General features: G+C 72.4%; 35 protein-coding genes (1 of these 35 only partly in view). 15 read left to right on the top strand and 20 right to left on the bottom strand.

All coding sequences use genetic code 11. From position 1 onward, the window contains the following. Window positions 1–349: 349 nt before the first annotated feature. Entirely contained in the window at window positions 350–1,357 is a 1,008-nt protein-coding gene (locus tag IE239_RS14650; protein WP_190149719.1) for a stage II sporulation protein M, read from the bottom strand. Window positions 1,358–1,486: 129 nt separating this feature from the next. On the opposite strand from IE239_RS14650, the gene IE239_RS14645 reads away from it, so the two are divergent. After that, window positions 1,487–2,440 carry an RDD family protein gene (locus tag IE239_RS14645; RefSeq protein ID WP_190149718.1) on the top strand — a complete coding sequence of 318 codons (954 nt, stop codon included), beginning with the start codon at window positions 1,487–1,489 and terminating at the stop codon, window positions 2,438–2,440. Window positions 2,441–2,461: 21 nt separating this feature from the next. Here the strand turns inward: IE239_RS14645 and IE239_RS14640 are convergent, their stop codons facing one another. The 8 genes from IE239_RS14640 to IE239_RS14605 form a co-directional block, all read right to left on the bottom strand. Beyond that, complete coding sequence (locus IE239_RS14640) at window positions 2,462–3,076, bottom strand: hypothetical protein (RefSeq protein WP_190149717.1); 615 nt, start codon at window positions 3,074–3,076, stop codon at window positions 2,462–2,464. A 212-nt stretch (window positions 3,077–3,288) separates the two neighbouring features. After that, window positions 3,289–4,746, bottom strand: a complete 1,458-nt coding sequence (ahcY, locus tag IE239_RS14635) for an adenosylhomocysteinase (protein ID WP_190149716.1) — start codon at window positions 4,744–4,746, stop codon at window positions 3,289–3,291. Window positions 4,747–5,077: 331 nt separating this feature from the next. Next, the gene (locus tag IE239_RS14630) at window positions 5,078–6,058 is read right to left on the bottom strand and encodes a cation diffusion facilitator family transporter (RefSeq protein ID WP_190149715.1); all 981 of its coding nucleotides are present in this window, start codon (window positions 6,056–6,058) and stop codon (window positions 5,078–5,080) included. Between the two features lie 129 nt (window positions 6,059–6,187). Then, window positions 6,188–7,339, bottom strand: a complete 1,152-nt coding sequence (manA, locus tag IE239_RS14625) for a mannose-6-phosphate isomerase, class I (protein WP_190149714.1) — start codon at window positions 7,337–7,339, stop codon at window positions 6,188–6,190. A gap of 98 nt (window positions 7,340–7,437) precedes the next feature. Beyond that, complete coding sequence (locus tag IE239_RS14620) at window positions 7,438–8,571, bottom strand: SIS domain-containing protein (RefSeq protein ID WP_190149713.1); 1,134 nt, start codon at window positions 8,569–8,571, stop codon at window positions 7,438–7,440. 259 nt (window positions 8,572–8,830) lie between these two features. Further along, the gene (locus IE239_RS14615; RefSeq protein ID WP_190149712.1) at window positions 8,831–9,001 is read right to left on the bottom strand and encodes a Trm112 family protein; all 171 of its coding nucleotides are present in this window, start codon (window positions 8,999–9,001) and stop codon (window positions 8,831–8,833) included. Window positions 9,002–9,457: 456 nt separating this feature from the next. After that, on the bottom strand, window positions 9,458–10,822 hold the full coding sequence (locus tag IE239_RS14610; RefSeq protein ID WP_190149711.1) for a phosphomannomutase/phosphoglucomutase: 1,365 nt from the start codon (window positions 10,820–10,822) through the stop codon (window positions 9,458–9,460). 487 nt (window positions 10,823–11,309) lie between these two features. Further along, the gene (locus IE239_RS14605; protein WP_190149710.1) at window positions 11,310–11,732 is read right to left on the bottom strand and encodes a DUF3499 domain-containing protein; all 423 of its coding nucleotides are present in this window, start codon (window positions 11,730–11,732) and stop codon (window positions 11,310–11,312) included. A gap of 364 nt (window positions 11,733–12,096) precedes the next feature. Between IE239_RS14605 and IE239_RS14600 the strand changes: the two genes are divergently transcribed. Beyond that, window positions 12,097–12,477, top strand: coding sequence for a metallopeptidase family protein (locus IE239_RS14600; RefSeq protein ID WP_190149709.1), 381 nt, complete (start codon window positions 12,097–12,099; stop codon window positions 12,475–12,477). 68 nt (window positions 12,478–12,545) lie between these two features. On the opposite strand, the gene IE239_RS14595 is transcribed toward IE239_RS14600, so the two are convergent. The 3 genes from IE239_RS14595 to IE239_RS14585 all read right to left on the bottom strand — a co-directional run bounded on the left by IE239_RS14595 (window position 12,546) and on the right by IE239_RS14585 (window position 18,384). After that, complete coding sequence (locus tag IE239_RS14595) at window positions 12,546–14,132, bottom strand: DUF5719 family protein (protein ID WP_190149708.1); 1,587 nt, start codon at window positions 14,130–14,132, stop codon at window positions 12,546–12,548. Continuing rightward, entirely contained in the window at window positions 14,129–17,872 is a 3,744-nt protein-coding gene (locus IE239_RS14590) for a glycosyltransferase (RefSeq protein ID WP_190149707.1), read from the bottom strand. Before IE239_RS14590 ends, IE239_RS14595 begins: the two co-directional genes overlap by 4 nt. A 242-nt stretch (window positions 17,873–18,114) precedes the next feature. After that, window positions 18,115–18,384 carry a WhiB family transcriptional regulator gene (locus IE239_RS14585; protein WP_069768511.1) on the bottom strand — a complete coding sequence of 90 codons (270 nt, stop codon included), beginning with the start codon at window positions 18,382–18,384 and terminating at the stop codon, window positions 18,115–18,117. A gap of 731 nt (window positions 18,385–19,115) precedes the next feature. On the opposite strand from IE239_RS14585, the gene IE239_RS14580 reads away from it, so the two are divergent. The 4 genes from IE239_RS14580 to IE239_RS14565 all read left to right on the top strand — a co-directional run bounded on the left by IE239_RS14580 (window position 19,116) and on the right by IE239_RS14565 (window position 23,425). Further along, entirely contained in the window at window positions 19,116–19,697 is a 582-nt protein-coding gene (locus IE239_RS14580) for a cysteine dioxygenase (protein ID WP_190149706.1), read from the top strand. Between the two features lie 116 nt (window positions 19,698–19,813). Continuing rightward, entirely contained in the window at window positions 19,814–20,773 is a 960-nt protein-coding gene (gene cofD / locus IE239_RS14575) for a 2-phospho-L-lactate transferase (protein ID WP_190149705.1), read from the top strand. After that, complete coding sequence (locus IE239_RS14570; RefSeq protein ID WP_190149704.1) at window positions 20,770–22,128, top strand: coenzyme F420-0:L-glutamate ligase; 1,359 nt, start codon at window positions 20,770–20,772, stop codon at window positions 22,126–22,128. The genes cofD and IE239_RS14570 overlap by 4 nt, the downstream gene beginning before the upstream one ends. Before the next feature lie 247 nt (window positions 22,129–22,375). Beyond that, window positions 22,376–23,425 (top strand): DNA-3-methyladenine glycosylase family protein, encoded by a 1,050-nt coding sequence (locus tag IE239_RS14565; RefSeq protein ID WP_190149703.1) that lies wholly within the window; start codon window positions 22,376–22,378, stop codon window positions 23,423–23,425. A 480-nt stretch (window positions 23,426–23,905) separates the two neighbouring features. On the opposite strand, the gene manB is transcribed toward IE239_RS14565, so the two are convergent. After that, on the bottom strand, window positions 23,906–24,988 hold the full coding sequence (gene manB, locus IE239_RS14560; protein ID WP_190149702.1) for a mannose-1-phosphate guanylyltransferase: 1,083 nt from the start codon (window positions 24,986–24,988) through the stop codon (window positions 23,906–23,908). A 235-nt stretch (window positions 24,989–25,223) separates the two neighbouring features. Beyond that, window positions 25,224–26,975, bottom strand: a complete 1,752-nt coding sequence (locus IE239_RS14555; RefSeq protein ID WP_190149701.1) for a peptidoglycan recognition protein family protein — start codon at window positions 26,973–26,975, stop codon at window positions 25,224–25,226. A 140-nt stretch (window positions 26,976–27,115) separates the two neighbouring features. Here IE239_RS14555 and IE239_RS14550 point away from each other — a divergent pair, with 140 nt between their 5' ends. The 4 genes from IE239_RS14550 (at window position 27,116) to IE239_RS14535 (ending at window position 33,218) form a co-directional block, all read left to right on the top strand. Continuing rightward, entirely contained in the window at window positions 27,116–27,874 is a 759-nt protein-coding gene (locus tag IE239_RS14550) for a TIGR03089 family protein (protein ID WP_190149700.1), read from the top strand. A 334-nt stretch (window positions 27,875–28,208) separates the two neighbouring features. Continuing rightward, complete coding sequence (locus IE239_RS14545) at window positions 28,209–29,474, top strand: LCP family protein (RefSeq protein ID WP_229878090.1); 1,266 nt, start codon at window positions 28,209–28,211, stop codon at window positions 29,472–29,474. Between the two features lie 244 nt (window positions 29,475–29,718). Next, window positions 29,719–31,500: an LCP family glycopolymer transferase gene (locus IE239_RS14540; protein ID WP_190149699.1), complete on the top strand. Its 1,782-nt coding sequence runs from the start codon at window positions 29,719–29,721 to the stop codon at window positions 31,498–31,500. A gap of 80 nt (window positions 31,501–31,580) precedes the next feature. Further along, on the top strand, window positions 31,581–33,218 hold the full coding sequence (locus tag IE239_RS14535) for an LCP family protein (protein ID WP_190149698.1): 1,638 nt from the start codon (window positions 31,581–31,583) through the stop codon (window positions 33,216–33,218). 27 nt (window positions 33,219–33,245) lie between these two features. Here the strand turns inward: IE239_RS14535 and IE239_RS14530 are convergent, their stop codons facing one another. Then, window positions 33,246–34,277: a glycosyltransferase family 2 protein gene (locus tag IE239_RS14530; RefSeq protein ID WP_190149697.1), complete on the bottom strand. Its 1,032-nt coding sequence runs from the start codon at window positions 34,275–34,277 to the stop codon at window positions 33,246–33,248. 132 nt (window positions 34,278–34,409) lie between these two features. On the opposite strand from IE239_RS14530, the gene IE239_RS14525 reads away from it, so the two are divergent. Beyond that, a complete protein-coding gene (locus tag IE239_RS14525) occupies window positions 34,410–35,882 on the top strand; it encodes an LCP family protein (RefSeq protein ID WP_190149696.1) in 1,473 nt (490 codons plus the stop codon). A gap of 122 nt (window positions 35,883–36,004) precedes the next feature. Here the strand turns inward: IE239_RS14525 and IE239_RS14520 are convergent, their stop codons facing one another. Next, entirely contained in the window at window positions 36,005–37,285 is a 1,281-nt protein-coding gene (locus IE239_RS14520; protein ID WP_190149695.1) for an LCP family protein, read from the bottom strand. 120 nt (window positions 37,286–37,405) lie between these two features. On the opposite strand from IE239_RS14520, the gene IE239_RS14515 reads away from it, so the two are divergent. Further along, window positions 37,406–37,966, top strand: coding sequence for an acyl-CoA thioesterase (locus IE239_RS14515; RefSeq protein ID WP_190149694.1), 561 nt, complete (start codon window positions 37,406–37,408; stop codon window positions 37,964–37,966). A 93-nt stretch (window positions 37,967–38,059) separates the two neighbouring features. On the opposite strand, the gene IE239_RS14510 is transcribed toward IE239_RS14515, so the two are convergent. After that, window positions 38,060–39,217, bottom strand: a complete 1,158-nt coding sequence (locus IE239_RS14510; RefSeq protein WP_190149693.1) for an acyl-CoA dehydrogenase — start codon at window positions 39,215–39,217, stop codon at window positions 38,060–38,062. 203 nt (window positions 39,218–39,420) lie between these two features. On the opposite strand from IE239_RS14510, the gene IE239_RS14505 reads away from it, so the two are divergent. Continuing rightward, window positions 39,421–40,764, top strand: coding sequence for a UDP-glucose dehydrogenase family protein (locus IE239_RS14505; protein WP_190149692.1), 1,344 nt, complete (start codon window positions 39,421–39,423; stop codon window positions 40,762–40,764). A gap of 206 nt (window positions 40,765–40,970) precedes the next feature. Here the strand turns inward: IE239_RS14505 and IE239_RS14500 are convergent, their stop codons facing one another. Further along, window positions 40,971–41,480, bottom strand: a complete 510-nt coding sequence (locus IE239_RS14500; RefSeq protein WP_190149691.1) for a CGNR zinc finger domain-containing protein — start codon at window positions 41,478–41,480, stop codon at window positions 40,971–40,973. Window positions 41,481–41,603: 123 nt separating this feature from the next. Between IE239_RS14500 and IE239_RS14495 the strand changes: the two genes are divergently transcribed. After that, on the top strand, window positions 41,604–41,963 hold the full coding sequence (locus IE239_RS14495) for a VOC family protein (RefSeq protein ID WP_190149690.1): 360 nt from the start codon (window positions 41,604–41,606) through the stop codon (window positions 41,961–41,963). A gap of 97 nt (window positions 41,964–42,060) precedes the next feature. Continuing rightward, a complete protein-coding gene (locus IE239_RS14490) occupies window positions 42,061–42,465 on the top strand; it encodes a VOC family protein (protein WP_190149689.1) in 405 nt (134 codons plus the stop codon). A gap of 106 nt (window positions 42,466–42,571) precedes the next feature. Here the strand turns inward: IE239_RS14490 and IE239_RS14485 are convergent, their stop codons facing one another. Continuing rightward, the gene (locus IE239_RS14485) at window positions 42,572–43,663 is read right to left on the bottom strand and encodes a dipeptidase (RefSeq protein ID WP_190149688.1); all 1,092 of its coding nucleotides are present in this window, start codon (window positions 43,661–43,663) and stop codon (window positions 42,572–42,574) included. 210 nt (window positions 43,664–43,873) lie between these two features. Beyond that, on the bottom strand, window positions 43,874–44,593 hold the 3' portion of the coding sequence (locus IE239_RS14480; RefSeq protein ID WP_190149687.1) for a dipeptidase. It continues 468 nt past the right edge of the window; 720 of the gene's 1,188 nt are visible here — the last part of the coding sequence; the start codon falls outside the window, past its right edge; the stop codon is at window positions 43,874–43,876.

Genomic DNA, 44,593 nt, shown 5'->3' with positions numbered 1-44,593 from the left:
GCGCTTCCCTTCGGTCTTGCTGTCTTGCGTTTCCGACTCTATCAGATCTTTTTCCGATCCGATTTCCTCGGTGCTTTCCAGGTTCCCGCTTTTGCTTTGCGGTTTCCCTTTCCGGCGGTTCCGACTTTATCAGAAGTCCCAGGCCGTTTTGACCGGCCATTCGCTTTCCGACTTATCGGGGGGCCTCGATGGAATCTGCGATTCGAGAGGCCGACTAGATACTACCTGCTGCCGACCGGACTCTGTCCAGTTCCAGGCAACTGTTCGAATCTACCTCCCCACGCGCTCCGTGTCAACGGCTTTTGTGGGGCGAGGAGGAGACTAGCAGTTCATCGAGGCCGGTCGCACATCAGGCAGCTGTCGGGACCGTGGCGCTGCGCTCGGCAGCCTCGACGTCGCCGGTGTCGCCGGCGCGGGCGGCCCTGCCGCCGAGGACGTAGACGTAGGCGAGGAAGCCGAGTTCGGCGGTGACTCCGATGGTGATGCGGGCCCAGGTGGGCAGGCCCGACGGGGTGACGAATCCTTCGATGGCTCCGGAGACGAAGAGGACCAGGGCGAGTCCGATCGCCATGCCGACGGCGGCTCGGCCCTCTTCGGCCAGGGCGTCGCGCCGGGTGCGGGGGCCTGGGTCGATCACGGTCCAGCCCAGGCAAAGTCCGGTGCCGGCCGCGACGAAGACCGCGGTCAGCTCGAGAAGGCCGTGCGGCAGGACGAGGCCGAGGAAGGTGTCGAGCCGGCCCGCGGAGGACATGAGGCCGCCGCCGATGCCGAGGTTGAGCATGTTCTGGAAGAGGATCCAGAGGACCGGGAGGCCCAGGAAGACGCCCAGGACGAGACACATCGCCGCGGCTTGGGCGTTGTTCGTCCAGACCTGGGCGGCGAATGCCGCTGCCTGGTGGCTCGAGTAGTACGTCTCGTAGAGGCCGCCGGGCCTGGTGAGCTCGCGCAGTTCGCCGGGGGCCGCTATGGAGGACTGGACCTCCGGGTGGGTTCCGACCCACCACCCGAGGAGGACGGCGACGGCGGTGGAGAGCAGCGCGGTCGGCACCCACCAGTGGCGTGAGCGGTAGACCGCGGCCGGAAAGCCCTGCCCGAGGAAGCGCGTCACATCGCGCCAGGAGGCACGACGGGTTCCCGTCACCGCGCTGCGCGCGCGTGCCACGAGTTGGGTGAGCCGGCCGGTGAGCTGGGGGTCGGGAACGCTGGACTGGATGAGGGAGAGGTGGGTGGCGGCGCGCTGGTAGAGGGTGACGAGTTCGTCGGTCTCCGCGCCGGTGAGATGGCGCCGACGGCGCAGGAGCGCGTCGAGGCGTTCCCATTCCGCTCGGTGGGCGGAGACGAAGACGTCGAGGTCCATCGGTGTGCCTGCTCCTCGGCTGTTCTTCAGCGGCCGGTGACGAGGTCAGCTTGTCCTACTGCGGCGCGATGTGCGTTCAGCTTGGCAGACTGGCGGTTCACGGGGCAGGCCGGGGAAGGGACGACGGGCGTGAATGAGCTGGTGACGGGTGAGGCGGTGGCGTTGGAGCTGCGGCCTGCCAGGCTGCCCAGCCGGGCGTTGGCGATCTTGCTGGACCTGGTCGTGGCTTTCGTGGTCTATCTCGTCGTGAGTGTCGCGTTGCTGGCTGCGACGGCCTCTTTGGACGAGGCCGCGCAGATCGCCCTGTCGATCGCCGCGTTCCTGTTGGTCCTGGTGGGCGGTCCGATCGCCGTGGAAACGCTGAGCCAGGGTCGCTCGCTCGGCAAGGCCGCGTGCGGGCTGCGGGTGGTGCGGGACGACGGCGGGCCGATCCGGTTCCGGCACGCGCTGGTGCGGGGTGCCATCGGTGTGGTGGAGATCCTGCTGACGATCGGGGTGGTGGCCTGTATCGCCTCGCTCGTGTCGGCGCGGGGGCGACGGCTCGGCGATGTCTTCGCCGGGACGCTGGTGGTGCGTGAGCGGGTTCCGGCGGTGCGGTCCGGTTTCGTGCCGCCGCCTCCGCCCTGGTTGGCGGGGCGTTTTCAGGAGCTCGACCTGTCCTCGGTGCCGGACGGACTGTGGCTGGCGGTGCGCCAGTACCTGGGACGCATGCATCAGCTGGATCCGCAGGTCGGCTGGTCGATGGCGCAGCGGCTGGCGGATGATCTCGCGGCCCGTACGGGGGCTCCGGTCCCGCAGGGGGCGCCGCCGGCCGCGTTTCTGGCGGCGGTGGTGCAGGAGCGGCAGGTCCGGGAGGCGAGGAGGGCCTTCGCAGGCGGCTCCTCCGGTCAGCCGGACCCGTACCGGCCGCCGACGGCCTGGGGGCCGCCGAGTCCGTACGGCTCACCGCCCCCGCCACCGTCCCCGTCCCCGTCGTCGTACGCAGTCCCGGCGGTCTCCGCGTCGCCCGTGCCGTCCGAGGCTGCTCCGGTGCGGGATGCCGGTGATCGGGCCCCAGGCACCGGCTTCGTGCCGCCTGCGTAGTCCGCCTGTCCGGGGGCTGGGTCAGGCGAATGCGGACGGGGGTGTCTCCAGGTCTTCCAGCTCGACGCCGGGGGCCGCGAGGACCACGTCGCCGGCGATGTGCACGGTGTGCTGTTCGCCGGTGTCCAGGGCTGTGACCTGGTATTCGTCCACGGTCAGGGGGCCGTTGTCAGTGGCGTGTGCTTCTCTTCCCAGCAAGGCCCAGGACTGGTCGACGGTGCGCGGGGCGAGGAACGGGTCCGTGAAGGCGACGAGTCGGACGCGGGTGGCCGAGGAGGAGGGGGTGAGGCGCAGGAGCCGGGTGGTCGCGACGAGGAAGGCGGGGGACGTGCCGGTGAAGGCGTGGGCGGGGACGTTGCCTTCTGTGGCGTCGACGCCGGTGGGGTCGGTGCGGACCCAGGTGACGCCGTCCAGGGCTGCGCCGCGTACCTGCCTGCTGCCGGCATGGAGCTCGAGACGCAGGGGGCGGCCGAGGTCGTCGAGGGTGAGGTCGACGGAGCCGGTGTGCTCGCCGGTGGGCGTGGTCAGCTGGGAGACGTAGCGCCAGCCGGAGGGGCCGGGGGCGCAGTGGAAGTGCTCGTGTGCGAGAGGGGTGTGATCGTGCGGATCGTGGAGCGAATAGCGGCCGCGGGGCATCGGGGTCCTGGTGTGTGACGGGCCGGCTGGTCCGGTCCGTCGTTTCGGTGGACGGGTCTGGCGGGCTGACGGCCGGTTCCGGCCGTGGACCGAAGGGGCAGGCCCCCGTCACGGGGGTGCGGGGGCCTGCCTCGGAGGACCTGTGAGGGTCTGCCCGGTGCCGGGGGCGCCGTCATTGCGCGGACGGCGCCCTCAGCGGGTGGGCTGCGGACTCAGTAGCGGTAGTGGTCCGACTTGTAGGGTCCGTCGACCTCGACGCCGATGTACGCCGCCTGCTCGGGGCGCAGGGTGGTCAGCTTGACGCCGAGGGCGTCGAGGTGGAGGCGGGCGACCTTCTCGTCCAGGTGCTTGGGCAGCGTGTAGACGCCGGTCGGGTACTCGTCGGGCTTGGTGAACAGCTCGATCTGGGCCAGGGTCTGGTCCGCGAAGGAGTTGGACATCACGAACGACGGGTGGCCCGTGGCGTTGCCCAGGTTCAGCAGGCGGCCCTCGGACAGGACGATGATCACCTTGCCGTCGGGGAACTTCCACGTGTGGACCTGCGGCTTGACCTCGTCCTTGACGATGCCGGGGATCTTCGCGAGGCCGGCCATGTCGATCTCGTTGTCGAAGTGGCCGATGTTGCCGACGATGGCCTGGTGCTTCATCTTGGCCATGTCCGAGGCCATGATGATGTCCTTGTTGCCGGTCGTGGTGATGAAGATGTCGGCCTTGTCGATGACCTCGTCGAGGGTCGTGACCTGGTAGCCGTCCATCGCCGCCTGCAGGGCGCAGATCGGGTCGATCTCGGTGACGATCACGCGGGCGCCCTGGCCGCGCAGGGACTCGGCGCAGCCCTTGCCGACGTCGCCGTAGCCGCAGACGACGGCGGTCTTGCCGCCGATGAGGACGTCGGTGGCGCGGTTGATGCCGTCGATGAGGGAGTGGCGGCAGCCGTACTTGTTGTCGAACTTCGACTTGGTGACCGCGTCGTTGACGTTGATCGCCGGGAAGAGGAGGACGCCGTCGCGCTGCATCTCGTACAGGCGGTGCACGCCGGTGGTGGTCTCCTCGGTCACGCCGCGGATCTCGGAGGCGAGCTGGGTCCACTTCTGGGAGCCGTCGGAGATGGTGCGGTTGAGCAGTTCGAGGATGACGCGGTGCTCGTCGTTCTCGGCGGTGTCGACGGAGGGGACCTTGCCGTCCTTCTCGTACTCGACGCCCTTGTGGACGAGGAGGGTGGCGTCACCGCCGTCGTCGAGGATCATGTTCGGGCCGCCGGTGGGGCTGTCCGGCCAGGTCAGCGCCTGCTCGGTGCACCACCAGTACTCCTCCAGCGTCTCGCCCTTCCAGGCGAAGACGGGGACGCCCTGCGGGTCGTCGGGAGTGCCGTTCGGGCCGACGGCGATGGCGGCGGCCGCGTGGTCCTGGGTGGAGAAGATGTTGCAGGACGCCCAGCGCACTCGGGCGCCCAGGGCGACCAAGGTCTCGATCAGCACGGCGGTCTGCACCGTCATGTGGAGAGAACCGGTGACGCGGGCGCCGGCCAGCGGCTGCGCCTGCGCGTACTCCCGGCGGATCGCCATCAGGCCCGGCATCTCGTGCTCGGCGAGAGTGATCTCCTTGCGGCCGAAGGCGGCCAGGGAGAGATCGGCGACCTTGAAGTCCTGTCGGTTGTCGACAGTCGTCATGGTGAGCTGCTCCTCGGGGTGTTCGAGAGGGTGGATACGGCTGGTCTGCGCGCCGGCGGACACAGGTGTGCCCCGAAGGGCACGGGCATGCCCGTGTGCGCGCAGCGCAGTCCGTCGGAGGCCCTCTCTCCCTCGGCCGGTCCGCTCGGGACCGCCCGACCGCCATCAGCAGCGACGTCTGGCTCCGTTCCAAGCTACACCGCGGGCGCGGGCGGCCCCAGTCCGCGTCCGGTCGGACCGCGCCGATCGCGCCGATCGTGGCCGGCCGAGATCGGCGACAGGGCCGGCCGTCGGCGTGCGGCGAGCCCTGTCGGGTGGTGCGGGGGCGTGCTCAGTGCTCGGTGGCGTGCGGGGCGGGGCCGCCCGGGGTGGCCTCGCGGTCGGGGCCCTTGGCGGCCTCGGCCTCGCTGTAGATGTCCGGTTCCAGGTAGATCACGCGGGCGATGGGGACGGCGGCGCGGATGCGGGCTTCGGCGGCGTTGATGGCGGTGGCGACCTGGGCCGCAGTTTCGTCGTGCTGGACGGCGATCTTGGCGGCGACCAGGAGTTCCTCCGGGCCGAGGTGGAGGGTACGCATGTGGATGACGCCGGTGACGGTGTGCCCGTCGACGACCGCGGCCTCGATCTTCTGGACGTCTTCCAGGCCGGCGGACTCTCCGAGGAGCAGGGACTTGGTCTCGCCGGCGAGGACGAGGGCGATGAGGACGAGGAGCACGCCGATGCAGACGGTGCCGATGCCGTCCCAGGTGCCGTCGCCGGTGAGGAGGGCCACGCCGACGCCGCCGAGGGCGAGGACGAGGCCGATCAGCGCGCCGAAGTCCTCCAGGAGGACGACGGGCAGTTCGGGGGCCTTCGCCCGGCGGATGAACTGCGACCAGGAGAGCGTGCCGCGCAGTTCGTTGGACTCCTTGATGGCCGTGCGGAAGGAGAAGCCCTCGGCGATGATCGCGAAGACGAGCACGCCCACCGGCCAGTACCAGTGTTCGATCTCGTGCGGGTGCTTGATCTTCTCGTAGCCCTCGTAGATGGCGAACATGCCGCCGACGGAGAAGAGGACGATGGAGACGAGGAAGGCGTAGATGTAGCGCTCGCGGCCGTAGCCGAAGGGGTGTTGGGGGGTCGCCTCGTGCTGGGCCTTCTTGCCGCCGATGAGGAGCAGGGCCTGGTTTCCGGAGTCGGCGAGGGAGTGCACGCCTTCGGCGAGCATGGAGGACGAGCCGCTGAACGCGAACGCCACGAACTTCGATGCCGCGATCGCGAGGTTGGCGCCGAGTGCCGCCACGATCGCCCTACTGCCGCCTGACGCGCTCATGTGTTCGCGTTGTCCCTTCGCCTTCGTACCTATGTGTGGTTCGCCGTTCAGGCCTTTGCCCGTCCTTTGCCGGCGGGCCATTGTTGCAGCCCGCTCCGGCGTCGGCTGTTCAGGTATCCACAAGCGCGGTCAGACAATCACCGTGGCGCGGAAGAGGGTGCCTGCGCCGGACGCCTCGGCCTTCTCCGAGGCGGGCACGAACACCGACTGACCGGGGGTGAGCCGGTGTTCGCCCGCCCGTACGGTCCCGGCCGTGCAGAGCAGGATCTGCGGGGTGTCGCGGGTGAGGTCGTGCGCGGCGCCGCCTTCCGGCAGGACGTGGCGGGACAGGCGGAACTCGTCGATGGGGGTCTCGTAGACCTCTTCGCCGTCGGGTGCGGCCTCGGGGCGCAGGATGCCGGGGTCGCCGGGTTCGAAGCGGACGACGCGCAGCAGTTCGGGGACGTCGACGTGTTTGGGGGTGAGGCCGCAGCGCAGCACGTTGTCGGAGTTGGCCATGATCTCGACGCCGAGGCCGCTGAGGTAGGCGTGCGGGATGCCGGCGCCGAGGAACAGGGCTTCGCCGGGCTGGAGCCGGACGTGGTTGAGCAGCATGGCGGCGATGACGCCGGGGTCGCCGGGGTAGTGGTGGGCGATGCCGGCGTAGGGGGCATGGTCTCCGCCCAGGCGGTCGCATGCGGCGGCGGCTTCGGCGACGGTGTGGGCCGTCTCCTCGCGGTCGGCGGTGAGGATCGCCGTGAGGACCTCGCGCAGGGCGGCGTCCTCGGGGTGGGCGTGCAGGAGGTCGACGTAGGGCTTGAGGGAGTCGACGCCGAGGCCGTCGATGAGGTCGGCGGCCCGTGAGGGGGGACGGAAGCCGCAGAGTCCGTCGAACTCGGTGAGGGCGCAGATGAGTTCGGGCTTGTGGTTGGCGTCCTTGTAGTTGCGTTGCGGGGCGTCGACGGGGATGCCGCGGTGTTCTTCGTCCGCGAAGCCCTGCTCGGCCTGGGTGCGGTCGGGGTGGACCTGGAGGGAGAGGGGGGCTCCGGCGGCGAGGAGTTTGAGGAGGAAGGGCAGACGGGGACCGAACCTGGCGACGCTGCGTGCGCCGAGTTCGCGTGCCGGGTCTGCGGCGATCACCTCGGCGAGGGTGCCCCGGCCGGTGCGTGAGGGTGCGCCCGGGTGGGCGCCCATCCACATCTCGGCCTGCGGCTCGCCGGTCGGCCGGGTGCCGAGCAGGTGCGGGATCGCGGTGGGGGAACCCCAGGCGTAGGGGCGGACGGTGTTGTCGAGGCGGTCCATGCTGTTCTCTCTGCCTGCCCTGGGTGTCGCTGCCTGCCCCGGGTGTCGGTCGTCGGGCGTCCGGCCGTGGCGGGCCGGGGGTGGAGATGGGGGCGGATTCAGGACCCTGAGGCGAGCGCCAGGTAGACGGCGGCGAAGTCCGTGGTGGCGATCAGCTCGGCGAGGGTGACGAGTTCGTCGCCCTCCTCGGGTTCGAGTTCGCTGATCGGTGTGTCGTGGCCGAGGGCGAGGTCGCGGGCGGCGGGGGCGGCGGTGAAGCCGCCGATGGGACGGTCGCGCAGCAGCACCACGCGCGCGTGCAGGGCGGGGGCTTCCTCGACGCGGTCGCGGAAGAAGTCGTCCGGGTCGGCGCCGGCGGCGAGGGGGCCTGCGAGCAGGGCGCTGTGTTCGGCGAGGGCTTCGGGGAGTTCGGCGACGAGGGCGGGGCGGCCCGCGAGTTCGGCGAGGGCGGCGGCGAAGCGGCGGCCGGCGGGACCGGCGGAGGTGCCCTCGGTCCAGATCACGGGGAGGGCGTCGGCGAGCTCGCCGGCCAGGGTCTTGGCCGGGTTGCTGTAGGTCGCGACGGCGGGGCCGCAGCGTTCGGCGACCTGGTCGAGCCGGTCGGCTACCGCCTCGAGCGCCTCGGGCGGCGCGGAGATCAGGGCGATGCGGTCCAGGAGGGCCAGCAGCGGGGTCAGCAGGGCCCACAGGACGCCGGGGGCGGAGGCGGCGACGGGAGGCTGCTCGTCCTGTTCGTAGGGCGCGGTAGCGAGGGGGACGAACAGGCTGTGGCCCGTGGTGGCCGCTTCGGCCAGGGGGGTGCTCGCGGGAGCGACGGCGACGACGGTGCAGCCGTGGCGGTAGGCCTGCTCGGCGAGGAGGGCGAGGCCGGGTTCGCTGCCGTCGGGGGTGGCGATCAGGAGGAGGTCGACGGATCCGGCCCAGCCCGGGAGTTCCCAGCGCAGGGCGCCCGCCGCGGGGGCGACCCCGGTGGGTGACAGGCGGACGACGGGGCAGGCGGCGCCGGCGAGGGTGCCGAGGAGGTCGGCGACGCTGACGGCTGCGGCACCGGGGCCGGCGATGAGGATGGCGCGGGGGCGGCCGTCCGGCTTGAGGTCGCGGACGCCGGCCTCGGTCGCGTGCCGGGCGGCGGTGCGGACGCGGGCGCCGGCTTCGGCCGCGCCGCGCAGGAGTGCTCGTTGGTCGGCCTCGGCGAGGGCCTCCGGCGTGTCGAGCAGCGAGTCGTCGAGCATGGCGGCAGTCTCCGATCGCCCGGGGGGGCGTCGTCGGTGTGCGGGGCCGGGGGTGGGGTGCGCGCGGGGAGGCTGCGGGGTTCGGCGGGGCCCTGTGGGGCCGTTCCTGCTGCTCCCTGCGGTGCGTGATCGCCCGGGTGAGGTCGGTGCTTGGCGGTGGGGCTGGGCATCGGGTGGGCGCGCGCCGGTGGGGCGGGGCGCCCGGGGCTGATGCCGGGGGGGTGGGGCGGCGGCCGCGGGTGGAGGGGGCGGCGCGGGGTCACGCGGGGTGGCGGGCCTCGTCGACGAGGAGGACGGGGATGCCGTCGCGGACGGGGTACGCCAGGCCGCAGTCCTGTCCCGTGCAGATCAGCTCTGTGTCCTGCTCCTTGAGGGGGGCGTGGCAGGCGGGGCAGGCGAGGATCTCCAGGAGGCCGGCTTCGAGCGGCATGAGGTGTCCCTTCGGGGTGGGTCGGTGTGCGTCCGGGCTGTGTTGCGGGGTGGTGCGGGGGTGCGTGGTAGTGCCTGGTCAGGGTACCGCCGGTGAGGCTGGGGCGGGGGGAGTCGGGCGGGATGCGGCGGGGCCGGGCGGGACGAGCTGGGCCGGACGCGGCGCGGCCGAGGGCGACGAGCCGGGCGGGAGGCGGCGCGACCGCCCACCCGGGGTCGGCGAGAGGCGGTGGGACCGGGTGCCCCGACCGGTCACCCGGGGTCGGCGGGTGCCGGGCCCGGTGACCGTCGTGGGGTTCGTGCCCACCGGTCACCCCGGGCTCGGCGCGGGCCGTTCGTACTCCTGGCGACTCGGCCGCGGGTTGCTCGGACGCCGTCTCCGGGCCGGGTGCCCGGGGCACTCGGGCGGGCCACCCGGCTGGGCGCTCTGTCCCTCGGGGCCGGGCGCTCGGGGCGCTCAGGCTCTGATGATCGCCAGGGCCTCGTCCCGGATCCTGGTCATCGTCGGCTCGTCCCGGGCTTCCGCGTTGAGGCGCAGGAGGGGTTCGGTGTTGGAGGGGCGGACGTTGAACCACCAGTCGGCGGACGAGACGGTCAGCCCGTCGAGTTCGTCCAGGGTGACGTCGTCGCGGTCGCCGAACGCCGCCTTGATCGCGGCGATGCGGCCCGCCTGGTCGGCGACCGTGGAGTTGATCTCGCCCGAACCGCTGTAGCGGTCGTACTCGGCGACGAGGCGGGACAGGGGGCCGTCCTGCCCGCCGAGGGCCGCCAGGACGTGGAGGGCGGCGAGCATGCCCGTGTCGGCGTTCCAGAAGTCCTTGAAGTAGTAGTGCGCGGAGTGCTCGCCGCCGAAGATCGCGCCGGAGCGGGCCATCTCGGCCTTGATGAAGGAGTGGCCCACGCGGGTGCGGACGGGGGTGCCGCCCTGCTCGACGACGACCTCGGGAACGGTCCGGGAGGTGATCAGGTTGTGGATGACGGTGCCCCGGCCGCCGTTGCGTGCGAGCTCGCGGACGGCCACCAGGGCCGTGATCGCGGACGGGGAGACCGGCTCGCCCCGCTCGTCGACGACGAAGCAGCGGTCCGCGTCGCCGTCGAAGGCGAGGCCCAGGTCGGCGTCCTCTTCGCGGACCCGCTTCTGGAGGTCGACGAGGTTCGCCGGGTCCAGCGGGTTGGCCTCGTGGTGGGGGAAGGTGCCGTCCAGTTCGAAGTACAGGGGGACGACGGACAGGGGAAGGCCTTCGAGGACCGTGGGGACGGTGTGGCCGCCCATGCCGTTGCCCGCGTCGACCACGACCTTCAGAGGGCGGATCGAGGTCAGGTCGACGAGTGCGCGCAGGTGTGCCGCGTAGTCCTTCAACGTGTCGGCCTCGGAGATCGTTCCCCGCTCGGGTGCGGATTCGGGTGCGCCCGTCTCCGTCCACTTCTCGACCAGTTCGCGGATCTGGGTCAGGCCGGTGTCCTGGCCGACCGGGGCGGCGCCGGCCCGGCACAGCTTGATGCCGTTGTACCGGGCCGGGTTGTGCGAGGCGGTGAACATCGCTCCGGGCAGGTTCAGCGCGCCCGACGCGTAGTACAGCTGGTCCGTGGAGCACAGGCCGATCTGGGTGACGTGCACGCCGAGCGCCGCGGCGCCGCGTGCGAAGGCGCCGCTGAGGCCCGGCGAGGAGGGGCGCATGTCGTGACCGACGACGATCGCCTCGGCGCCGGTCACCCGGGCGAAGGCCGCCCCGAAGAGTTCGGCCAGCGACTCGTCCCACTGGTCCGGGACCACTCCGCGTACGTCGTACGCCTTCACGATCTGTGACAGATCAGCAGCCACGGCCGCCCTTCCTGAAGTCCTGTAGGTCACCACAAACTACCCGGGCCGGTTCGCCGTCCGTGGTCGGGCCGCCCGGGGGACGCGCAGACGCGGTCCCGCCGGCCGCGCGAGGCGTCAAGGGCCGCCGGGCCGGGGCCGTCGGGCACGCGCGCGTGCGGGCGGGGGAGGCAGGCCCTGAGGTCCCCTCAAAGTGACATCCGATGCCGGGTGTTGCGGGGGCGCAGGTGGGCCGGCGAGGAGGGAGGCGCGGGTGAGGGGGTGAGGGCAGGGCGGCGAACCGGGCCTCGGCGGCGCTCGGTTCGCGGGACAGGAGCGGAACTCGCCACTCTTTGGGGCAAATCGGACAGAAAGCGATTCCTCGATCCCGATCCTCGAAGCCCCGGGCGCACGGAAGACGCGGACGGGCGGAAGGACGGACGCGCGGAAGGACGGACGCGCGGAAGGACCGGAGCAAGCCGCCGAAGGACGGGGAGTGCCGGGAGCGGACTCAGTTGTCCGGTGAGCGCAGCACCCGCAGGTGGCCGCGCCGGGCGACCTCCATCGGGTCCGCTCCGCGACCGGGGCCGCCTGCTCCGGCCGCGCGTTCCCGCGGGCGGGCCGCCTCACGGACGGCGTTGGCAAGCGCTTCCAGGTCGTCGCCGCTGGGGCGGGCGGGCGTCGACCCGTCGAGGAGCCGGACGACCTCCCAGCCGCGCGGGGCGGTGAGGCGTTCGGAGTGCTCGGCGCACAGGTCGTAGCAGTGGGGTTCGGCGTAGGTGGCGAGCGGGCCGAGGACCGCGGTCGAGTCGGCGTAGACGTACGTCAGCGTCGCGACGGCGGGTCGGCCGCAGGCGGTGCGCGAACAGCGACGTACAGGGCTCACGACGTTGGACGGTACCGCACTCTTGAGCGGGCCGCGACGACTCTCCACCAGGTCACTCCACCGTGTCGTGTTGTGAAACGCCCCACGGGCCACTCCAGTCATACCCCGCTGACCTGCGCGAACACCAGTCCTTGAGCGGAAGTGACCGCCGGGGCACGGTCATCGCCGAGTACAAAGGGTGCCAATTGCCACGAGTCGGCCGGTCTCGGAGAGATGCGGAATCGAGCCCGGTCATGGCCGGAACGGCCGTCCCGCGACATGGAGTGAGCGATGGCCCGTGCCTGGCCGGGAAGGCGTGTGGGGCCCAGCGCCGGTGAGCGGCGGGGACTACGCTTCAGTAGTGATGGACAGTCCCGTACCGCCCCCCGCCGCAGGCCCAGGTCCCCGTCGTCGTGATCGCCACGGTCGGGGCATGCGGGGGCCGATCGCCCCGCCGCAGGTGCCGCTGGCGGCCAGCCGCGCCGACGTGTTCGCGGATCTCGTGCAGGACTCCGTGGAGCGCTTGGAGCGGCGGTGGCCGCAGCTCGCCGACATGGACTTCATGGTGCTGGAGGTGCCGCGGCTGGACGCGGCCCCGGAGCCGTGGAACGACGAGGCGGTCCCGTTGGGCGGCACGATCCCCGCGCGCGAGGGCCGGCGGGCCCGGGTCGTCGTCTACCGGCGGCCGGTCGAGATCCGTACCAAGGGGCGCGACGAGCGCGCCGCACTGGTGCACGAGGTGGTCGTCGAGCAGGTCGCGGAGCTGCTGGGGCTGACTCCGGAGACGGTGGATCCGCGGTACGGCGAGGACTGAGCACCGCCCCCGCACTGAGCACCGCCCCCGCGCGCCGCCCGTTCGGGGGCCTCGTCGGTCCTTTCGGGCTATTTCTGCAGCACCGCGACGTCCTCGTCGGCCTGCGGCACGGACACGGTCCCGCGGTCGTCCGGCAGGGTCTGGACGGTGAAGCCCGGGACGCCTTCCTGGGTGGACGTCAGGGTGCGGGAGGCGTAGACGGGGGCGGCCGTGAGGGTTTCCACGGTCAGGGCGTAGCTGCCCTTCAGGCCGGTGGGGACGGGGAGTTCTACGTCCTGGGTGGTGCCGGCCCGGATCGTGTACGTCTTGGAGACGGCCGTGCCGCCGCCGCTGCCCGCCGACGCGGTGACCTTGACCTGGGCGGCGCTCTTGGGGGCGGTCAGGGAGAGGATGGCGCCCTTGGCGCTGTTGCCCGCGGCGGACGCGCGCGTGCCGACCGGCGCGGTGGCGGGGATGAACGCGGACTCCTGGTCGGCGCCCTTGCCGCGCAGGACCCGTACGGCGGCGACGACCGGGACCGACCGGTCCGTGGGGGTCAGGACCAGGGATCCTGCCTCCCCGCGCGTGACGTCGCCCAGGTCGACCGAGATCGTCCTGCCCGCCTTGACGTGCAGCGTCTCGTGCCCGGCCGGGGTGATCAGGCCCGAGGGAGAGGCGAGTTGGATTTTGAGGTCCGCGTCCGCGTCACCCGGGGCGTAGGCGACGAGGCGGACGGCCGTGGCGTCCTTGGGGATGCCCGGGATGACCTGGGTGGGCGCCGGGTCGGTGGCGGCGGCCAGCCAGTCTCCGCCGAGCTTCTCGTCCAGGGCCTGCACGGCGGCCCCGAGGCGGCCGCTGCGGACGTTGACGTGGAGGGTGAGGTCGTCCTGCTTCTCGCCGGTGAGCGTGGAGAGCAGGATCGGCTCACTGGAGTGCGCGGGAACGGTGAGGCCCTCCCCCACCGTGGTCGCGAGGGCGCCGTCCTTGCCGTAGAGCTCGATGTCGACGACGGCGGCGGAGTCGTCGGGGTTGGTGAGGTGGACGTAGTCCGTGCGGGCGGCGGCGGTGCTGACGCCCGGGAACCAGAACTCCGTGTCGGGCGCGGAGCAGGCGAGACCCTGCAGGCCGCGGCCGCTGCCTGCGGGGACCTCCGTGGTCTCCTGAACGGTCCAGCCGGGCGCGAACCTGCCCTCGGCGGTGCCCACGAGCGCGGGCGCGTCGCCACCCGTGGTGGCGCCGACGGCCGGCGCGCCGGGCGCCTTGGGGGTGAGGGCGGGCTTCGCGGCCGCCTTCTTCTTGCCGTCCGCCTTTCCGTCTGTCTTGCCGTCTGTCTTGCCGCTCGCCTTTCCGTCCGTCTTGCCGTCCGTCTTGCCGTCCGTCTTGCCGTCCGTCTTGCCGCTCGCAGGGTCCGCCGACTCCTCGACGGCGGGGGCGAGTTCGGCCTTGCCGTCGGCGCCTGTGCCCTTGGTGACCGGCGTGAAGGACGTGTAGGACGTCTCGGCGAGGTCGGAGGTGCTGGGCGAGGGACAGAGCAGGCTCGTGCGCTCCACGGGCAGTTCGGCGGCGGCCTGGGCGGAGTCCGCGCCGGGGGTGTCCGGCTGGTTGAGCGTGGCGAACCCGGTGACGGCGGCCAGCGCGGCCGTGCCGGCGATCAGGGACAGGGTGGTGCGGTTCACTGCTGGCTCCCGTCGGGACGCTCGTCGTCGGCGCCGCGGGGGTGCCGGTCCGGGTCGTAGGCGGGGTCGTACCCGCCTTGGCCGTAGCCCGACGGGTCGTAGCCCTGCTGCTGGTAGGTCTGGTCGTACGACGCCTGCTGCGCCTGGCCGTCGTAGGCGTACGGGTCGTACTGGCCGGCCTGGTAGGGGTCGTAGGCCTGCTGGTCGTAGCCGCCCTGCTGGTACTGCTGGGCACCCTGGTACTGATCGACTTGGTACTGCTCGCCCTGGTACTGCTCGCCCTGGTGGCCGCCGTATTCGGCGCCGGCATAGGTCGGCTGGTCCCAGTCGCCGTAGGGCTGTTGCTGCGGTACCGCGACGGGGGGCTGCTCCTGCCCGGGGTGCGTGAACTCGTCGTCCCGGCCGGTTTCTTGGTGATCGGCGAGAGATTCGGACTCGGACTCGGCTTCGAAGTCGGACTCGGCTTCGGCCTGGGCGCGCAGGCGGCGGGCGCGGCGGCCCTCGCCGTCGACGGCCTGAGCGGGGATCGGCTCCTCCTCGGGGAGGTCGTCGTCGACGTCACGGCGGCGGCCCGGGAGGGCCAGGACGACGAGGACGAGGGCGAGCAGCCCCTGTGCCCACAGCCAGGCGGTGTGGGTGAACGGGTCGTCGTAGGTGACGTCCAGCTTGCCTCCGGAGGCGGGCAGTTCGAAGCCCTGGGCCCATCCGTCGACGGTGGTCGGGGTGAGGGCCTTGCCGTCGAGGGTGGCCGTCCAGCCGTCGGCGGCGGAGTCGGCCAGGCGCAGCACGCGGCTGCCGGAGCCGTCGGGGACGGTGGTGTGGATGTCGACGGGGCCCGCGGCGACCGGGGTCGCCGCGCCCTTGCCGGAGTCGGCGACGACGGCCGCGCGGGAGACCTCCTGGTCGACCCGCCACAGGGCGCTGCCGTCCTGCTGGCTGAGCCGCTTCAGGCCGGGGGTGGCGTCCAGGACGCGGGTGGCCTCGCGGGGCGCGCCCTTGTGGACGAGGACGTATCCCACGGCGAACTTGCCGAGTTGGTCGGCCTGGTCGGCGCCGGAGCCGGCGACGAGGTTGGCGACGACCTTGTCGAGCTGTTCGTTCTCGCCGTCGGCGGCGGCGAGTTCGGCGTCGCCGAGCCGGGCGCCGGAGCCGCGGACCAGCATGTAGCCGACGTGCGCGGCGTCGCTGTCGAGGACGAGGGTGCGCGCCTGGTCGCGGTCGCCCGCCTCCTCGGCGACGAACGCGGGCACCTGGACCGGGTCGCGGCGCTCCAGCGGGCCGTCGGCGCCGCCGATCATCCAGCCGGCGGCCACGAGCAGCGGGCCGGCCGCGGAGGCGAAGGCGATGAGCACGGCGACCGGCTGGCGCCAGCCGAAGCTCTGCTCGGCGACACGTGTGCGTGCTCCGTCGGCACCGATGACGGCGGCCGCGAGGAGGGCGATGCCGTAGACGAGGGTGGCGGGGCCGGCCCAGGTGGAGCTGTTGGACAGCACCGCGAAGACGAGGCCCACCAAGGCGACGGCCCAGGCCGCCCAGACGCCGAAGTGGCGTTCGGAGCGCAGCAGGGCGGCCAGTGCGGCGAGCACGACGCCGATGAGCATCAGGCCGTCGACGGTGCCTGGGCCGCCGGGGCTGGCGCCGAGCAGGTCGAGCGCGGTGGCGGTCGAGGGGCCGTAGTCGAGGCCGGCCTGGGTGAAGAACCCGAAGGGCAGCAGGGTCAGCGACCAGGGCGCGAGGATCAGCAGGGGGGTGCCCAGCTGGGCCAGGAAGCGCGGTCCGTAGGCGACGAGGTCGCGGCGGCGCACGGCCAGGACCGCGAGGCCGAGGACGAGGGCGATGGGCCAGACGATCGGGGTGAAAGCGGTGGTGATCGTCAGCAGCAGGGTGTACGCCCAGGTGGCGCGCCAGCTGCCGCGGGCTCCGGAGCGTTGCGTCAGGCCGCTCGCGGCGGCGCCCGCGCGGGCGATGAGCGGGAGCAGCACGGCCAGGACGGCGGTGCCGACGCGGCCGCCGGCGAGGGCGCCGGTCGCGGCGGGCAGGAAGGCGTAGACGACGGCCGCCCACGCGCGAAGGAGGCGTGACTCGACGAGCGGGCGGGAGGCGAAGTAGGCGGTGAAGCCGGCCAGCGGCACCGAGCAGACGAGCAGCAGGGTGAGGGCGAGGCCGGTCGAGCCGAGCAGCAGGGTGGCCAGGGTCGCGATGATCGCGAGGTAGGGCGGTGCGGCGGGGGTGCCGCCCGCGCCGACCGGATGCCAGGCGCTCGCGTAGCGGGACCACAGATCGGAGGCGTCGGCCGGGGCGGGCAGCAGGGCGCCGCCCGCGAGTGCGCCGCCGCCGAGCAGGTTGCGGCAGGCGATGAGGGAGACGAGCAGCAGGATCAGGAAGAGCACCGGGCCGGGCTTGCGGGCGATGCGCTTGAGGCGTGCGAACTGCTCGATCTCCAGGAAGTCGGCGTCGTCGCCGCCGGGCCCCGACTCGACGGCGCCGCCGTGCCTTCCCGCTCCGGAGACGGCCTCGGGGTCGGAGGATCCGAAGTAGTCGCCGACGGCCTGTTCGACGGTGGCCCGCACGGTCGCGCCGGGCGGCGGGAACAGGGCGCGCAGTTCGTCCTTGCCGACCGCCGGTTTCCCGCGCCTGCGTCGTCCGGCGATGATGCGCTCGGGGCGCAGCAGGGTGCTGAGCAGGCCGCGGATCTCGTCGAGGGCCTGTCCGGGGACCTTGCCGACGAGGTTGGCGAGGGTGCGCAGCAGGGTGCCGAGGATCAGGCGGACCAGGATCCAGGGCAGCAGCGCCGTGCGGCTGTTGACGAGGAGGGTGTAGACGGCGCCGGCCTTGTCGACCTTGTGCGGGGAGGCGGTGGTGCGGCCTGCGCAGTCGACGGCGCGGCGTTCGCGGGAGGCGGCCTCCGCGTGCCGTACGACGGCTTCCGGGGCGATGAGGACGCGGTGGCCGGCGGTCTGCGCGCGCCAGCACAGGTCGACGTCGTCGCGCATCAGGGGCAGTCGGCGGTCGAACCCGCCGAGCTGCTCGAAGACGTCGCGGCGGATCAGCATGCCGGCGGTGGACACGGACAGCACGGACCGGACGTGGTCGTGCTGGCCCTGGTCCTGTTCGCGGCGGTCCAGGCCGGTCCAGCGGCGGCCGGAGTGGGCGATGGTGACGCCGACCTCGAGGAGCTGGCGGCGGTCGTACCAGCCGCGGAGTTTGGGGCCGACGACGGCCACGTCGTCACGGCCCAGTTCGAGTTCGTTCTCCACCACGCGCAGCAGTTCGGCCAGCGCGTCGGGTTCGGGGGCGCTGTCGTCGTGCAGCAGCCACAGCCACTGGACGGGCTCTCCGTGCGGGAGCTCCGGCAGGTCGTAGGCGTCGTCGCGCCAGGTGCGGGTGACGGGGTCCCAGCCGCTGGGGCGCTTGAGGTACGGCAGTTCCTCGGGGGTGAGGACGGGGGCCGTGCGGTTGGCCTCCTCGACGGCCTGGCCGAAGCCGGTGCGGCGGGCGAGGTGCAGGACGCGGTCGTCGCCCAGGGCTTCGGCGACCAGTCGCGCGGAGTCGTCCGAGCTGCCGGTGTCGGCGGCCATCACGGACTGGACGGGGCGCTCCTGGCCGAGCAGCCCGGCGAGCGCGTCGGGCAGCCAGCGGGCACCGTCGTGGGAGACGATCACCGCGGTCACGACATGACGCGGGAACTCAGGTGTGGCAGCGCTGTCTTGGCGGGCTGCCGTGTGGCTGTGCACGGACATCGAGGTACAGGCCCCGGTTCGATGGACTGCGGTGGACGCCTGCGCCGTGTGGGGGCGGAGGAGCGTCTCGGACGAGCGCCCACACTATCGGCTGGGCAGGACGACGGCCCGCCGCCTGTGGACAACCCACCTGCGACGGGCCGTTCGGACCCTCGTGCCTGCCTGCCCCTCGATGCGCCCCGGTATCGAGGCGTCGTGCCGCCGTGGCACCGGCCGTGGGGCCCGTGCGGCATGGGCGGTCCTCAGACCGCCGCCTTCTTCAGCCTGCGGCGTTCCCGCTCCGACAGGCCGCCCCAGATACCGAATCTCTCGTCGTTGGAGAGGGCGTACTCCAGGCATTCGGAGCGGACCTCGCAGGCGAGGCAGACCTTCTTCGCCTCGCGGGTGGAGCCGCCTTTCTCGGGGAAGAAGGACTCGGGATCGGTCTGGGCGCACAGTGCGCGCTCCTGCCAGCCGAGTTCCTCGTCCGCGTCGTCGACGTCGACCAGCAGTTGCTGCACCAGCTCGGTCATGTGCGCCCCTCGCTCTGTCTTTCGCGTCCCCGTGACGTGGCCGTTACCGATTCCGGCTGAACGACACGAGTGAAATTACAAGTGTGCTGATCCGGGCGAGTCAAGCCGAGATCTGCTATTGGGCCGCTTATTCACTCTGCGGAACCAAGGCCATGCGTTAAGTGTTCAAATCGCCATAAACCTTGACACGCAGATGAAGCCCCGGAGGGCGACCGTTCCGCAGAGCGCCTGCACGGGGAGAGACGCCCGGAGGTCCGATCCCGTTGCGGCACGCACGCGGAAGCGAACCGGATCACATTCGGATCACGGGATCGCCACGAGGCTCGCGCGCCCGGCATGTGCGCCATGTGTCCCGGTCACCCCATGCACAAACCTTTCACCTCGCAGATGAACCGATTGAGGTGAACCGTGTCCCACATACCGGGTGTCGAGTTGACAGTGCGGGTGTGAACCGCTGTCCTTGTGGGCATGCTCGCGAACTTGGCACTCACCTCGACCGGCTCCGCCGGGTCCCACGGTGCTGCCCTCGTTCGCTGTAGCTGTTGTCGTCGTCCCAGCTGTTGAGCCCAACGCGCTCCGGCTGCACCCGTCGGGTCCACCGCGACCCGGCTGCCGTCTCCCTTCCGGCCCACACCAGGGCGCCTCTGTTCCACCCGTGATCCGGGCGGACGGTCCGCGAGACCCAGCACCCCCCACTCCTGCCGCCTCTTCCGCGAGGAACCACCGCACCCATGAACAGCGACAGCGACCTCCAGATCGCCGGCGACATCCTCGAAGTCCCCCACCTCCTGCAGGCCCCGCGCGAGCATCCGGCCACCGTGGCCGAGTTCGTGGGCCTGGCCCGCTCCGTCGCCGCCGACCGCGCCCAGTGGGAACACCTGGTCCGCTACGACGCGACGTCCCGCTGGTACCACCTGCTGCGCACCGGCCCCGGCTACGAGGTGTGGCTGCTGTCCTGGGTGCCCGGTCAGGGCAGCGGACCGCACGACCACGGCAGTTCCTCAGGCGTGTTCACCGTGCTGGACGGGGAGCTGACCGAGCGCTCCGAACGCGGCGAGCGGGTGCTCAGGGCCGGGACGGTGGGGGTCCACCCGCTGGAGGGGAGCCGGGAGTGGGGGAGGGTGTTCGCGCCGGGGTACGTGCACGAGGTCGTCAACGACACCCTGGAGCCAGCGGTGAGCCTGCACGTCTACTTCCCGGGGCTGACCGAGATGCCGATGCGCCCGCAGTCGCACCTGCGCCCGGCCGACGCGACGTCGATGACGTGCGCTGCTCCCGGGTCGTACGGCCCCGCGGACACCGTCAGCGCGTAGCAGGCCGGACGCCACTCGACGGGGGGCACTCGTACGGGTGGCCGGGTTGTGCACAGGCGGGCGGTTGTCCACAACCACGCGTCGCGCTGTCATGGCCGCCTGCGAGACTTGCCTTCATGCGCATTGTGGTTCTGGCAGGCGGCATCGGCGGTGCCCGGTTCCTGCGCGGTCTGAAGCAGGCCGCGCCGGACGCGGACGTCACGGTCATCGGCAACACCGGCGACGACATCCATCTCTTCGGACTGAAGGTCTGTCCGGACCTCGACACGGTGATGTACACGCTCGGCGGCGGCATCAACGAGGAACAGGGCTGGGGGCGGGCCGAGGAGACCTTCCACCTGAAGGAGGAGCTGGCCGCGTACGGCGCGGGGCCCGGCTGGTTCGGTCTGGGCGACCGGGATTTCGCCACGCACATCGTGCGGACGCAGATGATCGGCGCCGGTTATCCGCTGAGCGCGGTGACCGAGGCGCTGTGCGACCGGTGGAAGCCGGGTGTGCGGTTGATCCCCATGACGGACGACCGCGTCGAGACCCATGTGGCCGTCGAGGTCGACGGTGAGCGCAAGGCCGTGCACTTCCAGGAGTACTGGGTGCGGCTGCGCGCGTCGGTGCCGGCGGAGGCGGTCGTGCCCGTCGGCGCGGAGCAGGCGAAGCCGGCGCCCGGGGTGCTGGAGGCGATCGCGGAGGCGGACGTCGTCCTGTTCCCGCCGTCCAATCCGGTGGTCTCCGTGGGCACGATCCTCGCGGTGCCCGGCATCCGCGAGGCGATCGCCGAGGCCGGGGTGCCGGTGGTGGGCCTGTCCCCCATCGTCGGGAACGCGCCCGTGCGCGGCATGGCCGACAAGGTGCTCGCGGCGGTCGGCGTGGAGTCGACGGCCGCGGCGGTGGCCGAGCACTACGGCTCGGGACTGCTCGACGGCTGGCTCGTCGACACCGTGGACGCGGACACCGTGGAGCGGGTGGAGGCGGCCGGCATCCGCTGCCGGGCCGTCCCGCTGATGATGAGCGACCTCGACGCGACCGCGCAGATGGCCCGGGAGGCGTTGCGGCTGGCGGAGGAGGTGCGGGGCGCGTGAACGGGTCGTCGAAGAGCGGGTCCTCGAACAGCGGGGCGTCGGAGAGCGGGGCGTCGGAGAGCGGTTACCGGGTCTGGGCCGTGGCCGGGCTGCCCGAGGTGCGGACCGGGGACGACCTCGCCAAGCTGATCGTCGCCGCCGAGCCGGGGCTCGCCGACGGGGACGTCCTGCTGGTCACGTCGAAGATCGTGTCCAAGGCGGAGGGGCGGCTCGTCCGGGCGGACGACCGGGAGGCGGCGATCGACGCCGAGACGGTCCGGGTGGTGGCCCGGCGGGGGACACTGCGGATCGTCGAGAACCGGCAGGGTCTGATCATGGCCGCGGCCGGGGTCGACGCCTCCAACACCCCTGCGGGGACGGTGCTGTTGCTGCCGGAGGACCCGGACGCGTCGGCGCGGGCGATCCGCGAGGGGCTGCGGGACGCGCTCGGCGTCGACGTCGGGGTCGTCGTCACCGACACCTTCGGGCGGCCCTGGCGGGCGGGGCTCACGGACGTGGCGATAGGCGCCGCCGGGGTGCGGGTGCTGGACGATCTGCGCGGGGGCACGGACGCGCACGGCAACGCGCTGAGCGCGACGGTCGTCGCCACGGCGGACGAGCTGGCCGCCGCCGGCGACCTGGTGAAGGGCAAGGCCGCCGGGCTTCCGGTGGCCGTGGTGCGGGGTCTGGGGCATGTGGTCGGGTCCGAGGGCGCAGGGGAGGGGGCCCGGGCGCTCGTGCGGGTGGCACGGGACGACATGTTCCGGCTCGGGACCTCGGAGGCGGTGCGGCTGGCGGTGACGCAGCGGCGGACCGTTCGGTCCTTCACCGAAGAGCCGGTCGACCCCGGGGCGGTCAGGCGGGCGGTGGCGGCGGCCGTCACCGCGCCGGCGCCGCATCACACGACGCCGTGGCGGTTCGTGCTCCTGGAGTCGCGGGAGGCGCGGGTCCGTCTGCTGGACGCGATGCGGGACGCGTGGGTCGCGGATCTGCGGCGGGACGGGAAGTCCGAGAAGTCCATCGCCAAGCGGGTGCGGCGGGGGGACGTGCTGCGGAACGCGCCGTATCTCGTGGTGCCGTGTCTGGTGATGGACGGGTCGCACACCTACGGCGACGCCCGGCGGGACGCGGCCGAACGGGAGATGTTCGTGGTCGCGACCGGGGCCGGTGTACAGAACTTCCTGGTCGCGCTGGCCGGGGAGCGGCTGGGGTCCGCGTGGGTGTCGTCGACGATGTTCTGCCGGGACGTGGTCCGGGAGGTGCTCGAGCTGCCGGAGGGGTGGGACCCGATGGGAGCGGTGGCGGTCGGACACGCGGCGGAGGAGCCACGGGCCCGTCCCGAGCGGGAGGCGGGTGACTTCGTCGTGGTGCGATGAAGGCACGGCGCTCGGGCACGGCCACGGTGCTCGGGGGGCCTTGCGGGCGCGGGGGTCGGGGAGCGTTGCGGGCGCGGGGGTCGGGGCGGGGTCGGTGGGGGCCCGGTTCCGGTGAGGCGTGCGGTGCGGGTGGTGCCGTTGGTCCGGGGTGGGGTGTGCGTGATCGTCGGGTGGCCGGCGGCGTGAGGGGCGGGTGGTACGCCTACTCTCGTAGCAGCACTTTTCGTATGACCCCGGGACATCCATCGTGGCAGGACGCTTCTCTCCTCGACCCACACGCACGACCGTGCGCGGCGGGCAGGTCGGTGTGCCGGCGGGAGTGCCGGTGGGGGTGCCGCGGCAGGCGTCGGCACCCGGGCGGGTGCGCGACTGGGCGCCGAAGGGGCCGCTGGATCTCGGGCTGGTGCTCGGGCCGCTGCGCCGGGGGCCGGGCGATCCGACGTTCCGGGCGATGCCGGACGGGTCGGTGTGGCGGGCCAGCCGCACCCCCGCCGGTCCGGGGACGCTGCGCGTCGCCGCCCGCGACGGCACGGTGCGCGGCGAGGCATGGGGGCCCGGGGCGGAGTGGCTGCTGGAGCAGTTGCCCGAGATGCTCGGGGCCGCGGACTCACCGGAGGCGTTCGAGCCGAGGCACCGGGTGGTGGCGCTGGCCAGGCATCGGCGGCCGGGGCTCAGACTGACGCGGACCGGGCTGGTGCTGGAGTCGTTGATCCCATCGGTGCTGGAGCAGAAGGTCACCACCGACGAGGCGTACCGGGCCTGGCGGCTGCTGGTGCGCAAGTTCGGGGAGCCGGCGCCGGGGCCCGCGGCGGGCGGACGGCTGTGGGTGATGCCGGCGCCGCGGACCTGGGCGCTGATTCCCTCGTGGGAGTGGCATCGGGCGGGGGTCGACGACAAGCGCGCGTCGACGATCCTGCGGGCCGTGCGAGTGGCGGGGCGGCTGGAGGAGGCAATGCGGATGGCTCCGGCCGAGGCGCAGGCGCGGTTGGAGGTCCTGCCGGGGATCGGTCCCTGGACGTCCGCGGAGACCGTGCAGCGCAGTCATGGCGCGGCGGACGCGGTGAGCGTGGGGGATCTGCATCTGCCGGGGATCGTGGGGTGGGCGTTGGCCGGGGACCGGACGGCCGACGACGCCGTGATGCTGGAGCTGCTGGAACCGTACGCGGGGCAGGGATCAGGGCAGGCGCCAGGGCAGGAGGGGCAGCGGCATCGGGCGGCCCGGTTGATCCTGCTGAGCGGACGCGTGCCGCCTCGGCGGGCCCCTCGGATGACCCGCGGGGACATCGGGAGGTTGTGAGGGGCTGCGTGGGCTCGGCCGAAGAGGCGGGGCCGCAGCGGCCCCACGGCCGAGAGGTCCGTCGCCCTCGGCCGGTTCGCGACCGGGTTGCGCCCCGGCGCGCCCGCCGTTCCCGGCCGGGACTTCACCGCCCTCGTCCCGTCAGTCTCCCATTCAGGGGCTCACCCCGGCCCCGCCCGTCCCCTGCCCAGGGACGTTCAGGGCCTCGCCCTCGGCCCCACCCGTCCCCCACCCGTCCCCCGCCCAGGGGCTCACGCCCCGCGCCTTCCGCTCACCCCGCTCAGGGACACCCGCCCCTCGCCGCCCGTTCACCGACCAGGTTGCGCCGCGGCGGGCTCGCCGTTCAGGGACGGTTTCGGTGTCGGCTGCCCTGCCCGTTCGTTTCCGTCCGGGCAGGGTGTCCTCGGCGCCCCGCCCCTGCTCGCGGCAGCCGGTCTCACCCTCGGCGGCGGTGGTGCAGCCGGGGTGACGCCCCGGCCGTCACTGGTCCGAGGAGAAGCGGACCGCGCCGGCCGGGATTCTCGCGTCGCACCACACTCTCGCGCCCTCGCGGAGTTCGTTGTCCGGGCCGACGACCGCGCCGTCGCCGATGACCGTCCCGGTGAGGACGGAGCGTTCGCCGACGCGGGCCCGGGCGCCGATGAGCGAGTCGGTGATGACGGCGCCGGGTTCGATGACCGCGCCCGGCAGGATCGTCGAGCCGAAGACCCGGGCGCCCTCCGCGACGAACGCGCCCTCGCCCACCACCGTGCCGCCCGTCAGCTTCGCGTCGGGAGCGACCCGCGCCGTCGGCAGGATCAGACGGTCGCCGCAGCGGCCGGGGACCGCGGGAGACGGGGCCCGCCCCAGGACCAGGTCGGCCGAGCCGCGCACGAACGCCGCCGGGGTGCCCAGGTCCAGCCAGTACGTCGAGTCGACCATGCCCTGGAGGTGCGCCCCGGCCGAGAGGAGGCCGGGGAAGGTCTCGCGCTCCACCGACACCGGACGGCCCGGCGGGATCGTGTCGATCACCGAGCGGCGGAAGACGTACGCCCCCGCGTTGATCTGGTCGGTGACGATCTCCTCGGGGGTCTGGGGCTTCTCCAGGAACGCCAGGACCCTGCCCGTCCCGTCCGTGGGGACCAGGCCGTAGGCGCGCGGGTCCGTCACCTGCGTGAGGTGCAGGGAGACGTCCGCCCCCGTCGTCTCGTGGGTGGCCACCAGACGTCCGATGTCCAGGCCGGTGAGGATGTCTCCGTTGAAGACCAGGACCGGGTCGTCCGGGGCCGAGGTGAGGCGGGACGCCACATTGCGGATCGCGCCGCCGGTGCCGAGGGGTTCGTCCTCCGTCACGTACTCGATGTGCAGGCCCAGGGCCGAGCCGTCGCCGAAGTACGGTTCGAAGACCTCGGCCAGGTAGCTCGTCGCCAGGACGATGTGGTCCACGCCCGCCGCTCGCGCCCGCGCCAGCTGGTGCGTGAGGAACGGCACCCCCGCCGCCCTGACCATGGGCTTGGGCGTGTGCACCGTGAGCGGGCGCAGCCTGGTGCCCTTGCCGCCGACCAGGAGGATCGCTTCAGTCACCTTGTCGTCTCTGCTTCCTGCCGGGACCGGCCGAACTGTCATTCGGCCGGCCAGTGTATGCAGACCCTTGAGTGGCGACTTCCAGGGCGTGGGCGTTCCGTCCCGGTCCCGGCGGACTGTCCCCCCGACGGCTGCGGAATGTGCCCCCATCCGGATGCGCGCTCGGCCGTCCGGGGACCACGGGAACTCCGGGGCCTCCCCCGGGCCCCGGAGTTCCCGGACGCGAGCGGCCGGTTCAGCGCCCCTGGTAGAGCGCCGCGGTGGAGCGGGCCGAGCCGAGCTTGCCGTAGAGCTGTTTGCCGGGACACTCGGTGGCGAACCCGTCCCGGTGACCCGAGATCACGTTCAGTCGTACGCTCTTTCCCTTTCCGTAGAGGTTGCCACCTCCGGACGTCAGGTATGTCTTCCCCTTCGGGTCCGCCCCGAAGAGGCCGAGCTTCCACGCCGTCAGGCGGGCGACGGCGTCGACCGTGGCGGCGTTGGGCTTGGCGCTGCCGAAGGTGCCGAGGACGGCGATCCCCATGCTGTTGGTGTTGAACCCGAGGGTGTGGGCGCCGAGAACCGGCTTCGCCACTCCCCCGGCGCGGCCCTCGTAGACCTTCCCGCACTTGTCGACGAGGAAGTTGTAGCCGATGTCCCGCCAGCCCATGCTCTTGACGTGGTAGCGGTAGATTCCGCGGATGACGGACGGGGCCTGGGCGCAGGTGTAGCTGTTGCCCGACGCCGTGTGGTGCACGAACGCGGCCTTGACCTTCGTCGTGTAGCGGAAGCCGCTCTCGCGCAGGCTCTCGTCGGCGCCCCAGCCGCGACGCGTGACGATGCTCGGGCGCGGTCCGATGTACGGCTTGGTCCGCTGGGCCTGCGTCAACTCGTCGCCGCGCAGGGCGAGGAGTTCACGTTCGGTGGCCGGGCGGTCCAGGCCCGGGATCTCGAGGGCGCCGAGCGGGGCGAGGAGATCGTTGGCGGCGGAGGCCGCGACGGCCTCGCCCGACATGTCGGCCGGAACGTCGTCCACCGTGTCCGCCGGCATGTCGTCCGTTGTGCCGGCCGACGAGTCAGAGGCTGTGCCGGCGGAGGAGTCGGACGCCGTGTCGGCGGACGAGTCAGAGGCCGTGCCGGACGCCGTGTCGGTCGCGGCGTCGGTCGCCGCGTCGCCCCACATGTCGGTCGTCTTCGGCGCCGCGGCGTTCGCCGCTGCCGTCCAGGCCGCCTCGACGCCGGTGCCGTCCACGGCCTCCTCCATGCCAGGCGGGTCGGCTCTCCGCGGCAGCGCCCGGCCGCTCGGCGGGCCCGCGGAAACGTTTCCGGGAGCCGCCTCGCCCGGGTCGACGAGGTCCAGGCGCAGGCCGGCGGGGAGCGGGGCGACGGTCGAGACGGTGCGGGTGCCGCGACCCGTCTCCTCTGTGCGACGTTCGGTCTCCGGCCGGACGCGGACCTCGACGCCGTCGGAGTCGCCGACCCAGAGCGGGGCCGTGGCGCCGCGGACCCGGCCCGAGGCTCTCTCGGCGGTGCCGGGGTCGGCGCCGTGGTCGGTGTTGTGGGTCTCGACGTCCTGCCAGCCCGACCAGGCGTCGCTGCCGGCCGGGCGGGTACGGACCTGGACGTGGCCGTGGAGTTCGGCGGACGGGTCGTCCCAGACGACGCCGACGAGGGAGAAGCGGCGCACGTCCCGGCGGGACAGGCCCTGACCCGAGCCGCCGAGGGCACGGTCGCCGGTGAGAGGGGCGAGGGGCAGCGACTGGGTGCTGCCAGGGAGGTCGGGAACTCCGGGAGCACCGGGAACTCGAGGAAGACCGCGAACGCCGGTGCCGCCGGGACGGGTTGGAGTGGTCCGGGTGCCGGGGCCCGTGGCCCTGACGGTCCCGGCGGACGCCGCCTCCGCAGCCGGTGCCGGTCGCACCGTCGCCGCGTCGGCGGGCGGCGTCAGCGGGAGGGCGAGAGCCGCCGCGCAGGTGACGCCGATCGAGGAAGCAAGCAATCCACGCATGTCAACGATCCTGGACATAGCCATAGATATCTGTCCATCGGGGAATTGACGGGCCGTTGGTGTCCGTTCGGCCGAACCGGTGGCTCCGCGAACGGCCGGCGGCCGGTGCGGCGGCACGCGCGGCGCGTACGCTTCTGCGGGTGACTGCCACCGATCGCACCCCTGCCGACCTGCTGCGTTCCGCACTCGCCGCGGACCCCGCGCGCCCCCTGGTGACCTTCTACGACGACGCCACGGGCGAACGGGTCGAATTGTCCGTGGCCACCTTCGCCAACTGGGTGGCCAAGACCGCGAACCTCCTCCAGGACGGCCTGTCGGCCGAGCCGGGCGACCGGGTCGCGCTGCTGCTGCCCGCGCACTGGCAGACGGCGGTGTGGCTGCTGGCGTGTGCGGAGACCGGGGTCGTCGCGGACATGGCCGGGGATCCGTCGCGGGCGGACTTCGTCGTGGCCGGGCCCGGGCACTTCGAGGCGGGGCTGGCGTGCCGGGGCGAGCGCTACGCGCTGTCACTGGCCCCGCTCGGCCGGCGGTTCGTGCCGGGGCCTCCGGAGGGGTACGACGACTACGCCGTGGACGTCCCGAGCTTCGGGGACCGGTTCGCCCCGTACGCCCCGGTGGACCCCGAGGAGCCCGCGCTGATCGTCGCCGGGGCCGAGTACACCGGCGCCGAGGTCGTGGAGCGGGCTCGGGCCGAGGCCTCGGGGCTGGGGCTGACCGGGCCCGGGTCGCGACTGCTGTCGGGGCTGCCGTACGACACGTGGGAGGGGCTGAGCGCGGGGCTCTACGCGCCGCTGGCGAGCGGCGGCTCCGTGGTGCTGTGCCGGAACCTGTCGGAGGCCGGCGAGGAGACCGTGGCCCAGCGGGTGGAGAGCGAGCGGGTGACGGCGACGGCCCGGTAAGCCCCCGGAAGCCGGCGGGCGGCGCCGGCATGCCCCGGAAGCCGGCGCGACCGCCCCCGCCTCGATCCCCCTCGCCCCATCTCTCCTGCGCGAGCCTCCGTCTCTCCCCTGCGCGAGCCTCCGTCCCCGCCCCCCGAGGGCGGCACCCTGCCGCCGCCCTGCCCACGCCCACGCCCCAACCCGCGGGGCACACCGCCCGGAGGCGGCTCACCCGTTCGGCTCACCCCGGGCACCCTTCCTCCCCCGTTCGCGCCATCGTCGTAGGAGCGGCTCTGCGCGCTCGTGCGGCCGAGGCGGGATCGCGGCGGAACCGGCGGCGAAAGGGGGATCGGACGTGACGCACTCCGGGAGGCGTGGCGGCGGGCCCCTCGGGCCGGGGGCGGGGGCGTACGCGGACGGGCGGGGGCTCGCGCGACGGCGCCGGCGGCGGTGGGCGCGGTACGGGGCAGGAGCCGCGGCCGTGATCGTCCTGGGGGCCGGGGTGGCCGGGTGGGCCGTCTATGTGAAGCTCGACGGGAACATCACGCCCGACGACGCGGCCGCGGCGGAGCTCGAGCGGTACGCGAAGGAGCGGCCGACGTCGTTGGTGAAGGACGCGCAGAACGTCCTGGTGATCGGGTCGGACTCGCGGTCGGGGGACGGCAACGAGGAGTACGGGCGTGACTCCGGGAGCGAGCGGTCCGACACGACGATCCTGCTGCATCTGGCGGCCGGGCGGCGCAGCGCCACCGCCGTCTCCCTGCCGCGCGACCTGATGGTGGACGTGCCGGGCTGTCTGCGGCCGGACGGAACGCGCACCGAGCCGATGTTCACGATGTTCAACTACGCCTTCCAGGCGGGTGGTTCGGCCTGCACGATCCGCACGGTGGAGAAGCTCACCGGGGTACGGATCGACCATCATGTCGTCGTCGACTTCAGCGGGTTCAAGGACATGGTCGACGCGGTGGACGGGGTGGAGGTCTGTCTGTCGGAACCGATCAGCGACAAGGCCGCCCGGCTGCGGCTGCCGGCCGGGAAGGTCACGCTCGACGGGGAGCAGGCGCTCGGGTACGTACGCGCCCGCAAGTCCCTCGGCAACGGCAGCGACACCGGCCGGATCGACCGGCAGCAGCGGTTCCTGGGGGCGCTGGTCAACAAGGTGCAGAGCAATGACGTTCTGCTGAACCCGGTGAAGCTGTACCCGGTGCTGGACGCGGCCACGTCCTCCCTCACCACCGATCCGGATCTCGCGAGCCTGCGCGGCCTGTACGAACTCGTGCGCGGCCTGCGGGACATTCCCACCCAACATGTGCAATTCCTGACCGTTCCGCGGGAGTCGTACGTCTACAACACCAACCGCGACCAACTGGTGGAGCCCGAGGCGGAGAAACTCTTCGAGCGACTGCGGACGGACACGCCGGTGGCGGTCTCCCGGGAGCCGCGCGCGGAATCCACCTCTCCGGAATCCGCTTCCCCGGAAACCGCCTCTTCGGAATCCGCCTCTTCGGAATCGGGCGAACACGGAACGTACCGGCCGCCGACGGCTTCCGGAGCACCTTCGCCCACTCCGCCCACGCCCACGTTCCGGGGAAACACCGCCGCCGAGCACGGCTGCGGGTAAAGCGCTTGCCAAGCTGAACCCTTCAGGCGAACAGGAGTTCAAAGAAATAGGTCGAATTGCCCAGTTGTAGGGGCGTGGAATTTGTCACGGCCGTCGCTCGACGCTGAACTGGGCGGATAGTGTGAGCGATCCGGTGCACCCGGCCGCGAGGTCCTACCTGGGGTCGCGCACCGTGTGACCGAGACCCGAGCGCCTTTGAGGGGGAAAAGGCGCCGCGTGGCCCCGACGGAGGATTCGGACAACCGTGGACGCGCAAGGCCGTGGGCGGGCGGACAACATCGACCCCGCAGACCAGTGGGTACTCAATCCGGACACCGGCGAATACGAACTGCGACTGAGCGCTTCCACAGCGCAGTCGTCGGTGCCCGGACCTCGTAGATCCTCCGGCAGGACCGGCGGCGGGAACGAAGGACCGGCGCGCTCCCGTGCCGCGGAGCCGGGCCGGCAGTCGCCCTCGTCGTCGCCCGAGAAGGCGGCGACGGACGCCGATCTGCCCGGCCCGCGCCGGCGCCGTGGCGCACCGCTGGAGGAACCGGCGAACCGACGCGGCCGACGGCCGGTGAAGAAGAAGTCGCGGGCGAAGAAGATCCTGGTGTGGACCGGCGGGACCATGGCCTTCGTGGTCGTGGCCACGGCCGGCGCCGCCTACCTGTATCTCGAGCACCTCAACGACAACATCACGTCCGTCTCGGACGACGGCGCGAGCACCGGCGGGTTCAGCAAGGACAAGGCCATCAACCTGCTGGTGATCGGCACCGACAAGCGCACCGGCTCCGGCAACGAGGGCTACGGCGACTCCGGCAGCGTCGGCCACGCGGACACCACGATCCTCCTGCACGTCTCCAAGGACCGCACGAACGCGACCGCGCTCAGCATCCCGCGCGACCTGATCGTGAACGTCCCGGACTGCCAGACCGAGCAGCCGGACGGCTCCACGAAGGTCATCAAGGGCACCGACGGCGTCCGCTTCAACACCAGCCTCGGCCAGGACGGCCGCACGCCGAGCTGTACCGTGCGCACGGTCACCGAGCTGACCGGGATCCAGGCGGACAACTTCATGGTCGCCGACTTCAACGCGGTGAAGACGCTGACGAGCGCGGTGGGCGGGGTCGAGGTGTGCCTGGGCAAGGACATCAACGACCGGGACTCGCACCTGAAACTGTCGAAGGGCACCCACCTCATCGAGGGCGAGCAGGCCCTCGCCTTCGTGCGGACCCGGCACTCGGTCGGCTTCGGCGGCGACCTGAGCCGCATCCAGATCCAGCAGCAGTTCCTCAGCGCCCTGATGCGCAAGCTGAAGTCGAACGACACGCTCAGCAGCCCCTCCAAGATGATCAAGTTGGCGGAGGCGGGCACCAAGGCACTGGCCGTCGACTCCCAGCTCGACAGCATCAACAAGCTGAAGGACCTGGGGATGGAGCTGGGCAAGCTCGACATCAAGAACCTGACCTTCACCACCGTCCCGGTCGTCGACAACCCGGCCGAGAAGGTCAAGGCCACCGTCGTCCTCGACAATGCGTCGGCGCCCGCGGTCTTCCAGCTGATCAGGGACGACGTCTCCTTCACCGCGGTGAAGCAGCAGGCCGCGGCCTCGAAGGACGCGGCGGCCAAGGCGGCCGCGGCCCGTCTCAAGGGCGCCCAGTCCGCCGCCTCCGAGGTGCGGGTGCAGGTCATGAACGGCGGAGCGCCCCCCGGCAGCGCACAGGAGACTCTCAACTGGCTGCAGAACGACAAGGGCGTGACGAAGTCCGAGAACGCGGGCAACGCGCCCGCGCCGCTGGCGAAGACGACCCTCGAGTACGCACCCGACCAGGCCGCCCAGGCACGCAAGCTGGCCGCGGTCATGGGGCTTCCCGGCACCGCGCTCAAGCCGGGCAGGAGCGTCGAGAACGCGCAGGGTCTGCCGACCATGACGCTGACGCTGGGCAAGGACTTCAAGGGCGCGGGCGTCTCGCTCACAGGGGCGACGAAGGTGCCCGACACGGTACAGAAGTCCACGGCCGACAAGGTCCAGTGCGCCAAGTAGGTAACCCTTCGGGCCCGTTGTGCGTCTGACTGGACGCGGGGCGGGCCCGTGTCAGGCGCACGGCGGGGAGGGGCAGGGGAATGGCGGGGAGCAGCGGGGTGCGGGCGGAGGTTTCCGCGGCCGGGGACACGGCGTCTTCGGCCGAACGGGAAGAGCGCGACCAGAGCGCGTCCGACGGCGACGGCAGACGCGGCGACGGACGGCAGAACGGCCGGGAGACGGACCGCCGAGGCAGGCGTCGACGCGCGTTGCGCTGGTCGGCGACCGTGCTGGCGGTGGTGATATTCGGCGGCGCGGGGGCCGGATACCTCTACTACGAGCACCTCAACTCGAACATCAAGCACGACGACCTGAACATCGGCGACGCCAAGGACCGGGCGGCTGTCTCCCAGGCCAACTCGGACGGCCAGACGGCGCTGAACATCCTGCTGATCGGCTCGGACGCCCGGGACACCGCGGCCAACCAGAAGCTCGGCGGCGCCAAGTACGACTTCGGCGGTCCCCCGCTCGCGGACGTCCAGATGCTGCTGCACGTCTCGGCGGACCGCAGCAACATGTCGGTGGTGAGCATGCCGCGCGACACGCTGCTGGACATCCCCAAGTGCACCGACCCCGACGACGGGACGAGCTACCCGGCGCTGCGCGGCGCGATGACCAACGCCTCGCTGAGCCGCGGCGGACCGGGCTGCACGGTGGCCACGTGGGAGAAGCTCACCGACATCCACATCGACCACTTCATGATGATCGACTTCTCGGGTGTCGTCTCGATGGCGGACGCGATCGGCGGCGTCCCGGTCTGCGTGGACGCCAACGTCTACTCGCACACCGGCAGCGGCAAGGGCTCCGGCCTGAAGCTGGAGAAGGGCACGCACTCCGTCAAGGGCGAGCAGGCTTTGCAGTGGCTGCGCACCCGTTACGGCTTCGAGGACGACACCGACCTGGCCCGCGCCAAGGCACAGCACATGTACATGAACTCGATGGTCCGCGAGCTGCGCGCCAGCGCCAAGCTGACCAACCCCAACAAGCTGCGCAAGCTCGCCGAGGCGGCCACGAAGGCGATCACCGTCGACGACGGCCTGGACACCATCAGCAAGATGTACGACCTGGCGGGCGAGCTGCAGAAGGTGCCCACCGACCGCATCACGATGACGACGATGCCCAACCGCTACCAGGGCGAGCGGGTGGTGCCCACGGACGACGCCGAGCAGTTGTTCCGTCTGGTGCGCGAGGACATCGCGCTGGACGGCAAGGACGCCCGGACCGCCACCCCCACTCCCTCACCGGCGCCGGTCGCCGACCCGGCGGCCGCGAGCGACAAGATCGCGGTGCAGGTCCACAACGGCACGTCCACGAGCACGCAGGGCGCGGTCCACGGGCGGGCCACGACGGTGACGCAGGCGCTGGCCGGCAAGGGCTTCACCGAGGCCGTCGCGGACACCTCGGCGGCCACGGCCGTCGCGAAGACGGTGGTCAGCTATCCGAGCGCCGACCTGCAGGGCGACGCCCTCGCGGTCGCCAAGGCCCTCGGCATCCCGGCGAGCCAGGTGAAGAAGTCCACCGGGGTCTCCGGCGTCACCGTGGTCGTGGGCGCGGACTGGCGGTCGGGGACGACGTACAAGGCGCCGGTGAAGAACGACAAGACGCCCGACACGGCCGGTGCGATCAACGCGTCCGACACCAGCCAGTGCATGCACGTGGACCCGGACTACACCTGGTAGTCCGGGCCCGGCGGGCTCTCCCGGCGCTCAGCGCGCGTCGCTGGGCACCGCCGGCCGCCGTGATGCGATGACCTTCCTGGCCAGCGCTTTCGGGCTGGTCAGGAAGCCGAACCCCCAGGACATGTGCATGGTGGCGAGGGCCACGGGGATCTGGAGCCGTGCCTTCGGCGGCAGCCCCTTGCCGGCCGGCAGCGAGCCGACGACGATCGCCGCGAGGTATCCGGCGGGGATCACGAAGCCCAGCGGGGTGAGCGCGGCGCCCACCAGGACGCCGGCGGCTATCGCGCACACCGCGGCGGGCGGGGCGAGGTAGCGCAGGTTGATGGAGCCCTCGTGGTAACGGGCGACGACGTGCCGCCAACGGCCGTAGTCCTTGTACTGCTTGGCGAGGGCCCTGACGCTGGGGCGGGGCCGGTAGGACACCTTCAGCTCGGGCGAGAACCAGATCAGGCCGCCGGCCTCCCTGATCCGGAAGTTCAGCTCCCAGTCCTGGGCGCGGATGAACTCCTCGTTGTAGCCGCCCTGTTGCTCCAGAGCCGCCCGCCGGAAGACCCCGAGGTACACGGTCTCGGCCGGGCCCGCCTGACCTCCCGTGTGGAAGGCGGCGTTGCCGACCCCGATCTTCGAGGTCATGGCCGCGGCGACCGCGTGCTCCCAGTCGTTCTCGCCCTCGGCGTGCATGATGCCGCCGACGTTCTGCGCGCCGGTCTCCTCCAGGAGCCGCACGGCGGTGGCGATGTAGTTCGGCGAGAGCATGCCGTGCCCGTCGACGCGGACGACGATCGGATGGCGCGAGGCCTTGATCGCGGCGTTGAGCGCGGCGGGCGTACGCCCGGTGGGATTGGGGACCGTGTGCACGCGCGGGTCTTCGGCTACGAGCTGGGCCGCGATCTCGTCCGTACGGTCCGTGGACGGACCGATGGCGATCACGACCTCCATCTCGCCGGCGTACTCCTGCGCGAGGATCGCTTGGACGGCTCCGCGCAGATGCCGTTCCTCGTTGAGGACGGGCATGATGACGGACACTGCGGGGAGCTGCACGTCGGGCTTGGCGTTCATAGGGGGCTCACGTTACCGCGAACGGGGGACACGGCCCGCCCCGCCGGGTGCGCTGCACCGGTCGGCAGATCGTATGGGCCTATGTTCCAACGGCTACCACCGCCCTACGGCCGCCGCCCGGAGGTGCCCCGTATGCCCGTCACGCCGTCCCGGCTCCCGCGCCGCGCCCGCCCGCGGCGCCCTGTGCCCCGTCCCCCCGCCCGGCGCAGACGCCCCCGCTGGGCCGTTCGGGCGGCGACGACGCTGTCCGTGGTGCTCCTCGCGGCCGCCGGCATCGGTCACTCGGTGATCAGCAGCCTCGACGCGGGCATCGCCCGGGTCGACCCCTTCAAGGACATGAAGAACCGCCCGCGGGCCGGTCACGGCATGAACGTCCTGCTGGTCGGCACCGACGGCCGCGACAGGATCACGCCGGCCGAGCGTCGCCGGTACCGCCTGGGCGGGGCTCCCTGCCACTGCACCGACACGATCATGATCGTGCACCTCTCGGAGGACCGGGAGCGGGCCAGCGTGGTCAGCCTCCCGCGCGACTCGTACGCGCTGACGCCCCCGCACACCGACCAGGCGACCGGCCGGGAGCACCGCGGTCACCCGGTCAGGCTGAACGCGGCGTACGCGGAGGGCGGCCCGCAGCTCACCGTCCGCACGGTCGAGAACATGACCCACGTGAAGATCGACCACTACCTGGAGGTCGACTTCACCAGCTTCATGAAGACGGTGGACGTCCTCGGCGGCGTGCGGATCTGCACGGCGCTGCCCCTGAAGGACGCGTACACCGGCCTGGACCTGCCGCCGGGCCGGCACACGCTCCGGGGCGGCGAGGCGCTCCAGTACGTGCGCTCCCGGCACGTGGACGCCTCCTCCGACCTGGGCAGGATGAAGCGTCAGCAGCGCTTCCTGGCGGCCCTGGTGGACCGGGCGACGTCCTCCGGGATCCTGCTGAACCCGCTGCGGTTCCGGGACGTGAGCCGCGCGGTGCTCGGCTCGGTGCGGGCGGACCGGGGCTTCGGCGCCGACGAACTCCTCGACCTGGGGCGGGCGATGCGCTCCTTCTCCCCCGCCTCCTCCGAGTTCGCCACCGTTCCCATCGCCCGGATGGGATACCCGGTGAAGGGGATCGGTTCGACGCTGAAATGGGATCCGGTGAAGTCCGCGCGCCTGTTCGCGTCCCTGCGCGACGACGAGCCCCTCGCGGTGACGGCCCGGGCGGCCGGCGGGCGGGCCGTGCGGGTGCCGGTGGCGCCGCAGCAGATCCGGGTGCAGGTCGAGAACGGCACCCGCACGCCGGGACTCGGCCGGCGGGTGGACGCGGCGCTGGCGGCGTCGGGCTTCCGCACGACCCGGCAGCCGGTCGCCTCGGCCGTCCCCGCAGCACGGCGCACGGTCGTCGCCTACGACCCGCTCTGGGACCGCTCCGCGAGGTCCCTGGCGACCGCGCTGCCGGGCAGCGAGCTGCGCGCCGTCCCGGGGCTCGGCCCGACCCTGAAGGTGATCGCGGGCGCGGACTTCCGGCGGGTGCGGACGGTGCGGGCGGCGGATGCGGAGCAGGGAGAGTTCGGGGTCGTCCGGGGCGACGAGGTGGGTTGCCCCCGGGAGGCCTCGTGAGGCGCTCCGTGAGCGGGGCTCCGTGAGCCAGACCACTCCGACGGCGCGGGACGGCCGGGAGGCATAGGACGGGAGAGGGGGCGCCCCTGAGGGGACGCCCCCGAACTCTGCCCGCTTCGGCCTCAGTTGCCGGAGACGGTGACCTTCTCGTCGTTGTTGAGCTCGTTCACCAGCTGCTTCACCTTCGCCTTGTCCCAGACGAGGTTGCCACCGGTGGAACCGGAGATCGGCATGTTCATCGACGTGCCGTCGCCGCCGTTGACACCCTTCATCGCGAAGAACATGGACCCCAGGTCGTACAGCCCCATGTCCTTGTCGACGATCAGCGAGTCGAGGCCCGCGCTCATCGTCGGGTAGAGCGCGAAGGGGTTCAGGACCGTGCCGGGGGTCGCCACCTCGTGGGCGAGGGCCGCGAGGAACTTCTGCTGATTCTTGGTGCGCTGCAGGTCGGACGCGGCGAACGCGTGCCGGGTGCGGACGAAGGCCAGCGCCTCCTCGCCGTTCAGCGTCTGCTTGCCCGCCTGGAAGTCGGCGCCCGAGTACTTGTCCTTGAAGGCCTTGTCGATGGTGATGTCGACGCCGCCGACCGCGTCCACGATGCTCGCGAAGCCGGCGAAGCCGATCTCCACGTAGTGGTCGATGCGCAGGCCGGTGTTGAACTCGACCGTGCGCACCAGCAGTTCGGGGCCGTCCGTCGCGTACGCGGCGTTCAGCTTCACGTGCCGGCCGGTGCCCTTGTACGTCTTGCCGGACTCGGAGCCGACGAACGTCGGGAGCTCCACGTCCGAGTCGCGGGGCAGCGAGACCAGGGTGTCGCCGCTCGACCCGACGTGCAGGATCATCATCGAGTCCGTGCGCTTGCCCTCGGCGGAGCCGGTGTGCAGCTTCTTCTTCTCCTCGGCGGACATGCCCTCGCGGCTGTCGGAGCCGACGATCAGGTAGTTCGTGCCGTCGCCGCCCTCGGGCCGGTCGATGACCTTCGACAGGTCGACCTCGCGCCTGAGCTTGCCGTCGGCCCAGAAGTAGGTGGCGACGCTCGTCACGACGAGCACGGTGACGAGGCTGATCGCCGTCCACTTGATGCGGCGGCGCCAGTTCGGCGCGGGGCGCGGGGGACGGGCGTCGAAGTCGCCGGGCCCGCCGGAGTCGCCGCCGCCCCCGTAGACCTGGCCCGAGCTGTAACCGCTGTCGTACCCGGTCTGCTGGGCGTTGGTGTAGTCGCCGTATCCCTGGCCGTTGACGTAGGACGGCTGCGGCGGGACGCCGGCCCCCTGCGGCGGGGCGCTCTGGCCGCGGCGGACCTGCCGCATGACGCGGGCGCTCTCGGGCTGTGCGGCGGCGCTGCCGCTGCCGTACCGGTTGCCGCGGTCCCTGTCGGACCATCCCTCGGGCCAATCGTTCATGCGGACCAGTGTGCAGGGCAGGGCAGTGGGCCGTACAAGGGTCGTCGGAGAATCAGGGCCGCGCTGTTGCCAAGCTGACACAAAGTCCCGGGTTGTCCCCCTCGGCATAAGGTGGAGGACATGACAGACCAGGTCACCGCGGCGGACTCGGGCAGCACCCAGGACATTCCGGGCAAGCCCACGTCCGCGTCCCGCACCACCCTCAGCCACATCATGACCCACGCCGACACCAACCTGCTGGGGACGGTGCACGGTGGAGTGATCATGAAGCTCGTCGACGACGCGGCGGGCGCGGTGGCCGGCCGGCACTCCGGCGGGCCCGCCGTCACCGCCTCCATGGACGAGATGGCATTCCTGGAGCCGGTCCGCGTCGGCGACCTCGTCCACGTCAAGGCGCAGGTCAACTGGACCGGCCGGACCTCGATGGAGGTCGGGGTGCGGGTGCTGGCCGAGCGCTGGAACGAGTCCGCCCCCGCCACCCAGGTAGGCTCGGCCTACCTGGTCTTCGCCGCCGTCGACGCCGACGGCAGGCCCCGCGCGGTCCCGCCGGTCCTCCCGGAGACCGAACGCGACGAACGCCGCTACCAGGAGGCCCAGATCCGCCGCACGCACCGGCTGGCCCGCCGGCGCGCGATCATGGAACTGCGTGAGCGGCGGATCTCGGAGGGACTCGAGGACTGAGACGGGGTACGACGGACGGGGCACGAAGAAGGGTGCGCCGAAGGCCCCGGCACCTGCCCGCCGGAGCCTTCCTTCCTGCGCCTGCGTGGTCGCCTACGGCAGGTTCCTCGCCATCACGATCCGCTGGACCTGGTTCGTGCCCTCATAAATCTGCGTGATCTTCGCGTCGCGCATCATCCGCTCGACCGGGTAGTCGCGGGTGTATCCGTAGCCGCCGAGGAGCTGGACCGCGTCGGTGGTGACCTCCATCGCCACGTCCGAGGCGAAGCACTTGGCGGCCGCGCCCTGGAAGGTGAGGTCGGAGTCCAGGCGCTCGGACTTGGCCGCCGCCGCGTACGTGAGCTGGCGGGCCGCCTCGATCTTCATGGCCATGTCGGCGAGCATGAACTGGATGCCCTGGAAGTCGGCGATCGGCTTGCCGAACTGCTTGCGCTCCTGGACGTAGCCCTTGGCGTAGTCGAAGGCGCCCTGGGCGACTCCGAGGGCCTGCGCGGCGATGGTGATGCGGGTGTGGTCCAGGGTCTTCATGGCGGTCGCGAAGCCCGTGCCCTCCTCGCCGATCATGCGGTCGGCCGGGATGCGGACGTTGTCGAAGTAGACCTCGCGGGTCGGGGAGCCCTTGATGCCCAGCTTCTTCTCCGGGGCGCCGAAGGAGACGCCCGGGTCGGACTTCTCGACGACGAACGCGGAGATGCCCTTGCTGCGCTTCGTCGGGTCGGTCACGGCCATGACCGTGTAGTAGTCGCTCACGCCGGCGTTGGTGATCCAGCGCTTCACGCCGTTGAGGATCCAGTGGTCGCCGTCGCGGACCGCCTTGGTCTTCATGCCGGCCGCGTCCGAGCCCGCGTCCGGCTCGGAGAGGGCGTACGAGAACATCGCGTCGCCCTTGGCCAGCGGCGACAGGTACCTCTTCTTCAGGTCCTCGGAGCCGGAGAGGATCACCGGGAGCGAGCCGAGCTTGTTCACGGCGGGGATCAGGGAGGAGGACACGCAGACGCGGGCCACCTCCTCGATCACTATGACCGTCGCCAGCGCGTCGGCGCCCGCGCCGCCGTACTCCTCGGGAACGTGCACGGCGTGCAGGTCGCTCGCCACCAGCGCGTCCAGCGCCTCCTGGGGGAAACGGGCCTCCTCGTCCACCGCCGCCGCGTGCGGCGCGATCTTCGCTTCGGACAGGGAGCGGATGGCGTCGCGGAGCATGTCGTGCTCCTCGGACGGGCGGTACAGGTCGAAGTCAGCCGATCCGGCCAAGGTGTCCTCACACTCCACGAGACGCTGCGTCCACCGACGCTAATTACCGTTAAGTAACTCCAATTTTAGAGGTCCGCCGATCCCAGTGATACGTGAGCTTGGCGACAGCGTTCCTCCCTTCGGTGATCTGCCCGGTGAGGGGCGTCGGCACGCCCCGACTATGCTCGGGCGCGCAGCGACGGCAACCCCCACCAGGAGCATCCATGGCCCTCAAGATCACCGTGATCGGCACCGGCTATCTCGGCGCCACGCACGCCGCGGCCATGGCCGAGCTGGGCTTCGAGGTGCTCGCGCTCGACATCGTGCGCGAGAAGATCGAGATGCTCGAACGCGGTGAGACCCCCATGTACGAGCCGGGTCTCGAGGAGCTGCTGCGCCGGCACGTCGCCGGGTTCGAGGGGTCGAGCGGGCGGCTGCGGTTCACCCAGGACTGGGCGGAGGTGGGAGCCTTCGGCGACGTCCACTTCGTCTGCGTCAACACGCCGCAGAAGCACGGCGAGTACGCCTGCGACATGTCGTACGTGGAGTCCGCCGTCGCCTCCCTCGCCCCGCATCTGACGCGGCCCGCCCTCGTCGTGGGCAAGTCGACCGTGCCGGTGGGCTCCGCCGACCGGCTGGCCCGCACGATCGCCGCGCTCGCGCCCGTCGGCGAGGAAGCCGAGCTGGCCTGGAACCCGGAGTTCCTGCGGGAGGGCTTCGCGGTGCAGGACACGCTGCACCCGGACCGGATCGTCGTCGGGGTGCGCAGCGAGCGGGCGGAGACGCTGTTGCGGCAGGTGTACGAGACGCCCGTCGCGGAGGGCACCCCGTTCGTCGTCACGGACTTCCCGACGGCCGAGCTGGTGAAGACGTCCGCCAACTCCTTCCTCGCCACCAAGATCTCCTTCATCAACGCGATGGCGGAGGTGTGCGAGGCCGCCGACGGCGACGTCGCCAAGCTGGCCGAGGCCATAGGCTACGACGACCGGATCGGCAAGAAGTTCCTGCGGGCGGGGATCGGGTTCGGCGGCGGCTGTCTGCCCAAGGACATCCGCGCGTTCATGGCCCGGGCCGGTGAGCTGGGCGCCGACCAGGCACTGACCTTCCTGCGGGAGATCGACTCCGTCAACATGCGTCAGCGCGGGCGGATGGTCGAGCTGGCGCGGCAGGAGCTGGGGGGCGGGTCCTTCCTCGGCAAGCGGATCGCCGTGCTGGGCGCCACCTTCAAGCCCGACTCGGACGACGTCCGGGACTCGCCCGCGCTCAACGTCGCCGGGCAGATCCATCTGCAGGGCGGCCAGGTCACCGTGTACGACCCGAAGGGGATGGAGAACGCCCGCCGGCTCTTCCCGACCCTGGGTTACGCCGACTCGGCCCTCGACGCCGTGCGGGGCGCGGACGCCGTGCTGCACCTCACCGAGTGGCGGGAGTTCCGTGATCTGGACCCGGCGGCGCTGGGCGAGGTCGCGACGGACCGGCTGATCCTCGACGGCCGCAACGCGCTGGACCCGGAGCTGTGGCGCAAGGCGGGGTGGACCTACCGGGCCATGGGCCGCCCGACCGCGTAGCGCCCGCGGCCGACGCCGGGCCGGGCCACGGCGGGCCGGGCCGGGCCACAGCAGGAAGGGCGACGACGGTTCGGCCGAGGCTCAGTCGGCCGAACCGGCGTCTTGCTGCATTCTGCACCACCGGGCGGCGACAGGGCCGGTGAACCCCTGCACCGGTCGCCGCCCGGCCGGTGAACCGCTTCGCGTTTCGCGAACTGGCCGGTGACCTATTTCGACCGGTATCGGCGCATCTTGGCGCGCGCCCCGCACACCTGCATCGAGCACCAGCGGCCCCGGCCGGCCGGGCTGCGGTCGTAGTAAGCCCAGTGGCAGGTCACGGCCTCGCAGGCCTTCAGCCGGGTCCAGGTGCCCGCGACCAGCGCCTGGGCCACGGCGGCGGCCGTCCGGGAGAGCAACGAGGCGCCGTCGGCGGGGCCGGGGGGCGCGAGGCATGCCGAGCCGTCCCGCTCGTCGACGGCCACCACGAGGGGCGCGGACGCCAGCAGTTCGCCCAGCGGGGTCACCGGGCGGTGCGGCGCGTGCCCCGTGTGCGCCAGCAGGGCGGCCCGCAGGGACTCCCGCAGTGCGCGGGCCTCCTCCACCTCGCCTTCGGTCAGCCCGAAGAGCGCCCGCCCCTGCGCCGTGTCCAGCGCGTCGGCGCCGGACTCGATGTCCAGCGTGTTGACCAGGGACTCCACCAGCGCGAGGCCTCCGGGGGCGGCCGATCTGTCGCTCATGCTTGCGACGTTACCGCCAATGCGCCAGTATGCGGTAACCGTTACCTGCTATCGGCTTTTACGGGTAACCGGTGGCGGGCAAGGGGAGGCAACTCCGGCAACTCCGACTCCGAGGAGGAAGTCATGGCACTCGCCGAACTGGGCCAGGTCGTCCTGGACTGTCCCGACCCGCGTGCACTGGCCGCGTTCTACGCCGAGGTACTGGGCGGCACCGTCGAGGGCGACGGGGACTGGGTGGACGTGAAGACGCCCGACGGCCGGTCGCTGGGCTTCCAGGCCGCCCCCGGGTTCGTCCCGCCCGCGTGGCCCGCGCCGGAGCGGTCGCAGCAGTTCCACCTCGACCTGACCGTCGCCGACCTGGACGTCGCCGAGCGGGGTGTGCTCGCCCTGGGCGCGAAACCGCTGGACGCGGAGGACCGCTCACGCAGTTGGCGTGTGTACGCCGATCCAGCCGGGCACCCGTTCTGCCTGTGCCGCTGCTGAGTCCGGCGCGGCGGCCCGGGGACCGCCCGCCGCACGCCCGCACCGCGCGCTCGCGCGCCGCTTCACGTCCTGCTCCACGTCTGACTCAGGAGGGTCCATGCCGCCCGTCGCCCGCTTCCGCTCCGTCGTGCTCGACTGCCCCGATCCGCGCGCGCTCGCCGCGTTCTACGCGGCGGTCCTGGGCGGCACGCCCGAGGCCGAGGAGGGGTCGGACGACTGGTACGTGCTGCATGTGCCCGGCGGCCCCCGCATCGCCTTCCAGCAGGTGGAGGGGTACACCCCGCCGGAGTGGCCGCGCGCCGACCGCAATCCGCAGCAGTTCCACCTCGACCTCGACGGCGGCGCCACCTGGGCGGAGATGGACGAGGCGCACGAGCGGGTGCTGAAGCTGGGGGCCCGCCCGCTGGACGTGGAGGACCGCGAGGAGAAGGACTTCCAGGTGTACGCCGACCCGGCGGGCCACCCGTTCTGCCTGTGCCGCATCGAACAGCCCCCTGCCTGACCGCCGCACCGGGCCCGCGAGACCGGCCCGCGGGCAGGAGGGTCCCCGCGGGAAGGAGGGTCTGCGGGCCCGTCGTCGGGGGCCGGGCGGAATCCGTGCGGCCGGTTCAGGCGTCCGTCGGGTCCAGTTCGCTGATGCGCGCCGCCGACGGTTTGCGGCGCTCACGTGCCGCGCGGGCCGCGAAGTCCGCCGAGCGCAGGACGCGTTGCATGTTGCCCCAGGTCAGCAGGGTGACGTCGGTCTCCGGCCAGCCACGGCGGAGAAGCTCGGCGATCAGGTGCGGGTAGCCCGGGGCGGCGCCGGCGCCCGGGGCGTGGCCGGACAGGCCGACGCTCTCGGGGCCGGCGATCGCGCGGACGTGGTCGAGATGGTCGGCCACGTCCTGCACGCCCGGTCCGCTCCGCTCGGGCGACGACGGCACCAGGCACAGTCCCTTGGCCGCGCCCAGCTCGGCGAGCAGCGCGTCGGACAGGTTGTCGGGGTGGGCGCGCAGGGAGCGGGCGGCGGAGCGGGTGCACAGGACCGGCGTCCTGGACAGCGCGAGGGCCCGGGCGATCGTGGCGTCGGAGGCCCCGGACACGTCGGCGAGGACGCCGAGCCGGTTCATCTCCCGCAGGACCTCCTCGCCGAACCGGGTCAGCCCCGCCTCGCCCGCCCAGGAGGCGCCGGCCAGGGTGAGGACCCGCAGGCCGAGGGTGTGCAGCACACGCAGGATGCCCAGGGAGTCGTCGAGGGCGGCGGCGCCGGCCGGGCCCAGGACGACGGCGACCCGGCCGCAGTTGCGGGCGTCGATGACCTGCCCGGCGCTGCGGGCCAGTCGCAGGCCCTCGGGGTGCGCGGCGACCACCGACCGGACCAGGTCCAGCTGCTCCAGGGTCGCGCCGACGGCCCGCTCGGCCTCGATGCGCTCGGGCAGACGCAGCGACCACAGCAGGGCGCCCACCCGGCCCTCGCGCAGCCGGAGCACATCCGTGTCGACGCCGCTGTCGCCGAGCTGCAGGTCGTACCAGGCCAGGTCGCGCAACGCCCAGGGCAGGCCGCTGTGGCCGTCGACGACGGGGTGGTCGGCGAGAAGGGCCCTGGCGCGCTCCTGCGGGCTGCCCGGAGGCGGTTGCGGGGCCAGGGGTGCCGTCTGCGCCGTGTCGAGGAGGTCGCCGGGCTCGGCAAGGGACTGCAGTTCGTCCTGGAGGTCGGCCATGACGGTCTCCGTACGTCGATCGGCAGTACGGTCACCGTCGCACGGCGGGCGACGTGCTTCCTGGTGGACGGGGCGTTCGGGGGTACGCGGACAGGCGCGCACGGAAAACCGCGGGGCACGCGCGGGACACCGCCGGGGCGGGCCGGGCGCGCCGTCGTCGCCGGGGCGGGCCGGGTGCGTCGGCCCGTCCGTCCGCCCCGGCGGCCGGGTTCAGCCGTCCAGCGACTCGATCGTCGCGTGGGACGCCGCGCGCGTCGCCCGCAGGTCCCGTGCCACGTCCTCGGCGGCGCCCAGCACCCGCACCGCGTTCTGCCAGGTCAGCTTGGCGAGGTCGGCCTTCGACCAGCCGCGGTCCATGAGTTCCGCGATCAGCCGGGGGTAGCCGGACACGTCGTCGAGGCCCTCGGGGGTGAAGGCCGTGCCGTCGTAGTCGCCGCCGATGCCGAGGCAGTCGACGCCGGCGGCCTCGCGCATGTGGTCGAGGTGGTCGGCGACCGTGGCGACGGTGGCGACCGGGCGGGGGCGGGTCTCCTCGAAGGCCCGGTGGACCTTCATCGCCTCGGGGGTGGTGTCGAGGGGGTGGAAGCCGTGGGCGCGCATGTTGTCGTCGGCCGCGGCCGTCCAGTCGACCGCCGCCTGGAGGACGAACTTCGGCACGAACGTGACCATCGCCATGCCGCCGTTGGCGGGCAGGCGCTCCAGGACGTCGTCGGGGATGTTGCGGGGGTGGTCGCAGACCGCCCGCGCGGAGGAGTGGGAGAAGATCACCGGCGCGCTCGTCGTGTCGAGCGCGTCCCGCATCGTCGTCGCCGCCACGTGCGAGAGGTCGACCAGCATGCCCTCGCGGTTCATCTCCCGCACGACCTCGCGGCCGAAGGCGGTCAGCCCGCCCGCCCTGGGCTCGTCGGTGGCGGAGTCCGCCCAGTCCAC

Origin of the sequence: Streptomyces humidus (assembly GCF_014649655.1) — a bacterium.
GTDB classification, from domain to species: Bacteria; Actinomycetota; Actinomycetes; order Streptomycetales; family Streptomycetaceae; genus Streptomyces; species Streptomyces humidus.
Note: the sequence above shows the minus strand (reverse complement) of the source record. Positions and strands in the feature narration are given on the sequence as shown.

Excerpts from the sequence above, each read along its gene's own strand:
- IE239_RS14650 (WP_190149719.1), bottom strand. The coding sequence starts at position 1,357 with ATGGACCTCGACGTCTTCGTCTCCGCCCACCGAGCGGAATGGGAACGC.
- IE239_RS14640 (WP_190149717.1), bottom strand. The coding sequence starts at position 3,076 with ATGCCCCGCGGCCGCTATTCGCTCCACGATCCGCACGATCACACCCCT.
- ahcY (WP_190149716.1), bottom strand. The coding sequence starts at position 4,746 with ATGACGACTGTCGACAACCGACAGGACTTCAAGGTCGCCGATCTCTCC.
- IE239_RS14630 (WP_190149715.1), bottom strand. The coding sequence starts at position 6,058 with ATGAGCGCGTCAGGCGGCAGTAGGGCGATCGTGGCGGCACTCGGCGCC.
- manA (WP_190149714.1), bottom strand. The coding sequence starts at position 7,339 with ATGGACCGCCTCGACAACACCGTCCGCCCCTACGCCTGGGGTTCCCCC.
- IE239_RS14620 (WP_190149713.1), bottom strand. The coding sequence starts at position 8,571 with ATGCTCGACGACTCGCTGCTCGACACGCCGGAGGCCCTCGCCGAGGCC.
- IE239_RS14615 (WP_190149712.1), bottom strand. The coding sequence starts at position 9,001 with ATGCCGCTCGAAGCCGGCCTCCTGGAGATCCTCGCCTGCCCCGCCTGC.
- IE239_RS14600 (WP_190149709.1), top strand. The coding sequence starts at position 12,097 with ATGCGGGGGCCGATCGCCCCGCCGCAGGTGCCGCTGGCGGCCAGCCGC.
- IE239_RS14590 (WP_190149707.1), bottom strand. The coding sequence starts at position 17,872 with ATGTCCGTGCACAGCCACACGGCAGCCCGCCAAGACAGCGCTGCCACA.
- IE239_RS14585 (WP_069768511.1), bottom strand. The coding sequence starts at position 18,384 with ATGACCGAGCTGGTGCAGCAACTGCTGGTCGACGTCGACGACGCGGAC.
- IE239_RS14580 (WP_190149706.1), top strand. The coding sequence starts at position 19,116 with ATGAACAGCGACAGCGACCTCCAGATCGCCGGCGACATCCTCGAAGTC.
- cofD (WP_190149705.1), top strand. The coding sequence starts at position 19,814 with ATGCGCATTGTGGTTCTGGCAGGCGGCATCGGCGGTGCCCGGTTCCTG.
- IE239_RS14555 (WP_190149701.1), bottom strand. The coding sequence starts at position 26,975 with ATGCGTGGATTGCTTGCTTCCTCGATCGGCGTCACCTGCGCGGCGGCT.
- IE239_RS14535 (WP_190149698.1), top strand. The coding sequence starts at position 31,581 with ATGGCGGGGAGCAGCGGGGTGCGGGCGGAGGTTTCCGCGGCCGGGGAC.
- IE239_RS14530 (WP_190149697.1), bottom strand. The coding sequence starts at position 34,277 with ATGAACGCCAAGCCCGACGTGCAGCTCCCCGCAGTGTCCGTCATCATG.
- IE239_RS14525 (WP_190149696.1), top strand. The coding sequence starts at position 34,410 with ATGCCCGTCACGCCGTCCCGGCTCCCGCGCCGCGCCCGCCCGCGGCGC.
- IE239_RS14520 (WP_190149695.1), bottom strand. The coding sequence starts at position 37,285 with ATGAACGATTGGCCCGAGGGATGGTCCGACAGGGACCGCGGCAACCGG.
- IE239_RS14515 (WP_190149694.1), top strand. The coding sequence starts at position 37,406 with ATGACAGACCAGGTCACCGCGGCGGACTCGGGCAGCACCCAGGACATT.
- IE239_RS14505 (WP_190149692.1), top strand. The coding sequence starts at position 39,421 with ATGGCCCTCAAGATCACCGTGATCGGCACCGGCTATCTCGGCGCCACG.
- IE239_RS14500 (WP_190149691.1), bottom strand. The coding sequence starts at position 41,480 with ATGAGCGACAGATCGGCCGCCCCCGGAGGCCTCGCGCTGGTGGAGTCC.
- IE239_RS14495 (WP_190149690.1), top strand. The coding sequence starts at position 41,604 with ATGGCACTCGCCGAACTGGGCCAGGTCGTCCTGGACTGTCCCGACCCG.
- IE239_RS14490 (WP_190149689.1), top strand. The coding sequence starts at position 42,061 with ATGCCGCCCGTCGCCCGCTTCCGCTCCGTCGTGCTCGACTGCCCCGAT.
- IE239_RS14485 (WP_190149688.1), bottom strand. The coding sequence starts at position 43,663 with ATGGCCGACCTCCAGGACGAACTGCAGTCCCTTGCCGAGCCCGGCGAC.